Annotated in this window: 46 protein-coding genes, 1 tRNA gene and 3 pseudogenes; 27 read left to right on the top strand and 23 right to left on the bottom strand. The window is 41.0% G+C overall.

The genetic code is table 11. The features are described from left to right. Positions 1-16 precede the first annotated feature (16 nt). The 3 genes from spoT to gmk are packed head-to-tail and all read right to left on the bottom strand — an operon-like array spanning position 17 to position 3,105. Positions 17-2,134 (bottom strand): bifunctional GTP diphosphokinase/guanosine-3',5'-bis pyrophosphate 3'-pyrophosphohydrolase, encoded by a 2,118-nt coding sequence (spoT, locus tag EAE91_RS14145; RefSeq protein WP_214089055.1) that lies wholly within the window; start codon positions 2,132-2,134, stop codon positions 17-19. 17 nt (positions 2,135-2,151) lie between these two features. Then, the gene (gene rpoZ, locus EAE91_RS14140; protein WP_011144672.1) at positions 2,152-2,427 is read right to left on the bottom strand and encodes a DNA-directed RNA polymerase subunit omega; all 276 of its coding nucleotides are present in this window, start codon (positions 2,425-2,427) and stop codon (positions 2,152-2,154) included. A gap of 54 nt (positions 2,428-2,481) precedes the next feature. Further along, entirely contained in the window at positions 2,482-3,105 is a 624-nt protein-coding gene (gmk, locus tag EAE91_RS14135; protein ID WP_036768293.1) for a guanylate kinase, read from the bottom strand. A 274-nt stretch (positions 3,106-3,379) separates the two neighbouring features. Here gmk and EAE91_RS14130 point away from each other — a divergent pair, with 274 nt between their 5' ends. Together EAE91_RS14130 and EAE91_RS14125 are read left to right on the top strand one after the other, a co-directional pair. Next, complete coding sequence (locus EAE91_RS14130; RefSeq protein WP_214089054.1) at positions 3,380-3,562, top strand: type II toxin-antitoxin system HicA family toxin; 183 nt, start codon at positions 3,380-3,382, stop codon at positions 3,560-3,562. Positions 3,563-3,593: 31 nt separating this feature from the next. After that, positions 3,594-4,031 carry a type II toxin-antitoxin system HicB family antitoxin gene (locus tag EAE91_RS14125; RefSeq protein WP_214089053.1) on the top strand — a complete coding sequence of 146 codons (438 nt, stop codon included), beginning with the start codon at positions 3,594-3,596 and terminating at the stop codon, positions 4,029-4,031. Between the two features lie 241 nt (positions 4,032-4,272). Here the strand turns inward: EAE91_RS14125 and EAE91_RS14120 are convergent, their stop codons facing one another. The 6 genes from EAE91_RS14120 to EAE91_RS14095 form a co-directional block, all read right to left on the bottom strand. Continuing rightward, the gene (locus tag EAE91_RS14120; RefSeq protein WP_214089052.1) at positions 4,273-5,127 is read right to left on the bottom strand and encodes a hypothetical protein; all 855 of its coding nucleotides are present in this window, start codon (positions 5,125-5,127) and stop codon (positions 4,273-4,275) included. An 896-nt stretch (positions 5,128-6,023) separates the two neighbouring features. Next, entirely contained in the window at positions 6,024-6,824 is an 801-nt protein-coding gene (locus tag EAE91_RS14115) for a hypothetical protein (protein WP_214089051.1), read from the bottom strand. Positions 6,825-7,676: 852 nt separating this feature from the next. Further along, positions 7,677-9,272 (bottom strand): RCC1 domain-containing protein, encoded by a 1,596-nt coding sequence (locus EAE91_RS24270; RefSeq protein ID WP_244868847.1) that lies wholly within the window; start codon positions 9,270-9,272, stop codon positions 7,677-7,679. Between the two features lie 715 nt (positions 9,273-9,987). Beyond that, complete coding sequence (locus EAE91_RS14105) at positions 9,988-10,194, bottom strand: antitoxin PaaA2 family protein (protein WP_214089050.1); 207 nt, start codon at positions 10,192-10,194, stop codon at positions 9,988-9,990. A gap of 116 nt (positions 10,195-10,310) precedes the next feature. Next, positions 10,311-10,589, bottom strand: a complete 279-nt coding sequence (locus tag EAE91_RS14100) for a helix-turn-helix domain-containing protein (protein ID WP_214052202.1) — start codon at positions 10,587-10,589, stop codon at positions 10,311-10,313. Then, complete coding sequence (locus EAE91_RS14095) at positions 10,586-10,906, bottom strand: type II toxin-antitoxin system RelE/ParE family toxin (protein ID WP_214089049.1); 321 nt, start codon at positions 10,904-10,906, stop codon at positions 10,586-10,588. The genes EAE91_RS14100 and EAE91_RS14095 overlap by 4 nt, the downstream gene beginning before the upstream one ends. 295 nt (positions 10,907-11,201) lie before the next feature. Here EAE91_RS14095 and ligB point away from each other — a divergent pair, with 295 nt between their 5' ends. Further along, complete coding sequence (gene ligB, locus EAE91_RS14090) at positions 11,202-12,953, top strand: NAD-dependent DNA ligase LigB (protein WP_214089048.1); 1,752 nt, start codon at positions 11,202-11,204, stop codon at positions 12,951-12,953. On the opposite strand, the gene EAE91_RS14085 is transcribed toward ligB, so the two are convergent. Continuing rightward, positions 12,947-13,564: a trimeric intracellular cation channel family protein gene (locus EAE91_RS14085; protein ID WP_214089047.1), complete on the bottom strand. Its 618-nt coding sequence runs from the start codon at positions 13,562-13,564 to the stop codon at positions 12,947-12,949. The genes ligB and EAE91_RS14085 overlap by 7 nt on opposite strands. 134 nt (positions 13,565-13,698) lie before the next feature. On the opposite strand from EAE91_RS14085, the gene EAE91_RS14080 reads away from it, so the two are divergent. After that, entirely contained in the window at positions 13,699-14,988 is a 1,290-nt protein-coding gene (locus EAE91_RS14080) for a YidR family protein (RefSeq protein ID WP_214089046.1), read from the top strand. 68 nt (positions 14,989-15,056) lie between these two features. Here the strand turns inward: EAE91_RS14080 and EAE91_RS14075 are convergent, their stop codons facing one another. The 3 genes from EAE91_RS14075 to EAE91_RS14065 all read right to left on the bottom strand — a co-directional run bounded on the left by EAE91_RS14075 (position 15,057) and on the right by EAE91_RS14065 (position 18,010). After that, positions 15,057-15,377 (bottom strand): YceK/YidQ family lipoprotein, encoded by a 321-nt coding sequence (locus tag EAE91_RS14075; RefSeq protein WP_214089078.1) that lies wholly within the window; start codon positions 15,375-15,377, stop codon positions 15,057-15,059. A gap of 609 nt (positions 15,378-15,986) precedes the next feature. Continuing rightward, positions 15,987-17,240, bottom strand: coding sequence for a valine--pyruvate transaminase (locus tag EAE91_RS14070; RefSeq protein WP_214089077.1), 1,254 nt, complete (start codon positions 17,238-17,240; stop codon positions 15,987-15,989). A 212-nt stretch (positions 17,241-17,452) separates the two neighbouring features. Further along, positions 17,453-18,010 carry a DNA-3-methyladenine glycosylase I gene (locus tag EAE91_RS14065; protein ID WP_214089045.1) on the bottom strand — a complete coding sequence of 186 codons (558 nt, stop codon included), beginning with the start codon at positions 18,008-18,010 and terminating at the stop codon, positions 17,453-17,455. 210 nt (positions 18,011-18,220) lie between these two features. Here EAE91_RS14065 and glyQ point away from each other — a divergent pair, with 210 nt between their 5' ends. The 12 genes and pseudogenes from glyQ to EAE91_RS14005 all read left to right on the top strand — a co-directional run bounded on the left by glyQ (position 18,221) and on the right by EAE91_RS14005 (position 30,964). Continuing rightward, positions 18,221-19,135, top strand: coding sequence for a glycine--tRNA ligase subunit alpha (gene glyQ / locus EAE91_RS14060; RefSeq protein WP_214089044.1), 915 nt, complete (start codon positions 18,221-18,223; stop codon positions 19,133-19,135). Between the two features lie 9 nt (positions 19,136-19,144). Beyond that, the gene (glyS, locus tag EAE91_RS14055) at positions 19,145-21,214 is read left to right on the top strand and encodes a glycine--tRNA ligase subunit beta (protein ID WP_214089043.1); all 2,070 of its coding nucleotides are present in this window, start codon (positions 19,145-19,147) and stop codon (positions 21,212-21,214) included. A gap of 119 nt (positions 21,215-21,333) precedes the next feature. Beyond that, positions 21,334-21,594: a type II toxin-antitoxin system RelB/DinJ family antitoxin gene (locus EAE91_RS14050; protein ID WP_036779839.1), complete on the top strand. Its 261-nt coding sequence runs from the start codon at positions 21,334-21,336 to the stop codon at positions 21,592-21,594. Continuing rightward, on the top strand, positions 21,594-21,866 hold the full coding sequence (locus tag EAE91_RS14045; RefSeq protein ID WP_214089042.1) for a type II toxin-antitoxin system YafQ family toxin: 273 nt from the start codon (positions 21,594-21,596) through the stop codon (positions 21,864-21,866). The genes EAE91_RS14050 and EAE91_RS14045 overlap by 1 nt, the downstream gene beginning before the upstream one ends. 224 nt (positions 21,867-22,090) lie before the next feature. Next, a tRNA-Pro gene (locus EAE91_RS14040) sits at positions 22,091-22,167 on the top strand. A gap of 454 nt (positions 22,168-22,621) precedes the next feature. Then, a pseudogene (locus tag EAE91_RS14035) lies at positions 22,622-22,741 on the top strand (IS1595 family transposase); the annotation flags it as partial. 245 nt (positions 22,742-22,986) lie between these two features. Further along, the gene (locus EAE91_RS14030; RefSeq protein ID WP_214089041.1) at positions 22,987-23,709 is read left to right on the top strand and encodes a helix-turn-helix transcriptional regulator; all 723 of its coding nucleotides are present in this window, start codon (positions 22,987-22,989) and stop codon (positions 23,707-23,709) included. Between the two features lie 1,991 nt (positions 23,710-25,700). Continuing rightward, a complete protein-coding gene (locus EAE91_RS14025) occupies positions 25,701-26,621 on the top strand; it encodes an EamA family transporter (RefSeq protein WP_214089040.1) in 921 nt (306 codons plus the stop codon). A 552-nt stretch (positions 26,622-27,173) separates the two neighbouring features. Beyond that, positions 27,174-28,115, top strand: a complete 942-nt coding sequence (locus EAE91_RS14020; RefSeq protein WP_214089039.1) for a cysteine synthase family protein — start codon at positions 27,174-27,176, stop codon at positions 28,113-28,115. A gap of 2 nt (positions 28,116-28,117) precedes the next feature. Further along, complete coding sequence (locus tag EAE91_RS14015) at positions 28,118-28,681, top strand: adenine phosphoribosyltransferase (protein WP_214089038.1); 564 nt, start codon at positions 28,118-28,120, stop codon at positions 28,679-28,681. A 103-nt stretch (positions 28,682-28,784) separates the two neighbouring features. Beyond that, complete coding sequence (locus EAE91_RS14010; RefSeq protein ID WP_214089037.1) at positions 28,785-29,705, top strand: DMT family transporter; 921 nt, start codon at positions 28,785-28,787, stop codon at positions 29,703-29,705. Positions 29,706-29,716: 11 nt separating this feature from the next. Beyond that, a complete protein-coding gene (locus EAE91_RS14005; protein ID WP_214089036.1) occupies positions 29,717-30,964 on the top strand; it encodes an ATP-grasp domain-containing protein in 1,248 nt (415 codons plus the stop codon). Between the two features lie 532 nt (positions 30,965-31,496). On the opposite strand, the gene EAE91_RS14000 is transcribed toward EAE91_RS14005, so the two are convergent. Further along, positions 31,497-32,879 (bottom strand): DHA2 family efflux MFS transporter permease subunit, encoded by a 1,383-nt coding sequence (locus tag EAE91_RS14000; protein WP_214089035.1) that lies wholly within the window; start codon positions 32,877-32,879, stop codon positions 31,497-31,499. 1,007 nt (positions 32,880-33,886) lie between these two features. Between EAE91_RS14000 and dppA the strand changes: the two genes are divergently transcribed. From dppA to EAE91_RS13965, 7 genes are all read left to right on the top strand, one after another. Beyond that, entirely contained in the window at positions 33,887-35,497 is a 1,611-nt protein-coding gene (gene dppA, locus EAE91_RS13995; protein ID WP_214089034.1) for a dipeptide ABC transporter periplasmic-binding protein DppA, read from the top strand. Between the two features lie 228 nt (positions 35,498-35,725). After that, a complete protein-coding gene (gene dppB / locus EAE91_RS13990) occupies positions 35,726-36,745 on the top strand; it encodes a dipeptide ABC transporter permease DppB (protein WP_214089033.1) in 1,020 nt (339 codons plus the stop codon). Between the two features lie 10 nt (positions 36,746-36,755). Further along, positions 36,756-37,655 (top strand): dipeptide ABC transporter permease DppC, encoded by a 900-nt coding sequence (gene dppC / locus EAE91_RS13985; RefSeq protein ID WP_214089032.1) that lies wholly within the window; start codon positions 36,756-36,758, stop codon positions 37,653-37,655. Positions 37,656-37,667: 12 nt separating this feature from the next. Further along, positions 37,668-38,648, top strand: coding sequence for a dipeptide ABC transporter ATP-binding protein (dppD, locus tag EAE91_RS13980; protein WP_214089031.1), 981 nt, complete (start codon positions 37,668-37,670; stop codon positions 38,646-38,648). Next, complete coding sequence (gene dppF, locus EAE91_RS13975; protein WP_214089030.1) at positions 38,645-39,664, top strand: dipeptide ABC transporter ATP-binding subunit DppF; 1,020 nt, start codon at positions 38,645-38,647, stop codon at positions 39,662-39,664. The genes dppD and dppF overlap by 4 nt, the downstream gene beginning before the upstream one ends. Before the next feature lie 224 nt (positions 39,665-39,888). Beyond that, positions 39,889-40,596, top strand: a complete 708-nt coding sequence (locus EAE91_RS13970) for a HAMP domain-containing protein (protein WP_214089076.1) — start codon at positions 39,889-39,891, stop codon at positions 40,594-40,596. A gap of 177 nt (positions 40,597-40,773) precedes the next feature. Further along, on the top strand, positions 40,774-42,264 hold the full coding sequence (locus tag EAE91_RS13965; RefSeq protein ID WP_214089029.1) for an insulinase family protein: 1,491 nt from the start codon (positions 40,774-40,776) through the stop codon (positions 42,262-42,264). Positions 42,265-42,307: 43 nt separating this feature from the next. Here the strand turns inward: EAE91_RS13965 and EAE91_RS13960 are convergent, their stop codons facing one another. Both EAE91_RS13960 and yhjD read right to left on the bottom strand, forming a co-directional pair. Then, a complete protein-coding gene (locus tag EAE91_RS13960; RefSeq protein ID WP_214089028.1) occupies positions 42,308-42,514 on the bottom strand; it encodes a 2-hydroxymuconate tautomerase family protein in 207 nt (68 codons plus the stop codon). A 54-nt stretch (positions 42,515-42,568) separates the two neighbouring features. Next, entirely contained in the window at positions 42,569-43,561 is a 993-nt protein-coding gene (gene yhjD / locus EAE91_RS13955; RefSeq protein WP_214089027.1) for an inner membrane protein YhjD, read from the bottom strand. Between the two features lie 228 nt (positions 43,562-43,789). Here yhjD and EAE91_RS13950 point away from each other — a divergent pair, with 228 nt between their 5' ends. Together EAE91_RS13950 and EAE91_RS13945 are read left to right on the top strand one after the other, a co-directional pair. Beyond that, the gene (locus EAE91_RS13950; protein WP_214089026.1) at positions 43,790-43,960 is read left to right on the top strand and encodes a hypothetical protein; all 171 of its coding nucleotides are present in this window, start codon (positions 43,790-43,792) and stop codon (positions 43,958-43,960) included. Continuing rightward, positions 43,924-44,397: a hypothetical protein gene (locus tag EAE91_RS13945; protein WP_214089025.1), complete on the top strand. Its 474-nt coding sequence runs from the start codon at positions 43,924-43,926 to the stop codon at positions 44,395-44,397. The genes EAE91_RS13950 and EAE91_RS13945 overlap by 37 nt, the downstream gene beginning before the upstream one ends. Before the next feature lie 330 nt (positions 44,398-44,727). On the opposite strand, the gene EAE91_RS13940 is transcribed toward EAE91_RS13945, so the two are convergent. The 5 genes from EAE91_RS13940 to EAE91_RS13920 all read right to left on the bottom strand — a co-directional run bounded on the left by EAE91_RS13940 (position 44,728) and on the right by EAE91_RS13920 (position 55,187). Further along, positions 44,728-45,825 carry an ISAs1 family transposase gene (locus EAE91_RS13940; RefSeq protein WP_214089024.1) on the bottom strand — a complete coding sequence of 366 codons (1,098 nt, stop codon included), beginning with the start codon at positions 45,823-45,825 and terminating at the stop codon, positions 44,728-44,730. Between the two features lie 551 nt (positions 45,826-46,376). After that, positions 46,377-50,819 carry a hemagglutinin repeat-containing protein gene (locus EAE91_RS13935; RefSeq protein ID WP_214089023.1) on the bottom strand — a complete coding sequence of 1,481 codons (4,443 nt, stop codon included), beginning with the start codon at positions 50,817-50,819 and terminating at the stop codon, positions 46,377-46,379. 65 nt (positions 50,820-50,884) lie between these two features. Further along, positions 50,885-52,552 (bottom strand): ShlB/FhaC/HecB family hemolysin secretion/activation protein, encoded by a 1,668-nt coding sequence (locus EAE91_RS13930; protein WP_214089022.1) that lies wholly within the window; start codon positions 52,550-52,552, stop codon positions 50,885-50,887. A gap of 655 nt (positions 52,553-53,207) precedes the next feature. Beyond that, positions 53,208-53,798 carry an inclusion body family protein gene (locus EAE91_RS13925; protein WP_214089021.1) on the bottom strand — a complete coding sequence of 197 codons (591 nt, stop codon included), beginning with the start codon at positions 53,796-53,798 and terminating at the stop codon, positions 53,208-53,210. Positions 53,799-54,617: 819 nt separating this feature from the next. After that, positions 54,618-55,187, bottom strand: coding sequence for an AidA/PixA family protein (locus EAE91_RS13920; protein WP_214089020.1), 570 nt, complete (start codon positions 55,185-55,187; stop codon positions 54,618-54,620). Between the two features lie 492 nt (positions 55,188-55,679). Between EAE91_RS13920 and EAE91_RS13915 the strand changes: the two genes are divergently transcribed. After that, complete coding sequence (locus EAE91_RS13915; RefSeq protein ID WP_214089019.1) at positions 55,680-56,408, top strand: LuxR family transcriptional regulator; 729 nt, start codon at positions 55,680-55,682, stop codon at positions 56,406-56,408. 147 nt (positions 56,409-56,555) lie between these two features. Here the strand turns inward: EAE91_RS13915 and EAE91_RS13910 are convergent, their stop codons facing one another. Further along, positions 56,556-57,062 carry a hypothetical protein gene (locus tag EAE91_RS13910; RefSeq protein ID WP_214089018.1) on the bottom strand — a complete coding sequence of 169 codons (507 nt, stop codon included), beginning with the start codon at positions 57,060-57,062 and terminating at the stop codon, positions 56,556-56,558. Positions 57,063-57,412: 350 nt separating this feature from the next. Between EAE91_RS13910 and EAE91_RS13905 the strand changes: the two are divergent. Beyond that, positions 57,413-57,508, top strand: a pseudogene (locus EAE91_RS13905) (IS66 family transposase); the annotation flags it as partial. 101 nt (positions 57,509-57,609) lie between these two features. On the opposite strand, the pseudogene EAE91_RS24265 reads toward EAE91_RS13905, so the two are convergent. Further along, positions 57,610-57,660: pseudogene (locus EAE91_RS24265) on the bottom strand (hypothetical protein); the annotation flags it as partial. Between the last annotated feature and the right edge of the window lie 11 nt (positions 57,661-57,671).

The raw sequence follows: 57,671 nt of genomic DNA, 5'->3' as shown, positions 1-57,671 counted from the left end.
AAAGAATTTATCCGGTTTAGTTTCTGTTACGGCTGACTCGCATCACATCCGGCATGATGCGGATTTTGCGCATAATATTCGCTAACTGGATGCGGTCCTTGGTGGTCAGCCGGATAAAAGCGCAGTAAACACGCCCATCTTTCTCTTCTGTATTCATGCTCTGAATATTGGAGTTTGCCGCGTTAATCGCGGCCGTCAGATTTGCCAGCGCCCCTTGATGGTTAAACATATCCACTTTTATTTCAGCAATAAAATCACTGTTGACTTCTTTATCCCACTCTACCGCCATAAATTTCTCCGGCTCTTTCTGATAGCCGCGAATATTACGACAGGATTCATGGTGGATAACCAACCCTTTGCCGGGGCTGATATGGGCGATAATCGGGTCGCCGGGGATGGGACGGCAGCATTTGGCAAAAGTAATGAGCACACCGTCAGCGCCTTTGATCGGTAATTTACGCGCTCTGTTGTTATTACTACTGGTGCTTGCACTGCTCTCCTGTGCGCCTAGCAGGTTGCGGGCGACGACGATACTCATGGTATTGCCAAGTCCGATTTCAGCCAGCAGATCCTCTATTGTCGCGAGTTTCATTCTCGTCAACTCTTTATTGATATTTTCCTGTGGAATATCAACCAGCTTTTTCCCACTGCCCAGCGCGTGATTTAGCAGGCGGCGACCTAGCCCAATCGAATCTTCCCGCTTAAGGTTTTTTAGCAATTGGCGAATTTTGGCGCGCGCTTTTGAACTAACGACAAAGTTCAGCCAGGCTGCGTTTGGCCGAGCGCCCGGCGCGGTAATAATCTCAACCGTCTGGCCGTTGGTCAGCGATTGAGAGAGTGGATATGGCTGGCGATCAACTCGCGAACCAACACAGGCATGACCAATATCGGTGTGTACGGCGTAAGCAAAGTCAACCGGGGTAGCGCCTGCGGGGAGTTCCACAATGCGCCCTTTCGGGGTAAAAACATAAATCTCATCAGGAAACAGATCAGATTTAACGCTTTCTATAAATTCAAAAGAGTTGCCGGCACTTTGCTGTAATTCCAGCAGACTCTGCATCCAGCGTTGTGCGCGAACTTGCGCGGCGGTACTGGATTCCCCTTGTTCTTTGTAAGCCCAGTGTGCCGCAACGCCCATTTCAGCCATTTGATCCATATCTTCGGTGCGAATCTGGACTTCAACCGGTACACCGTGAGGGCCAATCAGGGAAGTATGCAAGGATTGATAGCCGTTGGCTTTAGGGATAGCAATGTAATCTTTGACTCTGCCTGGACGGGGTTTATACAGGCTGTGCATCTGCCCCAAAACTCGATAACAGATATCAACATTGTTAACGATGACCCGAAAAGCATAGATATCCATAATGGAATGGAAGCGCTGCTCTTTGAGGTGCATTTTCCGGTAGATAGAATAGAGATGTTTTTCCCTGCCGCTGACTTTGCACTTAATATTGGCTTCGGCCAGTCTGCCGGCAATTTCAGACAGAATTTTCTGGATCATCTCTTTACGGTTGCCACGGGCCGCTTTTACCACCTCTTTGATAACCCGGTAGCGGTTAGGGTGGAGAGCTTCAAACCCCAGTTCTTCTAACTCGGTTTTCAGGTGGTGAATACCCAGACGATGCGCTAAGGGGCTGTAAATCTCTAACGTTTCCCGGGCGATACGACGGCGCTTATCTGGACGTAACGCTCCGAGAGTACGCATATTATGGGTACGGTCTGCTAGTTTGATCAAAATGACGCGAATATCTTGCACCATCGCCATGATCATTTTGCGGAAGTTTTCCGCCTGCGCCTCTTTTTTATCGCGGAAATTGAGCTTATCAAGCTTGGAAACTCCCTCGACTAACCCGGCGACCACCGGGCCGAAAGGTTGGGCGATATCCTGAAAGGTGGCGGGCGTGTCTTCAATAACATCATGCAACAAAGCGGCCATCAGTGTTTCATGGTCGAGACGCATTTCGGCCAGAATACAGGCAACCGCGACAGGGTGCGTAATGTAGGGTTCGCCACTGGTGCGGGTTTGCCCGTCATGGGCATCCCGCGCAACAGTGTAAGCCTGCTTGAGGAGTTCAATTTGACTCCCAGGCAGATATTTTTGGATAAGCAGATTCAGGCTTTCGAACAGATACAAGGCAGACCTACCGTAGATTAACGACGACTTTCCGCGATAGCGGAAACCGCCTGCATCTCTGCGGCTTCCTGCTCTTGTTGTTCCTGGCGCTCACGGACATCCAGGATCTTACCGTTAATCAGCCCCTCTTCCACTTCACGCAGAGCGATAACCGTCACTTTATCGTTCTCTTCCGCCACCAGCGGGTCTTTACCGCCTGTTTGCAGTTGACGCGCTCGACGAGCGGCGACCAACACTAGGTCAAAACGGTTACCAATTTTTTCTACAGCGTCTTGAACAGTTACGCGTGCCATATGTGTGCGACTCCACAGGTAAAGAAATGACTGGGCATAATACTGAAATTGGGTTCAGTCTGCCAATAATTTGCTGATTAAAGCATCATGCCGTTGTGCCTGGCGCTCCCGATGCAGGCGTTCTGAACGGATGATGGTGTGCAGATCGGCCAATGCAGTATTGAAATCATCATTAACGATTAAATAATCATACTCGTTATAGTGAACCATTTCTGCAACGGCCTGCTCCATACGTTTTTCAATAACGTCTTCACTGTCCTGCCCTCGGCCACGCAGACGGCGACAAAGCTCTTCCTTCGACGGCGGCAGGATAAAAATGCTGCGGGCAGATGGCATTTGTTTGCGGATCTGCTGTGCTCCTTGCCAATCGATATCAAGAAAAACATCAACCCCACTGGCAAGGGTTTCTTCAATCACTTTCCGGGATGTACCGTAATAATTATCAAAAACACGAGCATGTTCCAGAAATTCATTATTATCGATCATCTGGCGAAAGGCTTCTTCGGTGATAAAAAAATAGTGTTCACCATGATTCTCACCGGGGCGCATTGCACGTGTGGTATGGGAGACAGAAACCTGAGTATCATACAAAGGTTGAGTTTTTAATAAAGCCTGAATCAGACTTGATTTACCCGCCCCGCTTGGCGCAGAGACAATATATAACGTGCCTTGGATCATGATGGTGTCTTGGTTGATTGGATAACAATAACAATGAAGCAGAATAAAATTCTTTTACAGTATACACGTACCTGCTTATATGTGTCGCGTTGCCGATGCATTTCTGCCGAAATTTTGTTGGCGAAGAATTGCTAATGGGTATTTTGTATCGTTAGGGGGAGTTCTTTGCTTAGAATTTTGCTCTATGAGTTATCACAACTGTTGTTAAATGAAACAAAAATGTTGTATTTATTGTTTTATGTGCCATGATTGCTTGGTCGAGAAGGAGACATGAATGAAATACAGTGAGTTCCGCCGATGGCTAATTTCTCAAGGGGTTCTAATCGAGAAGGCTAGGGGTGGAGGAAGCCACCGAAAGGTATCTATAAATGGTAAATCGTTGGTTTTCCCCGATCATGGCTCCAAAGAGATCCCTGAACCATTGAGGAAGAAAATAATGAAGGATCTGGGGCTTTAAGTTCCGGTTATCTATCTTAAAGAGAGGTATTATGTTTAATTATCCGATAAAACTAGAATATGACGAAGAGACAGGAAGCTATGTGGCTAGTTGTCGTGATCTTCCCTTATTCAACTCAGTAGGTGACTCAGTTGATGAAGCTCTTCTCGAATCTATTGATGGGTTGGTTACGGCTATTGCTATAGAAATTGACAAACGTCGGCCTATATCTGAAGCATCCCTGTTGGAGGCAGGTGAATATGTTGTCAGTCTCCCTATTCTCGTCGCAATGAAAGTGGCATTGCATAATGCAATGATAGAGACAGGAACACGCAAAGCCGATCTTGCTCGACGATTAGGGCAAAAGGGGCCACAGATTGATCGGCTTCTTGATGTTGAACATTCATCAAAGGTTGAAGTTGTTGAATTGGCTTTGCATCAGTTAAATAGAAAGTTAGATATAGCGGTTAATACTACATTACATCATTAAATAAAATATCACATAAATTGAGATATTTTGCGAATGAAAGTAATCGAAAGAGTAACATGAACAAGTAAGCGGATAATATGATTAAGTGTGAATGAATTAGAAAATCGGTATAATAACTGGAATTAAATATTATGATATTTCAGATTAATGGCAGATAAGATGAATTATAACTCAGTATAATTATCTGTATTGATTGGATATTCAACCGGGGATTGCTCCCCGGCTGTTTTATTAATGATCTTTATTGATTATTGCTATCTGCTTTTCTCTTCCAGGGGGGGTTATCTTGGGAGACTGGCTTCTTCGAGTTAGCACTTTCCGCACTAGTAGGTCTCAGGACGGCCGGGTCTTTAAACTTATCATTTGGATTATCGTCTGGTGGCGTCCAGAAAGCGACATTATGAATCCAATGGCAGTTGTCTTGCATCTCAATTGACGGCACTCCATTTTCCCACTCACTTTCCCACTCAAATTTCTCTTCGGGTTTACGTTCCCATGAAAATCCGGCTCCACGGCAGGTTGCTGTGTAAACCAGGTCTGTTATGCTGGATTCCATAACGTTTTGGTCTCCCTGGAACCTGTGGATCTTATGATTTACAACGGCAGCATCCGTATAAAGGTCTACTGTGGCTTTGCCGGGCGCGCCATCTTTACGTTTGGCAACCATCTTGCAGTAATACTTACCTGTGATCACATGTGGAACCCTGAAGATTCTGTTTTGTGCTCTAACCCAAAACATGCCGTCTTTTAACATCAAATCTCCGGTCGGCGTTGGAAACTCATGATCGACTACTGTTGGAAAGGCAAGCGTTAAGTTAGTGGCCCCCCTTGCTGGGTAATGAACCGGCTTACCTTGGTTGTCTTTCCCATTGATGACTGGTTGGCCGAGAGCTTTGAATATGTATTCTGCTCTCCAAGGGGGAGTAGCAGGGTATATTGGGTCTGGTGTTGGTTGTTTACTGGGGCATTCAGGCGCGGCTAATACCGAGGTGGAAAAAAGCGCCCCGATAGACGCGCACATTACCCATGCCGACCAGCGGCGATTTCGGCCAATATTCTGCTTTACTCTGTTGATGAACGTTTTTTCAGTATTCATCGGAGACTCTGACGGGGATTGTTCCCCGATTGGCATGTTAAAAATTTTCATTCTCTGCGATAACCCTGTCCCGGCCAGATTGCATTGGCCTTTTAAGGGTCCTCCTTCTTTAAATGATTATTTTCTGCATCGGGTTACCCGTGCAGGCCGTTATTACAGATTGCATTCATATAAGGGTATTGCTGGAACTTATGTTTGAGGCGAAATCGTCTTGATTCATATTACGCTCCTAAATTTAAGGTTGTATTGGATTGACCTTTTTTACCCACAGGGGAGCCTATACCGTAAATCTGAATCCCTTGTGGATTACGCTGATTTTCTATTGCGACTAACAAGACATAAATAAGTTTAGCAACTCTTTAAAAAAAAGATAATAGAAAAAGCAAAAGATTAAAAAAATGTGATAACGAAAAGTTATCAGTTGATAACTGTAGGTTAACGCTAAAGTTGATTGTTGGTGGTGGTTGCTAAGATTGTTTTTCACAAATAAATGATAAGAGTGAAAATAATGAGATTTAAATAGAAGAATTTAATGGGGATTTACATCTTTATGGCTATTATTACGTGAACGAGTAACTTAATTAACTAATAACCTATTGCCGAGTCGAAAATAAGATGTTGTTAAGTTATTTTCGTAATTTACGTTCTATATGATTTATAAAGTATCAGTTATTTTGGGGTTTTTAATATTTATTTTTAAAACGGTTGCGTAAAGTTATTGTTTTTTTAATCTTTATTTGGCAGTTGATTTTGCTAATAACAGCGGGCGGGTGGGATGATATTTTAAATGGAATAAGCGATGGGCTGAACCGAGTGTTATGGCTCAGCCTTGGTTTTAGTAACAATTATTGCGTGCTCAACTGGGAATTACTCCCCGGCTGTTTTGTTGACGATTTTTATTTATTGCTGCTATCCGTACCAGTAGGTCTCATGACGGCAGGGTCTTTAAACCGATCATTCGGATTGTCGCTTGGTGGTGTCCAGAAAGCAACATCATGAGCCCAATTGCACAGGTCTTGCATTTTAATTGACAGTGCTGGGTTGTCCCATACACTTTCCCATTCAAATTTCTCTTCGGGTTTACGTTCCCATGAAAATCCAGTCCCTTTGCAGGCCGCTGTGTAAATCAGGTCTGTCACGCTAGATTGCAGAACGTTTTTGTCTCCCTGGAACCTGTGGATGATCTGATTTGCAACGACAGCATCCGTATAAAGGTCTACTGTGGCTTTGCCGGGCGCGCCATCTTTACGCTTGGCAGTCATCTTACAGTAATACTTACCTGTGATCACATGCGGAACCTTGAAGATTCCGTTTGGTGCTTTAACCCAAAACAGGCTCTCTTTTAACTTTAAATCTCCGGTCGGCGTTGGAAACTCATGATTGACTACTGGCGGAAAGACATTCGGTAAGTTAGTGTACCCACTTGCTCTTGTTGGGTAATGAACCGGCTGACCTTTGTTGTCTTTCCCATTGATGATTGGCTGCCCGAGGGCTCTGAATATGAGTTCTGCGTTCCAGGGCGGGCTAGCAGGGTATACTGGGTCTGGTGTTGGTTGTTTACTGGGGCATTCAGGCGCGGCTAATACCGAAGTGGAAAAAAGCGCCCCGATGGACACGCACATTATCCATACCGGCCACCGTCGATTTCGGCCAACATTCTGCTTGACGCTGTTGATGAACGTTTTTTCAGTATTCATCGGATGCTCTGACGGGGATTGTTCCCCGATTGGCATGTTAAAAATTTTCATTCTCTGTGATAACCCTGTCCCGGCCAGATTGCATTGGCCTTTTAAGGGCCCTCCTTCTTTAAATGATTATTTTCTGCATCGGGTTACCCGCGCAGGCCGTTATTACAGATTGCATTTATATAAGAGTATTGCTGGAACTTATGTTTGAGGAGAAATCGTCTTGATTCATATTGTGCTCCTAAATTTAAGGTTGTATTGGATTGACCTTTTTTACCCACAGGGGAGCTATACCGCAAAACTGAATCCCTTGCAGATTACGCTGATTTTCTATTGCGACTAACAAGACATAAATAAGTTTAGCAACTCTTTAAGAAAAAGATAATAGAAAAACAAAAAATTAACAGAATGTGATAATAAAAGATTATCAGTCTATAACTATTGGTTAACTCTAAAGTTGATTGTTGGTGGCTTTTCATAGGTAAATGATAAGAGTGATAGTAATGAGATTTAGACAGAAGGATTTAGAGGGGATATACATCTTTATGGCTATTATTACTTGAATGAGTAACTTAATTAACTAACAATTAATTGTCAGGCAGGAAATAAAAAATTGTTAAGTTGTTGTCGTAATTTTTGCTCTACATAGTTTATAAATAATTAGTTGTTTTGAGATTTTTAATATTTATTTTTCAAACTATTTCGTAAAGTTATTGTCTTTTGAACTTTATTTGTCAGTTGATATTGGTAATAACAGCGGGCGAATGAGTTGATATTTCAAATGGAATAAACGATAGGCTGAACCGAGGTATTGTGGTTCAGCCTTGGTTTTCGTGTTTTTTAGTGATTCATAATACCAATCGGCTAATCATCATATTCGCTATGTACTATATTGTCACCCAGATCCAAAAGGTCCCAGGCTAATCTTTGGCCATTCGCCCGTAAAACGGTGAATGCGCTGCTGGATGCACTTAGGCTGATGATATCTTGTAGTTGGGTTATTCCAGGTGGTATCTGGATATTAAGCTCTTTGAACCCCCAAGCGACCACGCTACGATTTGCTCGTAGAGCTGCGAAAGCATAATTACCTCGATTCACGGAATCATCAATATCAGTAGTTTTCAAGCTGACGATATCCTTTAATTTAGCAATCTCGGGTGGGACACTAATAAGACCCCAGGAGACCACACTGCGGTCTGCCCGTAGAGCTATAAATGTGTTCCTTGATGAGTATAGGCTGACGATATCTTTTAATACGGCAATTTCGGGTGGAACCTGACCACCAGAGCCCGGGTCCCCCCAGGCGACGACACTGCGATCGGTACGCAAAGCGGCGAAAGCACCATTTGTTGCACTTAAGCTGACAATATCTCGTAATGCGGCAATTTCTGGTGGGACTTGGCCGCCATAGTTTTGATGCCCCCAAGCGACCACGCTACGGTTTGCCCGCAGGGCGGCTACAGCATAGGTTGTTACATCCAGGTGGATAATATCCTGCCATTTTGCAATTTCAGGAGGTATGGGATACCCGGGCCAAGTGACTACGCTGAGATCTGCTCGCCGGGCGATAAAAATATTATTTATTGAACTTAGACTAATAATATCCTCTAACTTTTTAATGTCTGGCGGGACCGGGACTTTTCCCCAAGCGACCACCCTACCGTTTGCCCTAAGGGCGGTAAAGGTATCATTTGTAAAGCTATATTGTGCAACTACTTTGTACTTGCCACGGTTGTCATCTCCGCAATAGGCTTGATTACGGTCTGGCCACCAGGCTGCACAGACACTATCCGAAATGTTATGTATTGAACTTATGCTTATAATGTCCTTTAATTCAGCAATTTCTGCTGGTAATTTGCCGCCATATTTCTGATCTCCCCAAGCGACTACACTACCGTCTGCCCGTAGGGCAGCGAAAGCATAATTTGTTGAACTCAGGCTGACAATATCCTGTAATTTGGCAATTTCTGGCGGTATAGAGCCGCCATACTTCTCATCTCCCCAAGCGACCACGCTACGGTCTGCCCGCAGGGCTGCGAATGCATAGCCTGTTGAACTCAGGCTGACGATATCTTGTAATTTGGCAATTTCTGACGGTATAGAGCCGCCACCGCTCTCATCTCCCCAGGCGACCATTCTGCCATTGGTTAATAACATGGCGGTTGCGGTGTAAGTGGAGGTGATGGAGACCTTGTTGTCTTTCCCATTGATTATTGGTTGCCCGAGAGATTTGAATATGTATTCTGCGTCCCCTAGGTCTGGTGTTGGTTTACTGGGGTATTCAGTAGCAGCCAATACTGAGGTGAAAAAAAGCGCCCCTATAGATACGCACATTACCCATGCCGACCACCGGCGATTTCGGCTAACATTCTGCTTCACTCTATTGATGAACGTTTTTTCAGTATTCATCGGATGCTCTGGCGGGGATTGTTCCCCGGTTGGCATATTAAAAATTTTCATTCTCTGTGATAACCCTGTCCCGGCCAGATTACATTGGCCTTTTAAGGGCACTCCTTTTTTAAATGATTATTTTCTGCATCGGGTTACCCGTGCAGGCCGTTATTACAGGTTGCATTCATATAAGAGTATTGCTGGAACTCATGTTTGAGGAGAAATCGTTTTGATGCATATTACCCTCCTAATGATGGTGATATCGGATTGACCTTTTTACCTACATTACCCACATGGGAATCTATGCCATAAAACTTATCCTTTGCGGGTTAAGCTGATTTAATACTAGCCATTCGTTGATGAGTAAGATAATAGAGAGAGGTTATCGGCTAATAACTATAGGTTAATACTAAATTGATTTTTTGGTAGTTGGTTTTGGATTATTTTTTATCGATAAGTGATGAAGGTTAAAATTATGAGGCTTGAACGACGGAATTTAGAGGAAATGTACATCTTTATGGCTATTGATTAATACATGAATATGTAACTTACTTTACTAAGTATTAATTGTAAAAAAAGAGTAAAAATTACCAGAGTGGTTGCCGTAATATTCGTTCTGCTCTGTTTATGAAATTGCCGGTTATTTTGAGGTTTTTACTATTTGTTTTTCAAACTGTTTTGGGGAGTTATTTCATGTTGATATTTATTTGAAAATTGATTTTGGTCATTTGTCTGCAAGACTGTAATTTAGCTAGAGCCATTGGCTTTCATTCTAGCTTCATTATTATATCCCCTTACATAGAGCTGTTTTCTTGGCGGTAAATAGTGTTTTAGCCTCCCCATAAGGAACGTTGGGGCGGGGATCGTCGATGGCGGCCTGCACCTGCTTACGGAACCATGCATTATAGGTAGCAGATTCATGTACCCGTTTCAGTGCTTCCGCACAGTCTGGTCGATTTAGTGTGGAGTCATCAATTTTTTCTGTGACCATAAATGTCTTCTTGGTTATTTATATGCAAATATTTAGAGTAGCATATGCATTTAATTATTAATTGCAATGCAAGAAATAGTTAAAATACCCGAAGATGCTTTTCTATATCGTTTGGATTAAATTGTTTTAAAACCAAAATGCAGTTCACAATTGCAAGCTTTGGCGTAGTTCAATAGTGTTTTAAGTGTTGGGTTTCCGTTTCCTTTTTCAAGCCTGGAAATATTCGCTTCTTTTGTTCCCATACGCTGTGCAACTTGGTTTTGCGTTAGACCAGCAGCATGCCGCATGCGTAATAGAGTATTAATTAGCTCGAATTCTGGTTCTAGCGCATCATACTCAGCTTTTACATCTGGGTTAGCTAATGCTTTGGATTTTAGAGACTTTAAGCTACTCATTTTGTAACCTCTTTCATTCGTTCATAAGCGAGATCAAGATCCTTTTTAGATATCTTCTGGTTTTTCTTAATAAATGCATGAAGGACAATGATGTTTGAATCTTGTAGATAGCAAAACAATCCGCGTCCAATACCTTCTTGTGCTTTGGCTCGAATCTTGAATAGACCTTTTCCCATTGACTTAGTGCGCGGCTCTCCAAGATTAGCACCATATTCTTCAATGAGTTCAAGCAGTTTTAGCATACGAGCCTGAATTCTGGGTGGCATATTGAGGATCGCATCCTCGACACCATCATAGAGCTCAATGTTCCAGTTCATATTAAATATCGATCCTCTAACTTATCTTATATGATAAGTTTGTGAGGTGTCAAACCTCTGTTTTCGATGAAAACTACAAGTGGCGGAGATTGTTGATAGCAGTCCTGAATCAGATATTAAATACATCAGGTTTTCACCATGATATCCACGCTATGCAATATATAAAAAAGTTCGCTGTCTGGGATTTCAGGAAGTTATTCCTTCGAACCGCTTCGCAAAGTTATTATTTCTGCCTTGGACAGCATCTCTTTATCCTCTATTTTGCCGTTATGCATGGATAGCCAGGGAGCAACGGATGCTTAATTTATTGATATTATTTCTGTTTATTGTTTTCAGTACATCGATAGTTGCGGCTGAGACATTGAAGACAGAGAAAGATTGTCCTGCATGGTCGCAGGATAAATTGCAACGTGAAACACAAAGCTTGATGCAACAGATGGCTCGATGGGATCAACTTTATCGTCAGAAAGGGATCAGCGAGATCGATGATGAAGTTTATGATCAATTAATGGCGGAGCTAATTCATTGGCAACTCTGCCTGAAACAAGCACCTCATTCAGATTTTCCTGTGGCAGTTTTTCCCGATAATAAGCTGGCTCATCCGGTTGCTCATACTGGATTAAGTAAACTGAAAGACGAACGGGAAATTAACCGATGGTTGCACGGCAGATTACCTGTCTGGTTACAGCCAAAGATTGATGGTGTGGCGGTAACATTGGTGTACCAGCAAGGGAAATTAGTTTCATTAATCAGCCGAGGTAATGGCTCTGAAGGCATAGATTGGACAGCGAAAAGCCAATATATCGCCGATATTCCCCAAGAGATAGAAAATGCACCGCCTTATATGGTACCGCCTTATATGGTATTGCAAGGGGAGCTTTTTCTACATAAGGACGGGCATATACAGCAATCTTCTGGTAGTGATGGCGCTCGTAATCGTGTTGCGGGTTTAATGATGCGCAAAGAACATTCGCCAGAATTAAAGCAAGTCGGTGTGTTTATCTGGAGCTGGCCGGATGGGCCTGTTGATATGGAAAATAAATTGCGAAAACTGGCGAGTATGGGCTTTCCATTAGCGCTGCGCTACAGCCATAAAATAGAGAAGCCAGAACAGGTACAGAAACTGCGGATGCATTATTTTGAACAACCTATGCCTTTTGCCACAGATGGTGTCGTGCTGAAACAGGAAATTGAACCTAAGGGGAATCAATGGCGGTCTGGCTCCAACAGTTGGGCTGTGGCATGGAAACACCCTTTACGCCATCAGGTCACACAAGTCAGGGAAGTGAGTTTTACTATTGGCAGAACGGGCAAAATCTCCGTTGTGCTTGGGCTGGATAAGGTAAAACTGGATGACCGACAAGTCAGCCGAGTCAATATTGGTTCTGTTCGTCGCTGGCAACAGTTGGATGTGTTACCGGGGGATCGGGTGACTCTCACGCTGGCAGGTCATGGTATTCCGAAATTAGCTCAGGTGGTGTGGCGGATCAAAGAGCGTCAGAATATTCAACCGCCAGATAAGCAGCGTTATCATGTGCTGAGTTGCCTGACGTTAACCGCGGGTTGCGAACAACAGTTTAATGCGCGACTAAAATGGCTTGGTGAAAGTTTGCAAATGACAGGTGTCAGTAGCGGTAGTTGGGCAATGTTGACCGAACAGAAGCTGGTCACTGATTTGACCGGTTGGTTGGCGCTTTCAGTTCAACAAATTGCGGCCTTACCGGGAATTGGAGATAAACGGGCGCAGGCTATTTATTCACAATTCAGCAAGGCAAAAAATCAGCCTTTTTCCTATTGGATCAAAGGGATTGGAGTGCCTTATATGGATAAGCTATCTGACGATGTTGATCACTGGCAGCAATTGGAGCAGAAATTAGCCGGAGCACAGTTAAAACAGCAATTCACTCGCGGGCAATTGAAAAAGTTGTCTGATTTTGTCAATGACACGCAGATTAAAGCAATCGCAGAGAAACTGTCAGTGGCAGGAATCAAGGGGTTTGATCGGGAAAACGGGGTTGGGCCGAACCCCGTTGGTATGACTCAGTGATCAGAATGTTCATAATTAAAGACAGGTAAGCCAAGGCGGTAGCGAATAGCAACCAATCTTGCTGTCAGACCTGCGATTAGGGTAATCAGAACAATGCCATCCTGCGGTAATGGCGTGTGTTGTAACCCGATGTATAGCCAGGCGGCGGAAAAAGAGACACCGGCATAAATCTCTTTCTGGAAAACCAACGGAATGGTGTTACATAGCATATCGCGTAACACGCCACCGAAAACACCGGTGATAACCGCTGCGATGGAGGCGATTATTGGGCCATAGTTCATATCCAAGGCAATTTGTGCGCCGAGAATGGAGAAAACAATCAAGCCAATGGCATCAAGGATAAGAAACAGACGGCGTAAATGCTTCATCATGGGGGCAACCCAAGTGGTTATCACGGCGGCACAGGCAACGGTGACAATATATTCAGGGTGTTTAACCCAACCGAGAGGGTAATGCCCCAGAAGAATATCCCGCACGGAACCGCCACCAATGGCGGTGACAGAAGCAATAATAATCACGCCGAACATATCCATTTTACGGCGGCCCGCAGCTAAAGCTCCGGTCATCGCTTCGGCAGTGATACCAATGATATAAAGAACACTCAGTAACATAGATTATTCGATGTGCATAACGTAAAAAGGTAAGAGTAATGTCGAAGTGGTAAAGTCTCGACTGAAATTTTTTAGTTCCATCCATTTCGGATTAATATTATTTATCCGAAAAAACCTGATATAAGGATAATAAAATGGCCTTTCAGGAACGGCAAATCACGTTTGATAATCGTAGCCACCAGCTTACCAATATTAATGTCTGGACACCAGACAGCCAGTGGTTAGTTTATGATGTTCGTCCTCATGGCGCTTCTTTTACTGGTTTAACGATAGAAAAAATTCATGTACATAGTGGTAAAACAGAAATTATCTATCAGGCTAAAGAGGGGGCGCATGTTGGCGTGGTGACAGTCAGCCCAACAGAACCTGTCCGTTATGCGTTTATTCATGGGCCTGAATTTCCAGATGAGCAATGGCATTACGATTTTCATCACCGGCGAGGGGTGATTGTCAGTGAAGATTTACCGGGAAAAGCGGTCACCTTGGATGCGATGGATATTACTTCCCCTTATACACTGGGAGCACTGCGCGGTGGCAGTCACGTTCATGTATTCAGCCCGGATGGCAGTCGTTTGAGTTTTACTTATAACGACCATGTTATGCATGAGCTTGATCCAGCGTTGGATTTACGCAATATCGCTGTTGCTGTGCCCCTCAAATCAGTTAAACCACCTAAACACCATCCTCGTGAATATGATGGCAGCTATTTCTCCGTTGTCGTCAGTAGTACTACTTTTCAGCCGCAGCCGGGCAGTGATGAGATTAATCGTGCTTATGAAGAGTGTTGGATAGGTCAAGCAGGATATCGTAAAGCGGATGGAAATTGGCAGCGTTGGGCGCTGGCATTTATTGGCGATACTATTTCTGCAACAGGGGAAAAAGTACCGGAAGTCTATATCGTTGATCTGCCTGAACAGGATGCTGATTATGCCGTGGCAGGGGAAAAACCGTTGCAAGGTACGGAAACGACATTACCTGCACCGCCTGCTAATATCATGCAGCGTCGTCTGACATTGACCAGTCATAGGCGTTGGCCGGGGGTAGTGAATAATCCACGCCATTGGTTGCGGGCTTCACCGGATGGTGAGCAAATTGGTTTTCTGATGAAAGATGACAATGGCATTGTGCAACTGTGGACAATATCGCCAAATGGCGGTGAGCCTCGTCAAATAACGCAGAGCCATTGTGACATTCAGTCCGCTTTTAGTTGGGAAAACAGAGGGCAGTTTGTTGCTTTCATTTGTGATAACAGCGTGATGTTGTGTGATGTAAACAATGGTCAAATGCAGCGTTTAACGAAGCGTACAGAGAAAGCGCCTGCCGCGGATGCGGTTGTGATTTCACCGGATAACCATCATGTTGCCTTTATACGTGAAGTTAATGGCTATATGCAAATTTTCCTGGTGGAAACAGGACTGAAATAAGTATATTTGCCGCCAGTTCACTGCCTTTTCCTGCTGGTGGCAATAAATAAATCGAAACGGATTATCGATTAATTGTTTTTGGTTTGACTTTGTGCTTTTTCTATTTTTTCAATTCGCTCTTTTGGTGAATTTGCTGATTGATCTTCGTCAGATTTTATATAGTCATAAGGTAATAACAGAGTATCTAATAGCGCGGAAAAAGGTAGATCAATCGCGAGTAGTGGTTTTATTACCCAACCTGTATCTTGGTCTTTTAACATTTCAATGTCAGTTTTAGTTCCGGGATAATAACCGCGGCCAGGCCCTGAATGTGTCATGATGCTGGTACACCCGCTGATTAACAGCCATCCTAATGTGACGCAAAATAGAATTAGTTTATTACTCTTCATCGGTTCTATCGATCTCGTATGGCTAAGCCGCTGAAATAGTTCGCCCTTGAGTGAGTTTGTTGGGTGATCTTTATTTCCCCAAATTTCTCCAAATCCCTTAACGAAGGGTTTTGACATCAATCACTATAATCACGTCACGCAACGTTGACCATAGCATTGAGATCAAAAAGTCGTGAATTTTTTATGTAACAGGATTTTTTTCTGTTTTTTAATTAATAAAAAATAATGTGAGTTATTATAATGATTCGAATAGTCTATAAATTAAATAATTCTTAAGGCTGAAACGATGCGGCTAATGAGATCGTCTGAGATGATCACTATTCCAGATCACATAGTGATATCAATAGAAGTGCGCTTTTACTTTGACTGCCAGTAAACGCACAAAAACCCGCCTATTCAAGGCATTGGATTTAGAAATTTCTGGTTGAATAGAGGCTGCTTAAGGAGAGTAGGCAAACAAGGAGCGTTTCTTTCCCTTCTTATGCACAAAGCATTCTACAAATTCTGAAAATAATTATGTAAAGTCCTCGTTGTCATTTAGCTCCTGCATTTCCGAGCAGGAGCTTTTTTACTTTTTTTACTATTGATTTCAGATGATCTTAGGTGATTTCAGGCTGCTTGCTGATGTGCTAATTTAATTTCTTCCGCCAGAATCGCAATCCCTTTGGCAATACTTTCCGGATCAGGGACATAATTCATACGCATGCATTCATGAGTATGCGGCCAGTCTTGTTCCAGTCCGGGGAAGAAATAGTGACCTGGAACCATTAACACACCACGCTTTTTCAGTCTTTGATAAAGCATTTCTGTGGTTATCGGCAAATTTTTAAACCACAGCCACAGAAAAATGGCACCTTCTGGTTTATGGATAAGGCAAAGTTCTGTCGGCAGATAACGACGGATAATCTGAATCACGTCCTGAACCCGTTGTTGATAGAATGGGCGGATAATTTCTTGTGACAAACGAAGCAAGTCATTACGACGGATCATTTCCAATGCCATTGAGGGGCCCACACCGCCCGGCGCAAGGCTGATGATGCCATTCATATTACTGACGGCATTGATGATTTTCTCGTTAGCGATGATGATTCCGCAGCGTGAACCCGGCAAGCCTAATTTGGATAAACTCATGCACAGAATAATATTGGGATTCCACAATGGTGTAGCTTCACTAAAAATAATACCTGGGAATGGCACGCCATAAGCATTATCAATGAGTAATGGAATCTGGTGTTGTTGAGCCAGATAATCTAACCGTTGTAATTCTTCATCAGTGATAACGTTACCCGTTGGGTTGGTTGGGCGAGAAACACAGATCAGGCCAATATCTTCGGTAATATTTAGATGGTCAAAATCAACATGATATTTGAATTGGCCTTCTGGCAATAATTCAATATTGGGTTTATTGGCAACAAATAAGCCTTCATCTAGCCCTGAATCAGAATAACCAATATATTCCGGTGCTAGTGGAAATAGCACCTTGCGGACAGAGCCATCTTCTCCGCGTCCAGCCAGCAGGTTAAATAGATAGAAGAACGCACTTTGGCTGCCATTGGTCAGGGCAATATTTTGTGTACCAATCTCCCAACCCAATTTTTCGCGCAACATCTCTGCTAATGCTTGAATCAAGGTATCCTTTCCTTGAGGTCCATCATAGTTGCATAGCGTGTCAGTGAGTTGGCCGTTGGCGACCATCTCTGTCAGTAGTTGCTGAAAATAGTCATCCATTTCCGGGATATGTGCCGGGTTGCCACCGCCAAGCATAATTGCACCGGGCGTCCTCAACCCTTGATTAAGGTCATTCATCAGGCGGGTGATGCCTGCATCTTGTGTGAATTTGTTACCAAATTGAGAAAAAATCATAGCCACGTTCGTTGTCGGTGTGTTGTTAGGAATAAGAATAAGAGACATAACACCATACTCCGCGCACTATTGGGGTGCAATCTGGAAAGTTATGACTATTAGTTATTTAATATTGCGTTTAATTTAGCATTTAAAATAAAGAACTGAATGTTTGGTTAATATCCAGCTTTATTATTCATTTTAATCTTAAGTGCGATAGTAATTCACTGAATTTATTTTCTACATAAACAGTTTATTATATGGTCATTGACCAAACCGGTAGCTTGCATAAATGCATAGCAAGTGGTGCTGCCAATGAATTTGAATCCCCTCTTTTTCAGCGCTTGCGATAACGCCTCTGAAATCTCTGTTTTTACCGGTACCTCAGTGATCGTTTCCCACTGATTAATAATGGGGTTGTCATCGACGAAGCGCCAGATAAAAGTGCTGAATTCCTCTCCTTGCTGCTGCATCTTAAGATAGGCTCGTGCATTGTTAATAATAGCGTTAATTTTGGTGCGGTTACGGATAATAGTGGGATCAAGCATCAGCCGTTCTACATCGTTTTCATCCATGACAGCAATTTTGGCCGGATCAAACTGATGAAAACATTTACGATAACCTTCGCGTTTTTTCAGAATAGTCAGCCATGATAGCCCAGATTGTTGCCCTTCCAGGCAGATCATTTCAAACAACTTTTGGCTATCTTTTAGCGGCTTTCCCCATTCATTGTCATGATAAGCCAGATATTCCGGATCAGAGGTAACCCAATGGCAGCGTGTTAATTCCATACGTGTTAATTCCATAATCGTTATTTTCGGTATCAGTGGTTGGTCATTGACAGTACCTTAACTGTATAGATATACAAGTAAAATAACCAAATTGAGATTTTTTTATTTCAAGGCGAAATTAAGAGCGAATTCAGGGCTGTATATCTTAAAGTCAAAGGGTATACTGACCAGCTTCCTTTCAAATTCATATGTATCGCGTGCGGATCTAACATGCAAAAGTTTGATACCAAGACCTTTCAGGGGCTGATCCTGACATTACAGGATTATTGGGCGCGCCAGGGCTGTACCATTGTCCAACCACTGGACATGGAAGTCGGTGCGGGTACTTCTCATCCAATAACTTGCTTGCGTGCACTTGGCCCCGAGCCAATTGCCGCCGCTTATGTGCAACCTTCCCGTCGTCCGACAGATGGCCGTTATGGTGAAAACCCTAACCGTTTACAACATTACTATCAGTTTCAAGTCATTATTAAACCATCCCCAGACAATATTCAGGAGCTATATCTGGGCTCTCTGAAAGAGCTAGGATTAGATCCAACAGTTCATGACATCCGTTTTGTTGAAGATAACTGGGAAAACCCAACGTTAGGCGCTTGGGGATTGGGTTGGGAAGTGTGGCTTAACGGGATGGAAGTGACTCAGTTTACTTACTTCCAACAGGTAGGCGGCCTTGAGTGTAAGCCTGTCACTGGTGAGATTACTTACGGTCTTGAACGTCTGGCAATGTATATCCAAGGCGTAGACAGTGTTTACGATCTGGTTTGGAGCGATGGTCCTCTGGGTAGAACCACCTATGGCGATATTTACCACCAAAATGAAGTGGAACAATCCACCTATAACTTTGAACATGCGGATGTCGATTTCCTGTTTACCTGCTTCGAACAATATGAAAAAGAGGCTCAGGACCTGCTGGCGTTAGAAACGCCGCTACCGTTGCCAGCTTATGAACGTATTCTCAAAGCGGGCCATACATTCAACTTGCTGGATGCCCGTAAAGCTATCTCGGTGACTGAACGTCAGCGTTATATCCTGCGTATCCGTACCCTGACCAAAGCTGTTGCCGAAGCTTATTATGCCTCCCGCGAGGCGTTAGGCTTCCCTATGTGTAACAAGAATCAGAACTAAGAGGCTGTCATGACTCAACAGACTTTCCTGGTGGAAATCGGCACAGAAGAGTTGCCGCCGAAGGCTCTTCGTTCATTAGCTGAAGCATTTGCTGCTAATTTTGCGGCGGAATTGGATAACGCGAATTTGGCGTATGGTGAAGTGAGTTGGTTTGCCGCGCCGCGCCGTTTGGCACTGAAAGTTGCTAATCTGGATAAGGCTCAAGCTGATCGTGAAGTAGAAAAACGCGGTCCGGCGATTGCTCAAGCATTTGATGCTGAGGGTAAACCGACAAAAGCGGCGGAAGGTTGGGCTCGCGGTTGTGGTATCACGGCTGCTCAGGCTGAACGTTTAGTGACAGATAAAGGCGAATGGCTATTGTATCGCGCGCTGGTTAAGGGCCTCGGTGCAAAAGAGCTATTGGCGGGTATGGTCAATCAGGCGCTGAGTAAGTTGCCAATTCCTAAACTGATGCGTTGGAGCGATAAAGAGACTCAGTTTGTTCGACCGGTTCATACCGTTACCATGTTGTTTGGCGATGAACTGATTGAAGGCGAAATTCTGGGTATTAAATCCGCACGTGTTATTCGTGGTCACCACTTTATGGGTGAATCTGAGTTTACGATTGATGACGCGGAACAATATCCAGCGATTTTGCAGCAACGCGGTAAAGTGATTGCAGATTATACAATCCGTAAGGCACTCATTAAGCAAGATGTAGAACAGGCCGCGATTAAGTTGGGTGGCGTTGCTGATATCAGTGACAGCCTGCTGGAAGAAGTCACTTCATTGGTTGAATGGCCGGTTGTGCTGACGGCGAAATTTGAAGAGAAATTCCTTGCTGTGCCGTCAGAAGCGTTGGTTTACACCATGAAAGGTGACCAAAAATACTTCCCGGTTTACGATAGTGCCGGCAAGCTGATGGCGAACTTTATTTTTGTTGCCAACATTGAATCTTCTGATCCACAGCAAATCATTGACGGTAACGAAAAGGTGGTCCGTCCACGCTTGGCTGACGCGGAATTCTTCTTTAAGACGGATCGTAAACAGCGTCTGGAAGATAATTTACCTCGTCTGGAGACGGTTTTGTTCCAGAAACAACTTGGTACTTTGCGTGATAAAACGGATCGTATTCAGGCGTTGGCCGGTTGGATTGCAGAAAAAATCGGCGCTGATGTAAATCATGCTACCCGTGCTGGTTTATTGTCTAAATGTGACTTGATGACCAACATGGTATTTGAGTTCACTGATACACAAGGTGTGATGGGAATGCATTACGCCCGTCATGATGGTGAAGCAGAGGATGTTGCTCTGGCATTGAATGAGCAATATCAGCCGCGTTTTGCGGGGGACGAACTGCCTTCTACTGGCGTTTCTTGTGCGTTAGCGATTGCTGACAAAATGGATACTCTGGCGGGTATTTTTGGTATTGGTCAGCATCCGAAAGGCGATAAAGATCCGTTTGCGTTGCGTCGTGCTGCGTTGGGTGCTCTGCGTATTATCGTTGAGAAAAAACTGCCGCTGGATTTGCAGACACTGACAGAAGAAGCGGTTCGCCTGTATGGCGACAAGCTAACGAATAGCAAGGTTACGGATGATGTGGTGGAGTTTATGCTTGGCCGTTTCCGTGCTTGGTATCAGGAGCAAGGTTACGGCGTTGATACCATTCAGGCAGTATTAGCACGTCGTCCGACGCAGCCTGCTGATTTCGATGCTCGTGTTAAAGCGGTGACTCACTTCCGTACACTGGATGAAGCCGCAGCGTTAGCCGCAGCGAATAAGCGTGTTTCTAACATTCTGGCGAAATCAGAAGAGACATTGAACGAGAAGGTAGATGTTTCCGCGCTGAAAGCGCCAGAAGAGGTGAAACTAGCAACACATCTGGTGGCTTTACAGGATAAGCTGGCACCTTTATTTGCTCAAGGATGCTATCAGGAAGCGTTGGTTGAGTTGGCATCTTTGCGTGAAGCTGTCGATGCTTTCTTTGACAATGTGATGGTGATGGATGAAGACTTACAGGTGCGAATAAATCGCTTAACCCTGTTAAGTGAATTGCGTGACCTATTCCTGAGAGTTGCTGATATTTCGTTACTGCAATAGTAATCTGAAATAGTCAATTCCGGCTGTTGTGAAATGCGATAGCCGGAACTTAATACCTCTAACCTTGATTTTGTAGCTCATTCGAGCTACGTTTTATTTATAAATTAAAAGGGGGATTTATGGCTGCAAGTGCATTTGTTCGGGCAAGAATCGATGAGACATTAAAAGCAGAAGCTACCGAGGTTTTGGCTGGTATGGGGTTAACCATATCTGATCTAGTGCGTATCACCTTGACTAAAGTTGCGAAGGAAAAAGCATTACCGTTTGAAATGAGAGTACCTAATAAATTGACTGCCGAAACTTTGGCTAAGAGTGATCGTGGTGAAGACATTCATCAAGCAAAGGATGCTGACGATTTATTCGATCAGCTTGGTATCTGATGTGCCAGCCAAGATATTCAAGTCAATTTAAGCGTGATGTGAAATCCGCACAAAAACGTGGCAAGGATATGAACAAACTTAAGGTCCTAATGAGTTTGTTGATTGATAATAGACCATTGCCTGCTAACTATCAGGATCATCTTCTCCGTGGTGAATGGAAGGAGTTTCGTGATGCTCACATTGAGCCTGACTGGTTGTTGATTTACAAAGTAGTTGGTGATGTTGTTAGGTTTGAACGAACAGGAAGACATTCTGACCTATTTGATGAATAAACCTTTCTAGGTGCGCTGGGTAGCAGGTTAAAATAACTTAGTTAGGAAAAAGAAAGTCCAGATTTAGCTACAACATTATTTTTTTACCTAATGACGTATTTCTGTGAAATCCGTGAGAAAGTGCGACATAACTGAGTTTCAGTTGTTTTTATCAGCAACTAACCTATGATTATCAAAAAGGTATTGACGGCCTGTAGCGAGCGCAGTAAGATTCGGCTCGTTTTCGGCGAGTAGCGCAGCTTGGTAGCGCAACTGGTTTGGGACCAGTGGGTCGGAGGTTCGAATCCTCTCTCGCCGACCAATTTAGGGTTTGGGGCTGTCAATAAGCCGCGGACTTAAAGAAAATAGAAAAGCCTTACAGTGACTGCTGTAAGGCTTTTTGTCGTTTTTATGTTTACTCTAAAAGTTACAACCGTTTAGTGCATTGGCTTGCATAATCTGACAAGCACCGAAACTAGAGTGGATAACCTGCCAAATAAAGGTCTGAGTTCATACATCCTATTTCAAGGGATGCCTATCTCCGGCATCCCTTGAAATAGTATTGCAGATGGACATTCTGAACTGTTTCACACAAGTCTGATGTTTTTCTAGAATTGCCACATACTTACCATTATGTCGCTGTACCGTATAGGTGGCAGTGTTCCTCGTTACACCATAGTATGAACTTTACGTTCCTATTCCATCGCTCCCATAGTCATTTTCAGATCAGGCTACCATGTCTTGGAATGGAAGATATTTTTGGATCAAAACTCAGAAATGGCATCTCAAAAGAGCATTTTGAGCTCTTTCTCAAGGAATGTGAGTGGAGATTTAATACACCAGGTGTAAAAGACCAATTACATATTCTAAAACAAATAGTTAAAGGAAAAATATAATCGTTATCTAGGACAGCCCCTTAAAGAATGTTTTTTGATTTGGCTTTTTACAACTGAAGTAACCACACAAAATGAGTTATATCCCTCCCTGTAGTTTACCACAAGGTAAACTAATGCATTTAATCATAAAAAACGGTTTTTCTAGAGATTATTGTTTGAAAATCATAAATATAACTACTTGTTGAATTGTAAAAGTGATAACCTCACATGGAAGTTATTACAGTTTAATCATGATGGGGGAAATTATGAAAGATAAAACTATGAGTTTCTCTGTAAACAAGGAACTAGATGTTCATTCAAAAAGTTTTGATGCCTTCATATCGTATATGGAAAACAGCAACGATCTTTGGGTTATAAAAGACAAAGAATCTCGATTCGTCTATGCTAATGATGCTACGCTTTATTACAGTGGCCTTCCTAAGGGTTTTAACATAGAAGGTAGGCTTGATAGTGAATGTCCAGCACCATCGGCTGAGTTTGCAGATATTATACAAGCTAATGATAAAAACGTAATGACTAGTCAAAAAACCATTCCAGTACTAAACACTTTCATTTATGGCGGGAGAGAAAAAATTATCCAACCATTTCTAGCCCATATTACACCACTAATGAAGGATGGAAAATGTATTGGGGTTGTTGGACATGGTAGAAAACTTGAAATTTATTCCATGTATCATTTTGAAAACAATAGGCATCCCGACTCATTAACTTTTGGCACACCAACTGATTTATTTACTGATAGAGAGTTCGATATAGTATTTTTTGCTTTGCAATCACTAAGCGCCAAAGATATAGCTAAAAGATTAGGTATTTCATATAGAACGGTACAAAGTAGGCTACAAATAATTTATCAAAAAATGGGGATAAATTCATTAAGTCAGTTAAAAGAATATTGCAGGGGTAAAGGATATGATAACTATGCTCCTACTAGATTTATTAACCCTAACCCCTATATACCTCTGGCATAACAATGAGCAATATAGTTGTCGTCACTATTCGATTAGGGTTCTACTTAGCAGAACCCTACGTCTCAGAGCGTAGAAGTTCCTATACCCGTTATCTTTCAAGTTGCCTCTTTGTTGGCTGCACTCGCTCACCCCGGTCACATCGTTATCTATGCTCCCGGGGATTCACTCCCTTGCCGTCGCGATGCATCTTGAAATCCATAGGGTATATACATCTCTGTAGATGATTTTTGCACTTACGCACAAGTAAGACATTTGGATTCTCTCTACCGACGACAAGCTCATTTAAACTTTTATTAAAAACCATTATTTGGGTTTCTGGTTTAATTGGTATAAATTTTTAACGATCTTTTTGTCACTTTTAACGTTCGCTTTTTGTTAAATTTAATCATCATGGGATATTGTGTTTTACATTCAACTAACGTTAATCATACCCGTTTTTTATTTTTATTAATTCTGTTTTACACTATTTTTTATTGCATTATTTTCATGACTTGATTCGTAAAATAATAGCTAGAAAGCAATTAAATATGATCCTGTTCAGATAATATTTTTTGCGAGCTGATTTCTTTTCAATTCTTTGTTAATGATTAATTGACCCGATTGAATACAACTAACTGTCCTTCTGAAAAAGGTGCTTATTAAGTCAAATTTAACTTTTATTAAAAATAATAAAACAATGTTCTTTGAAGTTTAATTCTATTGTCAATAGAATTAAATAACGTTTCATAATTCTGCTACGCATGGCCTTCTTCAACTCATTGTTATACATAAAATTATGAGTAGTATAAGATGTAATACTATTTTGGAATCTTATTCAAAGGTGTTTTTTTGAGATTTATTTGGTTTTTTGCAACTGAATTAACCACACAAAATGAATTAGATCCCGCCGTATATTAGTGCATAATCATCTCTTGAATAATCTGGTCACAACGAGAAGTTTCACCGTGGACAGTAAATGATGATAAATTCTCGTGTAACAATACTGAATTTAGTGACTATATTTGATCGTTGGTTTCGTTAAAAAATTTATACATAATTTAATCTCGTAAAAATGTCAAAAATTATCGAAAGTCGGAGTGAGATAAACCGTATTTCGAGCCGATAAACGAATTGATATGAAATCAGTCTTTATCAAATTCTGGCTATTGTTGAAAAAGTGATAAGAAAGTCTGGTACAAAAATGCATCGTCGCCCTTGGGAACAGATAGCATTCTCTAATAAGAGGAGTGTTCAGATAACAACGCCTAAGGCTGTATTGTTAATTTTACATCAACATGCTTCGCCATATTATTCACGTGGCGACTTTATTTGATTATATTGACAGATATTTCATCGGTTTTTATTGATTAATTAAATAATTAAAAATAATTGCTCAATAAAATACATATATAAATTACGCTATTTAACTTAAATTTTATTTAATCGCTTTTACTCGTAATCCCGGTAGAAAAATTACATATATACTAATAATATCATAGTAAAAAATAACATTTAATTACTATTCGCGATATTTAATTTATCCATCTGAGAAATATCTCTCATTCATTAAATGACTTGTTTGAAAAAACATAAGAATGGTGTATGAATATTATATTCTATGAACATAAAATGGAATGTAAATATGAAATTAAATGACAGCGGTAACACAGTTTTACTTGAAATTAATAAGTTTAGAATAGACGGTAATCGAGTATTTTCAACGCGTGAATATCACTGGCAACTGTTATCTCTCTCTTTACAGGAATACCATTAGCAATGGTTAGATGGTATGCCTATTGTTTGGATGAGATAAATAATACTGTTGTACAGATCAGTTCTGAACATTTTGCAGTAAAAATGTATCTCAATAGTATTAAATCGGGTGATTGCTTCTTTATTATTGGTAATATGTTAAGTATAGGAAATATTGAGATTAAAGATGAATTTTCAATAATAAAATTGGTCAAATGTCGGAAATTTAATTTTTGGAATGAGAGAATCATAGGTGATATATGTCTTCATATAGTGGCGTAGTATATGGGGTTATTTTTTGCCTCATCAGTGCAGCATTTGATGTGTTTGTTGCGTATTTAACTCAATCGGTAAATTCAGCTATTGTTATCTTTTATTGCTTTATATCATCCACTTTGTTATTTATGGCGATAAGTATTTACAAAGGGTTTGATCAATTAATCGTGAAAGTCCGCAAGAACACCTTATTGGTGTTAATTATTAATGTCTCAATTTTACTAAACTGGGGAGGATTAATCATTGCGCTGCGTTTTCTTGAGCCTGCAATAGTGGGGGTTGCTTCGGTAGCTTGCGGCCCGGCGATAACCATCCTCCTCTCATCTTTTATCGATAAAGACGAGGCAAAAACAGAAAAATTGGAAGTTGTTATATCCTGGTTAGTTCTCATTGGGGTAGGCGTGATGCTGGTAAATTCATTTTTGGGAAATAGTGGATTATCATCAACTTCAATTCAGGATAGAATTATTGGTATTGTTAGCGTGATATGTGGTGCTGTAGGAACAGTGTTATACACTATTTTTTCTAAGAAATTATTCAAGGAGAAATGGCAAACATATGAGATATTGTCTGTTAGAAGTATTTTAATGGTAGTACTTTCATTTTTTTATGTTTCAATATCCGATGTTTCTCTTAGTTTAGATATCGAGATAATTCTTCCAATGTCGATTCTTGTCATAATTGGACATTTACTTCCAATCTATCTTGTATTGAAGACAATTAATGCCATTACCCCGCTTCATGTCTCTCTGTTATTTCTGTTACTACCTGTATTTACGATTCTTTTTCAATATCTTGATTCACGTATCGCGTTTTCTGTTGAAAGCCTGATCGCAGCTTCGGTTATAGTTTCTTTATTAATCATTCTTGGTGTGAGTAAGATAAAAAAGACAAATAGGGTATAATGGGATATAAAATGAGAAAGGTTGCTATTGTAGATGGTTTTTCTTCTGGTAAGTTTATGGTTAGAGCTTTATGAGAAGAAATATTATCTTTGGCATGTGGCCTATAAATCAGATTTATATGAAGGATTCGACTAATAATGTAATTTTTCAGAAAAACGGTCAGTTGCTATAGTAAGCATCTTTCTAGCTAAAGGAAAATGTACGATGAACTATAAATAGCTGACCGAAACAGAAAGATAGCCGATGTTCAACTTAAAAAAGGCCGGTTTTTAACAATGTTCTATTGTTGAATCACTTAATCGTTTGTGCCAGTAATCCCTGTGGAAAAATTACGTATATACTAATAATATCGTAGTAAAAAAATAACAATTAATTATTATTAATGATATTTAATGTATTTATTTTTATTCTCTGATTTTATTAATATCATGATAAATAAAGCTTAATTTATCCATTTGAGAAATATATCTCATTCATTAAATGACTTGTTTGAAAAAACATAGGAATGGTGTATGAATATTATCTTCTATGAATATCAAATGGAATGTAAATGTGAAATTAAATGACATAGGTAACACGATTTTACTCGAACTTGATCAGTTTAGAATAAACGGTAATCGAGTGTTTTCGAAGTGTGAATATCAAAATCCTACTGGTAGCCATAAAGATAGGACGTTTTTGCATATAGTTAATACGTTAGAAAAAGAAGGTAAGATACGACCAGGCATGACGTTGATTGACTGTTCGACAGGCAATGGAGGGGCGGCATTAGCATGGATAGGAAGAGAGAAAGGGTATAAGGTCAAAATATTTATGCCAGAAGGTATGACAGATGAGCGTAAAGAGCAGATAAGATTTTATGGTGCGGAAATTTATGAGACACCAAAGGAATTGTTTCTGAATGGGGCAGTTTCGGCAGCAAAAGATTGTGCTGAAAGCGAAGATAATGTCTTTTTTCTTGACCAGTCAGGTACAACATTAAATAAGGAAGCTTGGAATATATGTGGAGAGGAGATCGTTAAAGAATTAAAAGAAAATAATCTTATTCCTGATTATTTTATTTGCTCGATAGGTACAGGGGGAACTTTCTCAGGAATTGCAGAAATATTAAAAAGAGAATATAGCAATATAAAAACAATTGGTATTGAAGTAAACAGTTCTGCGCCATTATATGCACTGAGAAACGGCCTTCATTTTGAACATCATAATCATAATTTGATGGGGCTTGGTGCTGGTGTTCTCTCGGTCAATACTGTCCAAGAATTAATTGATGAGGTATATACAGTAGAGGGGGATGAAGCATGGAAAAGAATGAAAGAATTTATATTGAGCGATGATCTTGGTATAGGTCCTACCTGTGGTGCTAATTTACTAGTATGTGAGAGGATGCTGCAAAAAGTACATAATAAAGTATTCATTACGTTATTCTTTGATAGTGCATGGAAATATAAAAGTCGTTGGGATGGTATTTATCCTGAATATAAGGCAGATTAAAAATGTTATTAGAAGATGTTTATGAAAACGCAAGAGTTGTTAATTCGGGGAAAGCACTTACAACAGTTAATGAATTTACAGATCAACTACCCGCGTTGAGGCCCCAAGTTTTGATCGAAGTTGCTCATAGAATAATCCAATTAATGGATCTTAAAGTAGATAAAATTGTTACAGAAGAGGATAAAGGCGCTCCACTGGCAACAGCTATCTCTCTCTTTACAGGAATACCATTAGCAATGGCTAGATGGTATCCCTATGGTTTGGACGAGATGAATAATACTGTTGTACAGATCAGCTCTGAATATTTTGAAGGAAAAATGTATCTCAATGGAATAGAACCAGGTGATCGCGTCTCTATTATTGATGATACGTTAAGTACCGGAGGGGCAGTGATATCTCTTATAGAAGCCGTACAAAAGAGAGGGGGTGAGATTAAAGATGTTATCTGTGCGGTAGAGAAAATCCAGAATAATGGTAAAAATAAGGTGAAAGATAAAACTGGCATAGAGGTGAAAACGATTATTAAAATTTATCTTGATCACAAAAGTGTTAAGGTTATTGATTAATAACAAATATGAAGACAATAACGATTAAAGATGAATTTACAATAATAAGGGGAATTCAATGTCGGAAATTTACTTTTTGGAATAAAAGAGCAATAGGTGATATATGTCTTCATATAATGGCGTAGTATATGGGGTTATTTTTTGCCTCATCAGTGCAGCGTTTGATGTGTTTGTTGCGTATTTAACGCAATCGATAAATTCAGCTATTGTTATCTTTTATTGCTTTGTATCATCTACTTTGTTGTTTGTGACGATAAGTATTTGCAAAGGGATTAATCAATTAATCGTGAAGGTCCGCAAGAACACCTTATTGGTGTTAATTGTTAATGTCTCAATTTTACTAAATTGGGGAGGATTAATCATTGCATTGCGTTTTCTTGAGCCTGCAATAGTGGGTGTCGCTTCAGTAGCTTGCGGCCCTGCGATAACTATCCTCCTCTCATCTTTTATCGATAAAAGCGAGGCAAAAACAGAAAGATTGGAAGTTGTCATATCCTGGTTGGTTCTTATTGGCGTAGGTGTGATGCTGGTAAATTCGTTTTTAGGAAATAGTGGATTATCATCAACCTCAATTCAGGATCGGATTATTGGTATTGTTAGTGTGATACTCAGTGCGGTAGGAACAGTATTATACACTATTTTTTCTAAGAAATTATTCAAGGCAAAATGGCAAACATATGAGATATTGTCTGTTAGAAATATTTTAATGGTAGTAATTTCATTTTGCTATATTTCAATATCCGATGTTTCTCTTAGCTTGGATATTGAGATGATTCTTCCGATGTTGATTCTTGTTATAGTCGGACATTTACTTCCAATCTATCTCGTACAGAAAACAATTAATGCCATTACCCCGCTTCATGTCTCTTTGTTATTTTTATTAATACCTGTATTTACGATTCTTTTTCAATATCTTGATTCACGGATAGCTTTTTCTGTTGAAAGTCTGATTGCGGTTTCGGTTATCGTTTCTTTATTAACCATTCTTGGTGTAAGTAAGATAAAAAAGACAAATAGGGTATAATGGGGTATAAAATGAAAAAGGTTGCTATTGTAGATGGTTTTTCTTCTGGTAAATTTATGGCTAAAGAGCTTTATGAGAAGGGGTGTTATCTCTTGCATATTGCTTCGAAATCAGATTTACATAGTTATTATTATAAAGGATTTGATTATTCAATCTACCAAGAGCACCATATTCACGACACGATAGAGGATACAGTCAACTTCCTTGAAAAACAGGGAGTTGAATTTATTATTGCCGGGAGTGAAAGTGGTGTTTCGCTTGCTGATGAGCTTAATAATCATTTTGAATTGAATTATAAAAATGATTTTGCCAAGACATCTGCAAGGCGCAATAAATATGAGATGATTGATACACTAAAAAAATATGAAATTCCTGCGGCTGAGCAGGGCAAATTTTCAGATTGGCCTGCGGCGGAACAATGGATTAAAGCCTTTAATAACTTTCCTGTAGTACTTAAACCATTAGAGAGTGCGGGCTCTGATGGTGTTTATATTTGTAAAGATGTGCATTCTGCTAAGGAAGCTTTTCATAAAATACTGGGAAAATCCAATAAACTTAATCTCTGTAATCATCAGGTTTTAATACAAGAATTTCTTAACGGGACTGAATATGTCGTTAATATGGTATCGCTTAATCGTCATCAATTAGTTACCGAAGTAGTAAAATATAAGAAACGTAAACTTGATACGGGTAGTATAATCTATGATATTGATGACATTATTGATTCCTCTTATCCAGAATATAATGTTTTAGTAGAATATACGAGGAAAGTTGTCATTGCTTTAGGCATATTTAATGGTCCCAGTCATGCGGAAGTGATGTTAACGCCTGATGGTCCAAAACTTGTTGAAATTGCCGCGAGAATAGATGGAATATTACGACCGACGATAGCAAAATTAACAACAGGTTTAGGGCAAATTAGTGCTGCTGCCATATCTATTGTTGAACCGGAAAATTTCCATGAGGTTATACAAAGAGAAGCTTATATTCTTATTAATCATTCCTATAATGTATGTTTGATTAATCATCGTCCTGGTATATTTACTGCTAATGATTTTGTGGCAGAATTAAAGAAATTGCCCTCTTTTTGTGAAGCTATTTTTTATGCTGATGAAGATGATGAAATCGAAATAACTAAAGATGTTTTTAGCCAACCTGGAACCGTTTACTTAGTTCATAATGATAAGAATGTTATTCATAAGGATTACGAAAAAATTAGGATAATGGAAGAACTGGGTGGGTATTTGAAACCTGTTTAGAATTATATGTTATACCCTATGGATTTCAAGTTGCATCGCGACGGCAAGGGAGCGAATCCCCGGGAGCATAGATAACTATGTGACCGGGGTGAGAGAGTGCAGCCAACAAAGAGGCAGCTTGAAAGATGACGGGTATAGATAATAATGGTCGCTAACCGGAGATGCGTTATATCTTCCAGTAAAATTCTGGCTCTGGCGGCTATGATGGATAAAATCAGATTTAGTCGTTTAGATATCACCTAAATTTACCGAGAAACCATTAATGAAACCTAAGGTGATGGAAATAAAGCTGAAAATAATAAACAAAACCCAGACAGCGCAGTTTTTGACAGGAAATGCGGATTCTGGCTGTACACAACAACATCACAAATCGAGTGTAAGCAAAGGATTTAATCCACAGTTGTTCTCCCAACAGTGCTAAGTGTTTTCTTCGGCTGATTCATAACGGCACCATATGCATTGAACATCAAGGTGTCAGGTATTCCATCTAAAAATCGGGCACATAATTATGTACCCGTACTATATACTGGGATTAACGCCGTAGTTTGAGGGCTGGAATTGTACAACAGAAAGTAATAAATAGTAGCCCAAGTAAAATTAGGGAAAAATCCTCACGACTTGGGGCAATACTGTAAAGCACAGCGACAGTGGCTGTACCTAGCGATGCACCAAATAAGGTTCCGATTCTGGTAATTACGCTAGCATCGGGAATTTGAGTAGCAGGTAACTCATGATAAGCATGGGACATAGCTAACAATGTAAGTAAACCTATACCAGCACCTCTGAGCAGCATTGTTACTATGATGATTTCTGGATGAGATGGGATATTGTGTAGAAATAGCGGCACTGTGCCGAATATAGCCATTATTGTTCCAATCAGAGCTGTATTACTGACACCAAAACGTCCACTTAATGATTTAAGGTAAGAGCGTGAAAGAAGTGCGCCTACTCCGTGAGCGCCTATCCAAATGCTGGCAAGTAATTCACTTTGTTGAAAGCCATGTATAAACATAATTGGTAAAGCAAAAAGGCCGCCATAAAAACTAATACTTGAAAGAAGTAATAACCAAATGGATGCAGTAAAAGATCTTATTTTAAACGGTGCAAGTTGAATTAAAGCATCAGAGGTTTTATTTCGTGTATGGCGAACAAAAAGCAATATGAATATTAGGCTTGCAAGTAAGATCCCAGCCATAATTAACCAATGGAGGGTGCTCATTGTATTTGCTTTTGTCAGTAATGACAGACTGTAAATCATGAACAATAGCGATGGCGTTAGCAGTAAAAATCCCATTAGATCAAAACGTATAGATTCCGATTTATCATTTTTGGTGATATACACGGCGCTAAGCGCAATGGCTACTATCCCAATGGGCACATTGATAAAGAAGATTAAGCGCCAATCACCAATATGTAATAAATAGCCTGCAACGATAGGCCCGGCGATAGGCGCAATAACTGTGGGTACAGCAATGGTTGCCATAGCCCCTTTCAAGTTTTGCTTGCCAACTGCATTAACCAATACTGTTTGCATTACAGGCATCAGAATACCGGCACCTATGCCCTGTATGACTCTACTGGCTAAAAGAAAATCAATGTGAGAGGCAAAACCGCAAAATAACGAACCTAACGTAAAAACGGCCAGACCGGTTAGCCAAAGGTTCTTGGCTCCCACTCGGCGTGTCGCCCAAGCACAAATCGTGACTGTGACTGTCGCACTCAAGGTATACAGTGTTGAAACCCACTGTAACTGCGCAACTGAAGTCGAAAGACTGACTGTCAGAGATGGAATGGCAACGCCAATGATTGTTGCATCTAATAGCGGTAAACAAATCCCGATAACAAGACATGTGATAACCCAGCGTTGGTATCGATTTAAAGATGTTGGCTGCTCAGAATAACTATTTTTGGTCATGATATATCTCCGCCGCCAATAAAGTTTTTCTTGCCTGAACGCGAATGGGTAAGACAGCTATTGGTAAACATACCGATTGTTACCTTAGCTGATTTTAAAGCGGCTTGCTTTAGTGGTATTTTCTCTAGTTCGGGATTAAGTGTCATTATTTCAAGAGATGCCCGCTTTTGGCGTCCCTTTGAGCAGTACTTCAGATGAATCTTTTGAGCTATTTCACACAAATTTAAGGTGACAGAGTTCCTCGTTACACCATCACATGAACTTTATGTTCCTATTCCATCTTTTCCACAGTGATTTTTAGCTTAGGGCAACATCTATCTCGCGCAGAAAACAATGAAACTTTTTTATATCTCTTCACTATATTGCTAATACCAGTATTTACGATTATGAAAAAATTACTTTCTTTCTATGAAGCTGTTTATTGTGTTGATAAAGGTGATGAGGTCGAAATAACTAAAGATGTCTTTAGCCAACCTAGCATTAATAGCGACTTGATAATGGCAATGGTCACTAATTTATTGATCAATCATTAATGAAACCAAAAGTGATGAAAAGTAAATAAAGCTAGTAACAGATTTTTGTATTTATTTATGTTATTAATGTTACTCTTATTGGATTAACTTTTCAGGTACCGATTTTATTTGGCACACAGCATTTTATACCAGTTATCATCTTTTCTTGTGAAATAATCGTTTACTAATTAATCAAACAACCACAAATTTTGCGCCTAGGTGAATAGTGATTAATACTATCACTATGTGTTTTTTATGGTCTTTTTGTCTATAAAATGTGCGCATTGTCATGTTTTTGTGCTAACTATGTTAATTATTGGTTTCCTTTGTGTTTTCCTGTTGTTTATGACATCTGTTGAGATCTTATTGACGCAAGAGACAACAGTTGTTTAATTGATAAGCTGAAAATAATAAACAAAACCTAAACAGCGCAGTTTCGGACAGGAAGTGCAGATTCTGGCTGTACACAACAACATCACAAATGGAGTGCAAGAAATGACTACTTTCTCTAAAAGAGCGAAGTTATTGAAGCTAGGGGTCAGCTTAGTTGCATTGGCAGTAACCGCCAGCGTTCAGGCAAAAACATTGGTTTACTGTTCCGAAGGCTCACCGGAAGGCTTTAATCCACAATTATTCACTGCCGGTACAAGCTATGACGCCAGCTCTGTACCACTGTATAACCGTTTGGTTGAGTTCAAAGCCGGTACCACCGAAATCATACCGGGATTGGCGGAGAGATGGGATATTAGTGATGATGGCAAGACATATACTTTCCATCTGCGCAAAGGCGTTAAATGGCACGAAAATAAAGAGTTTAAACCCACTCGTGATTTTAATGCTGACGATGTGCTCTACTCTTTCATGCGTCAAAAAGATAAAAATCACCCATACCATAAAGTCTCAGGCGGTAGTTATGAGTATTTCATTGGTATGGGCATGAGTGAGATGATCGATAAGATTGTAAAAGTTGACGATTATACTGTCCGGTTTGAACTGACCCGTCCAGAAGCCCCGTTCCTGGCTGATATAGGGATGGATTTCGCCTCTATTATGTCCGCAGAATATGCAGATAAGATGATGAAAGCTGGTACGCCGGAAAATGTCGATCTGAATCCAATCGGCACGGGTCCATTCCAGTTGCTTCAATATCAGAAAGATTCTCGTATCCTGTATAAAGCGTTCAAATCCTACTGGGGTGATAAAGCGAAAGTGGATCGGTTGGTCTTCTCTATTACTCCTGATGCATCTGTTCGTTATGCAAAACTACAGAAAAATGAATGTCAGATCATGCCATATCCAAATCCAGCGGATATTGCCCGCATGAAGAAGGATAAAGATATTGTCTTGTTAGAACAGCCGGGGTTGAATGTTGGTTATGTTTCGTTCAATGTCACCAAAAAACCATTGGATAATCTTAAAGTTCGTCAGGCGTTGACGATGGCGGTCAATAAAGACGCTATCGTTGAGGCGGTTTATCAGGGCGCGGGCCAAAAAGCGAAGAACCTGATTCCACCGACGATATGGGGTTACAACGATAACATTAAAGATTATCCATATGATCCGGAAAAGGCGAAACAGTTACTAAAAGAAGCGGGTTTGGCAGGTGGTTTTACTATCGATCTGTGGGCAATGCCAGTACAGCGGCCGTATAACCCAAATGCTCGTCGTATGGCTGAAATGATCCAGGCTGACTGGGAGAAAATTGGTGTGAAAGCCAAAATTGTCAGTTATGAATGGGGCGAATATCTGAAACGAGCTAAAGACGGCGAGCATCAAGTTGTGATGATGGGTTGGACCGGGGACAATGGCGATCCAGATAACTTCTTCGCAACCCTATTTAGCTGTGCGGCCAAAGAGCGAGGCTCCAACTACTCTAAATGGTGCTACAAGCCATTTGAAGACATCATTCAGCCAGCGCGTGTCGCTTCTGATCACGCCAAACGTGTCGAGCTTTACAAACAAGCACAGGTTGTGATGCACGAGCAGGTCCCGGCGCTGATTATCGCTCATTCCGTTGTTTATGAACCCATCCGTAAAGAAGTTAAAGGTTATGTCGTTGAGCCATTGGGTAATAAACACCGCTTCGATACCGTGTCTCTCGAATAATCCTGTTTTTGCTTTGTTGTGATACGCCATCTTACTGATTTTTAAACGAAGATGGCGGTTTTCTCCAGATGGTTATGACCGGTGGAAAACTAACAAAAAAGTAGAGGCAAGGTGTTGATTACGTTGTGAGCCAAAAGATTGTAAGCCAAAAGGGGGAAAGTCCTCCCCCTTATCAAGCCAAACGGCCTGAGAGCTGTAACCGGCATTTAAAAAAAGAGAGTTTGGGATATGTTGCAGTTCATACTCCGACGTCTGGGGTTGGTAATCCCAACGTTTATTGGCATTACTTTACTGACTTTTGCTTTTGTCCATATGATCCCCGGCGATCCGGTGACCATTATGGCCGGGGAACGTGGAATATCTGCTGAGCGCTATGCCCAGCTAATGGCCGAAATGGGGTTGGATAAACCACTTTGGCAGCAATACTTTCATTATGTAAGTAATGTGTTACATGGTGATCTTGGTATCTCCATGAAAAGTCGTATCTCGGTGTGGGAAGAGTTTGTTCCCCGTTTCCAGGCAACGCTGGAACTGGGGATATGCGCCATGCTGTTCGCTATCGCTGTTGGTATTCCCGTTGGCGTTCTCGCGGCGGTAAAGCGTGGTTCTGTTTTTGATCATACGGCGATAGGACTTTCCCTAACCGGATACTCCATGCCGATCTTTTGGTGGGGGATCATGTTGATCATGCTGGTTTCTGTCCAGTTGGATCTGACGCCGGTATCCGGGCGGATAAGCGACAGTGTTTTCCTTGATGACAGTTATCCACTCACCGGTTTTATGCTAATCGACACGCTATTCTGGGGTGAAGCCGGTGATTTTAAAGATGCGGTGATGCATATCATTTTGCCCGCCGTTGTCTTGGGAACGATTCCACTGGCAGTGATTGTCCGTATGACCCGCTCTTCGATGTTGGAAGTATTAGGTGAAGATTATATCCGTACTGCACGTGCTAAAGGTTTGAGTCGTATGCGTGTGATTGTGGTCCATGCGCTTCGCAATGCATTGCTGCCGGTTGTCACTGTTATCGGCTTGCAGGTCGGCATTATGCTGGCGGGGGCGATCCTGACTGAAACTATTTTTTCTTGGCCGGGGCTTGGACGCTGGCTGATCGATGCACTTCAACGTCGGGATTATCCGGTGGTGCAGGGAGGCGTATTACTGGTGGCGATCATGATCATCTTGGTTAATTTGATCGTTGACTTGCTATACGGCGTCGTTAACCCGCGTATCCGGCATAAGAAATAGGGAGCACATTATGTCTCAAGTGACTGAGCCTGCAAACAGTGCGCCTAAGATTATGACGCCGATGCAGGAGTTCTGGTATTACTTTAAGCGCAATAAAGGGGCCGTTGCTGGCTTGGTTTATATTGTGCTGATGTTGTTGGTTGCTCTGTTGGCGGGGGTGCTTGCCCCACACGGCGCGGCTGAACAGTTCCGCGATTCTTTGCTGACGCCGCCGGCATGGCAGGAAGGGGGAAGTTGGCAGTTTATTCTGGGTACTGATGATGTTGGGCGTGATTTACTTTCACGTCTGATGTACGGCGCTCGGCTTTCATTGCTGGTAGGTTGTCTGGTGGTGGTGTTATCCCTGTTGATGGGGGTTTTTCTGGGGGTGCTGGCGGGTTATTTCGGTGGTGTGGTGGATATTATCATCATGCGTATCGTGGATATTATGCTGGCATTGCCAAGCCTGTTGCTTGCTTTGGTGCTCGTGGCGATCTTTGGGCCATCCATTGTCAATGCTTCGTTGGCGTTGACTTTTGTCTCTCTGCCACATTACATCCGTTTAACTCGTGCTGCGGTATTAGTCGAAGTTAATCGTGACTATGTGACGGCTTCGCAGGTGGCGGGGGCGGGTTCCATGCGTCAGATGTTTATCAATATTCTGCCTAATTGCTTGGCTCCGCTGATTGTGCAGGCTTCTCTGGGTTTTTCCAATGCCATTCTTGATATGGCTGCTTTGGGTTTTCTGGGGATGGGGGCGCAGCCACCCACGCCGGAATGGGGAACAATGCTGTCTGATGTATTGCAGTTTGCACAAAGCGCTTGGTGGGTAGTGACGTTCCCTGGGATAGCGATTCTGCTGACAGTGTTGGCGTTTAACCTGATGGGTGATGGTTTGCGTGATGCACTTGATCCTAAACTCAAGCAGTAGTGAGGTGGCGAAATGGCACTGTTAAATGTAGAAAAATTATCGGTTCACTTCGGTGACGAAGAAGCACCATTCCGCGCCGTTGACCGCATCAGTTACCGAGTTGAGCAAGGGCAGGTTGTCGGGATTGTCGGAGAATCTGGCTCGGGTAAATCGGTCAGTTCATTGGCTGTGATGGGATTGATTGATTATCCTGGCAAGGTAATGGCTGACAAACTGGAATTTAACCAGCGTGATTTGACCAAAATTTCTGAACAGGAACGCCGCCAATTAGTTGGTGCGGAAGTGGCGATGATCTTCCAAGATCCGATGACCAGCTTGAATCCCTGTTATACCGTTGGGTTTCAGATTATGGAGGCGCTGAAAGTGCATCAAGGTGGCAATCGTCGTACCCGTCGCCAGCGAGCGATTGATCTGTTGACCTTGGTTGGTATCCCTGATCCTGCATCACGTCTGGATGTGTATCCGCATCAGTTATCAGGTGGTATGAGCCAACGAGTGATGATCGCAATGGCGATTGCCTGCCGACCAAAATTACTGATTGCTGATGAACCGACAACCGCTTTGGATGTCACCATTCAGGCGCAGGTTATTGAACTGTTGTTGGAGTTACAACAGCGGGAAAATATGGCACTAATATTAATCACCCATGACTTAGCATTAGTGGCAGAAGCTGCTCATCATATTATCGTAATGTATGCCGGGCAGGTTGTGGAATCCGCCAAGGCATCGGAGATCTTCCGAGCACCGCGTCATCCGTATACTCAGGCGTTACTCCGGGCATTACCTGAATTTGCCACGGATAAATCTCGCCTTGCCTCTTTACCGGGAGTTGTGCCGGGGAAATATGACCGGCCTATCGGGTGTTTACTGAATCCACGTTGCCCCTATGCAAATGACCATTGTCGTCAGGTGGAGCCGGAATTAAGAACAGTGGGGGAACGTCAGGTGAAATGCCATATACCGTTGGATGATGCGGGGAGGCCGACAGCATGAGTGAGTATCTCTATCCGGCGCAGCAAATATCCGCTGTGCCGTTATTAAAAGCGACAGATCTAAAAAAATATTACCCAATTAAGGGAGGGTTATTTTCACCTGCTAGAACGGTAAAAGCGCTGGATGGCGTCTCTTTCGAACTGGAAAAGGGAAAAACGCTGGCAGTTGTTGGTGAATCAGGGTGTGGTAAATCTACGTTGGGGCGATTGCTGACGATGATTGAAAAACCAACTGACGGAGAGCTCTATTATCAGGGACAAGATCTGCTGGTACCCAATAAAGATGCTGAAAAGCTACGCCGTCAGAAAATCCAGATTGTGTTTCAAAATCCTTATGGTTCACTTAATCCGCGTAAGAAAGTTGGTCAGATTCTGGAGGAACCTTTGCGGATCAACACCAAGTTGAGCGCACAGGAACGTAAAGAAAAAGTGTTGCAGATGATGGAAAAAGTGGGGCTAAAAACCGAACACTACAGCCGTTATCCACACATGTTCTCTGGTGGTCAACGCCAACGGATTGCGATTGCCCGTGGTCTGATGTTAGACCCGGATGTGGTGATTGCGGATGAACCGGTTTCGGCATTGGATGTCTCGGTGCGGGCGCAGGTATTGAATCTGATGATGGATTTGCAGCAAGAGTTGGGGCTCTCTTATGTCTTTATTTCCCATGACTTATCGGTGGTTGAACATATCGCTGATGAAGTAATGGTGATGTATCTTGGTCGTTGTGTGGAAAAAGGCAGTAAAGAGATGATTTTTAGTCATCCACGTCACCCCTATACACAGGCGTTATTATCAGCAACGCCAAGGTTGAACCCTGAATTACGCCGTGAACGGATAAAATTGACAGGCGAATTGCCAAGCCCGATGAATCCACCACCCGGTTGTGCATTTGCCGCGCGTTGCCGCCGGGCACTTAGTGTTTGTACTCAGTTTCAGCCAAAACTGAATCAATATGGTAATCAATTAATCGCTTGTTTTGCAGTTGATCAGGATGAAAATGTTGCAGTGGAATAATTGGTTGGCAATTATTCAATAAAACATCTTTGGTGATATTGGGTTAGCCAGTATCACCATTTAAATATTTACTTATATTTCTGATAGCTACTAAAGGCAATTATTTCAGGAAAATAACGACTTGGATAAGTGAAACAGGGGCGTTAGCGATAAAATCAAGTATACTCAACTCCATTGATCACGTGTTATAACTGCGATATCCACAGGCATTGGTTTAAGTGAAAATGAAATTGCGCGTCAAACGTTCGTTAACCATTAAACAGATGGCCGCAGTGACCGGCGTCACGCTGGTGACCATTGCTATTTTTATTACGATTCAATTGTGTCATTTTATACAGCAACGTAAAGATGATTATATCAGCCAGCTTAATAATGCGGCAGTTCAGGTACAGGCACCTTTAACGGAAGCACTACTTAATTCCGATCTGAGTAAAGCAAAAGAGTTGCTGATAGGGTTGCGTACTGTAGGTATTTTAGGGCGGGCAGATGTGGTGTTGCCGGAGGATATCCGGGTGATACGATTGAGTTTTGCTACCCATCGCCCAATCCCTGAACTGGCCAAACGTGTTTTTGGTATCCCTGTGGAAGTGAGTATTCCTCTTCATGTTTATGGTTCAGTATCGACAGATACTAAACCGCTAGGGCATCTAATTCTGCAAGTGGATTCCAACCGAGTATATCGTTTTGCTATTAATACGTTGGCACTGATGCTGACAACTTATTTATTACTGGCCCTTATCCTTACGGTGTCAATAAGCTGGTGTATCAACCGGATTATTGTGCACCCATTACGAGACATTGCGCGGGATCTTAATAACGATCAACCATCAGAGCCAATGGCTTGCCCTAAATACCATCAGGATGATGAACTGGGTCTGCTAATCAGGGGATATAATCGTCAATTTGATAAGCATAAACCTCCGTCATCATGAAACCATTCATGGCGGTTTGAGGTCTAATCCTCTTTATAATCCTGACAGGATTTCGCCTGCTAAAATTCAGGTTTTTGCTTTTTCTACCGTTATTATTGGTCGAAGGGAACATATTCTGTCATCAATGGTTAAACCTTCGAAGGCTAAAACCAAGGATAGACATCTATAGGGGTTCACATGCAGGGTACGAAGATTCGTTATGTTATTGGTGGGATAATGCTGGCAGTTGCGGGCCAGACGCAGGCAGAAGCCTTGCAGCCTGACCCTGCCTGGAAACAAGGTAAACTGGAAAACGGTTTTAACTGGCAAATTTTGCAGACACCACAACGTCCTAACGACAGAATACAGTTGCGCCTGGTCGTGAAAACAGGGTCACTGGCGGAGAAAACCCAACAAGCGGGTTATACCTGGTTGATTCCGAAAGTCGTGCTCTTTAGTAGCAAAAGTTTATCTTCCACCAAATTAGAGCAGTTATGGAACAGTGCTATTGATCCAAAATACCCACTGCCTCCAGCTATTGTTTCATATGATTTCACACTTTATAGCTTGAGCTTGCCACATAATCGGCCTGAACTACTAAAAGACGCATTGAACTGGTTGGCTGATGCAGCGGGCAAAGCGGTATTTACACCTGAGACACTGCAACATGCCATGAAAATGGCTGGTGCATCCGTCGCAACCTATCCACCCGATATACAAGATCCTGTGTGGCGTAGACGTTTGAAAGGTTCAACGCTGTTAGGGCACGATCCGGCGCAAAATGCGTCTCGACCTATTGATTTGGAGAAGCTTAAGCAGTTTTACCGGCAGTGGTATACCCCTGACATGATGACGTTATACGTTGCGGGTCATGTGGATAGCCGTACTCTGCCGGAAAATATCAGCCAAGCGTTTTCATCATTGAAAGGTAAACGCCATACTCCGGCCACTATTGCAGCGTTGTCACCAATGAAACCGGAGACCATCGGGGTTATCAGCGATAAAAAGAAAGAAGATACTTTATCCTTGATTTGGGATCTCAATTGGCAGCCAATTAATGATTCACATGTGCTAAATCACTATTGGATCAGTGATATTACCCGCGAGGCGCTTTATCGCTATTTGCAACTTGGGCTGGAAAGGAAAAATGATAAAGCGTTGAAATTGGGGCTGGATTGTAAAGTCCAGTATCATCGTGCGAGTTGCGCCCTGAATCTCAACACGGCAGCCGGTAATCTAAAACCGGCAATGGAATATCTGGCGGCTGAGTTGGCCACGCTACGCGATAAAGGATTGCCGAAGGGGCAATTTGATGAGCTATATACGCAAAAGCAAGCTCAACTTAGCCAGTTATTTGCCATGTATGGTCATACCAGCACGGATATTCTGATTAATCAGCGCCTTTTGTCCCAACAGAGCAATGTGGTGGATATCGCCCCTGAGCAGTATCAGCGTTTGAGACAAGCATTTTTAGCTTCCTTGACCCCTGAAATGCTTAATCGTGAATTGAAGCAGATCCTGTCACAAGAGGTGGCATTTATTCTGATTCAACCGAAAGGGGAAGCGGAGATGGATGTTGACCAGTTAAGAAACAGCTTTAATCAGATTATGTCGCTGACACCACATGAGGATAAGGTTGATATTCCGGCACAACCACCGATACCTAAGCCTGAGGAAAAAGCGTCTTAAAGCAACAAAAAGGGCGGACAATACCGCCCTTCATCATTGGGGACTACTTTTTAGCCTCAGCTCTAAGTTCAGTCACATTCTGACCGCCGATTCCCCAATTATCAGTATCGACTTCATCAATAATGACAAAAGTGGTCGCCGGATTTTTTCCTAATACATCGACCAGTAACTGAGTGGCTCCTTCAATTAATTGCTTCTTTTGTTCTGCTGTAGCACCTTCACGAGTAATTCTGATATTAACAAACGGCATAAACAGCTCCTTTTCATTGGGTTATTATTAGCAGATCGCTCTGCCAGGGCATATTTATTCGGTATTTTTATAATTATTATCCGCGGTGGCTATCCAGGCAGCGCAGAATAGCGTTAAGCGGGCAAAGAGATAGAAAAATGTCATCAGGCCGATAACAGAACCAAATGCGGCACCAGAGGGAGAATTGGCGAGGCGCGGCAATGTCATGGTCATAATATACTTGATCACTTCAAAACCTATTGCTGCCATCAATGTTCCTTTCAATAGCGCTTTGCGTTCTGGCTGGTGGCGAGGCAGCACCCAAAATAGCCATAGGAAAAGCAGATAATTAGCTGAAATAGAAATGGCTAATCCAATCAAGAACCAGGATGGACGCAGCCATTCAATGCCATCTAACCCTAACATATTGACGATGGTTGCTTGGGCAGAACCTGCGATAGAGGTCAATGATAGCGTGATGACCAGCGCTAATAATAGCCCAATCAGAGAAATAGAATCACGAAGATATTTAAAATAGATTTTCTCGTTATCTTCCTGATTTCTTACCCAGACAGGGTGGAATTGGGCAAGAATGGCTTGACGTAAATTACTGACCCAATTCACACCGGAATACAGCGCAATTGCCAAACCGGTTAATCCCACGGTAGTACGTTGTTTAATTGCTGTATCGACACTATTTTTCAGCGTATTGGCAAGAGTCGGATCACTAATACTGTTGGCGATACCGTTAATCAGTTTTGCCAGCAAATCGGGATTAGAGGCCAGAATAAAACCGGCAATGGCGAAAGAGAGCATCAGAATTGGGATAAGTGATAAGAAGGAAAAATACGTTATTGCGGCACCAAACTGATTACCCATCCGATCATTAAAACGCAGCGTTGCACGGATAAAGTGAGCGATAATAGGAATAGTGCGGATATAATTTCCTACTCTGACCGTCAGAGAAATCGCTTTTTTACCGTGATGAATTCCCTTCTCCAAAGGTGTTCTGGACAACCGTTTTGGCTGATGTTGGGTTGTTTCCTGTTTTTTTGTACGCTTTGGCATGTATAGCCTCAAATAGTTACCTTGCTTGAATATGAGTAATCTCATCATGCCATGTTTCTACGAGATGATTCCGTTGTCAAATCTAGGTCACTTGTCAAAGTGATATGCCACCAGCCCAACGAGGAAAGATTTTCCAGGCGATAGTCTTGGGTGAAATTTAATCTTCCATTTATTAATGTCATTGATATAATATTGACCAATGAAATAATAACTCAGGAGGTAATTAGTATGGCCGTGTACCCGGATGGCAGTAATAATATGTGTGGAAGAGATGCTTTTAAAATTGATGGCGATAATAGGAAACATCTTGGAACAGGCTCTGACGGTTGTATTGTTCTTAATTTATCCATCAGGAAACAAATATGGGTCAGTGGCGATCACGATTTAACGGTAGAATAATATTACTATCGGTAGTTGTATTATCATTTTCAATATCTGCTATTGCCGCAGGGCCTGATTGTTCAGATATAAATGGATGGGCAACTCAGCTTACTGCGAATAGTTTGAATGACTTTGGTATTGATAGACATAGTATCGATTTCGATAAAACGCAAACATCATTAATTCTTTCTGAGAGATTAAATAAAAGTGAAGTGGCTATTATTCTACAACGTGAAATAGCTAAGGCTGAAAGGGAAAAAGTACTGATTGATAAACATGAGTTTGATGATGTTTATTTATCTCAGCCGATTTATAGGCAAATGTATCATGTAACATTTACCAACAAATCTAGGGATAAACTCAGTTTCATAACAACGACTTTAGCTTCAGATGATGAATGTTCTATCGGTATAGAAAATATTTATCAAATTTCAAAGGAAATAAAAGAATATTGATGCTAACTTTATTTAAAAGCCGCTTTCATTGTGGCGGCTTATTATCTAACAATTCAAAGTATAAAGCGTACTTGTATTGAGTTAATACCCTTATTCATGCATAGTGAGTACTCTCTGATTAAATATTTTCATGATTAGGTATATTGATATGCTGATAATCATCAGTGAAAACACTTTTAGTGAAAAATTATATATAATAATGCTGGATAAATATGAGATTGGTATCCACATTAATGTTGAAACAGATATTAAGATAATTGAAATTAATACTTTACGTGAAGTTTTTATCTTTTCGTTAGAGTCAGGGCGGGATTTCACTTTGTATTTAATTTAATCAAAGATAAGTTGACTACGAAATTCCGCTGACCATATTGCTCTTCGACGTTTAGCCGCCTGACTATCCTTTATACTGGTATTTTGTTTAATTACATTTAATGCAATTCGATTAAAAAGAGCCATTTGTGCTGCTCCATCAGGATCTTTAAGCGAGATAGCATCTTCCCTAAAAGTCACGTCCAAAACCCAGTGCAGCTCATTTTCCACCGACCAGTGTTTTCTTATTGCCGTAGCTGCCAGTTCTGCATCTAAAGGGAGTGAACTGACATACCAGCGTGAATCACGGTGGGGGGGCTGACCTTTCACTTTTCGTTCACTGACTATTTCAATAATCGATTGTATTGAAGGCCATTTTGTCTGAAGTTCTTCCGGCAACCCGGCACGAATTTGCATAACGTGGCGGTACTCTTCTCGCCCATGACCTTTGGTTTTCTCTGTAAATTCAAAAAGTTCATTACTTTCATAATGCGCAGCAAAATGTGATTTAACAAACTCAGAAAGTTTTTTTTGATTACTTTTGACACCCACAATAAAATCGCCGCCCCGTTGAGTAATTAACTCAAGGGTTTCTTTCTGACAATGCAGGGCATCCATTGTGACTATCGCTCCATCAAGTGCCAATAATTCAATCAGTTGTCTTGCAATCGGACCTTCTTTGCCTTTACTTTCAGCTGCCCGGTGATATAGGGCAACACCGGATTCCACATCATAAGCACTGACCACATGCAGAGCTTCAAATAGGGTTCCTTTGCAAGTCCCTCTCATTGTTTTTCCATCAATAGCGATAAGACTTTTTCCTGCCTTGGTCCGGCGCTGGTTGATCCAGCCATAAAAGGCTTCAACCAGTGCATCTTGTTCTATCATTTTGATAATATTAGCAATACAGTGACGACGAGGAATGCCATGAGTAAAGCGCGTATATTGTTTAAGCCACTCAATTTGTATCTCCCCAAATTCCTGAATGGATTTCCAGCCAGAAGCCCCACATAACACGGCAGCAAAAGCCAAAAAAATCACATCCATTAATTCATGTTTTTTATTGATGTCAGAACGGGGGTCGTCTATCTTGCTGATAAAGCTGAAAATATTCATTGTTATAATCACTATTTTAATAGAATAGAGTGATCTTAGCGTTTTAATGAGGGAGATGGCCATAAGAAGTGATCACGGGTTTTTATTTAATCTTAATAACCTTACTAAAAATGTGAGATCTCACCCTATCGTTAGAGTAATTAGTATCCTCTGATTGATATCTGCTTATTAATATATTAAATTCTCTACTTATCTTAATAGACAGACTTATTAACGTAATGACTAGCATTATTGCCATCGCGTAATCCACATATCTAAACAATGGATTATTGAACTTAAATGCAATCATAAAAATAATATATGTAGTGAATATATTTGAACAAATAGTTTCCTTTCTAAATATTCCATTTATTCCAGTCTGTGATTTATAGTATTTTTTAAGTTCTAATTTTCTCTTGTAAATTCTAAACAAAATTATATTCCCAAGTCATTTGTTAATTTTTTAACAATATGAAAAAGAATTAACATTGTCAATTGGAACTATTGAAACATTCAATATACGTAGCAATAAAAAGATCCCTCATTTGAAGGATCTTTTATAAAAGAACAAATTAATCAGATTTACGATTAATTATTTCGCCATTAGTTGTACTACTTTCGGTTTCATTGCTATAAGTTTTCACCAAAGGTATTTTGCCGGACAATACACCTTCCTGAACTGCTTTAACAATTCCGCTAACAGAATCAGGTAATGCAACGTTACCGCCTTTACTATTGTCATAACTAGTAACAGATTGTTGTTCCACATTTTGGGTATTAAGAATGACATTGCCTTTCTCGCTACCAATCTGCCCACCAATCAGATGAGTATTTCCTTTTACATCTAAATTAACCCCTTGATTACCGGAAATAACCGATTGTTCGCCGACATTTTCTCGATCTTTAATATCGACATTGCTTTTAAGTTTACCTGTAACCCCATTAATGCCTTTAATATTATTAAGACTATCAAACGCAGAGGTTAATCTTTCCTGCCATCCTTTCGGTTGTGGCTCTTCGGTTGGGTTTTTAGCTGGATCATCTTTCAATATCTCATCTTTCGACACATCGTCTTTAGACGAATCATCCTTAGTTGACTCGTCTTTAGGGATATCGTCACTTTTTACTTTGGATTCTTTGGTGTAATTCATGCCAGCATCAACACCGACATTTAACCCATGTTCAGTATCCTTACGGCTTTCAACTCGTAGATCACCACCAATACTGCCTGTTACCTGAGCCGCCTCTATTCGTGCTCCGGCCACGGTCGTATCACCGCCGCTGTTGATGACGACATTTTCACCTTTGATATGGCTATTACGTTGGGTTGTTGCTTGCAGGCGATCAATCCCTACTTTGACTTCCCCGCCAAAGTTCTGTTTTGTGGTAGTGGTTGTACTGTCATCTTCCGCTTTCTTGAGCGAACTTGCATTACCTCCACTGCCTTTCAGGTTAAATTCCCAACCATCGTTGTTAATGCGATCCTGAGCAGATACCAGTTCAACATTACCTTGTTTAGCATTCAGGTCGATTTGCTTGCCGGTCACTTCTGCACCTTTCAACGTCAAATTATTGCCCGCACTTAGGTTGATGCCTTGTTTACCGCCAATTTCACTGACCTGAGCTGTGGTACTATTTTTGCTATCTGTGTTGTAACCGCCGCCAAGACCAATATGAACATTCTTACCCTCTGGCGAGTTCCCCCCTTTAGCAGATGCTTCTCCGTTATAACCGGTTGTTGTTTTCGTCATGCTATTGGTAGCATTATCAAAACGGATATCACCTTTAGCATCTATATTAGCTTTGCCAGACCCAGCATTCAGAGATGTGCCTTGATATTCAGCATCCCTTTCGACGCGAATATTAATGTCATCCGCAGCGGTAATCCGGCTGGTTACTGCTTCGGTTGTCGTGGTATGGCTGCTTTGTATGCCGCCTTTGCCTTTACCATTACCGGAAATATCTTCACCGGTAGTGGTATAAACACGTAAGTCAGCATTGCCGCGGGTTTCACTGTGACTGCTTTCGTGGTGATTCTGTGCTGCTTCACTGTTATGGCTACCGGCAGTCAGTAGAACGTTACCCTTATCAGCACGATATTGAGTGCCCTGATCATACAGTTCGCCATTGGTTTTGATGACAACATTGCCGGCCTGAACAGAGGTCACGACTGCTTCGGACTTTTTATCTGTGGTCTGGCTGCTACCGCCGTTGGCACCAATATCTGCCCCGAAATTGGGTATGCCTTTTTTGGTTAAAGTGCCATCCAGCGCAGATTTACCGGGTTCTTTGACCAATTTCTCCATTGGACGGGTGACCGCGCTATAATCGACATTGACACCAATATCCGCGCCAACTTGTAGTTTGTGGTTGGCATTTGATGTCGTATTCGATACGGCCAGATTGCTGACTTTGCCTGCTTCTGCGGTATAAGTGCCATTGACTTCATGCTTCGTGCCTTCCTGAACCAATTCACCGTTGGTTTTAATGTTCAAATTACCTGCGATTTGAGAGCCGGAAACAACGGCGGTCGTACTGGTATGATTGTTGTTGTTACCTTCATAACTACCATGAATGCCGGAGCCGACTTTATCGATTCCTCCAGTAAGATAGGCACCAACGTATTTTTTACTCTGAGATTTCTGTTCGGATTTTTTATTATCCGCGGCTAACAGATGAACATTCGCGCCGGTAATCTTAGCATCACCTGTAGTCGTCACCAGATTGGAACCGCGCAGGGTGACATCTTTATCCGCATCGATAGTAATGCTACCTCCACTCAACGTGGAAGCTTGCTGTGTTATCGTCTGATTTTTTTGGCCGTTACTGGTATGTTCAATGCCTATTCCGGCACGATACTGTTTATCCCCCTTTGGTTGGAAGTGGATTTGCGGCTCCAGAGAGGTGCTTTGTTTATCAACCTGTTTCTGTTCGCCATAAGAGAGCACGTTGATATTGCCGGATGTGTTCAGGCTAAGCGCGCCGGTACTTTGCACCTGACTGCCAATAATATTGATATCTTCATCACCGAGTAGTTTGAGATCCGCTTCTGAAACCAACTCGCTGCCATGAGATTTCTGTTGCTGGCTATTGGTTCTTTTTGAACTATTAGTGATGTTAAGTACGGTGCCTGTTCGCTCATCAACTTTGTGATTGATATGACTGACCGCATTATCGATGGTTACTTCACCACTATTAGCATGTACAAAGGCACCTTGAGTCGCTTTTACTTTACTGCCGGTAATCGCTATACCTTCATGACCTGATAGCAATAAACGTCCATTCGCCGTCAGTTCAGACGCATGGCTAGTTTCTTTTAACTCACTATTGTCTTTATTCTTGCCGCCACCGATACCGCCCCAGTACCTTTTATCATCACGTACAGCACTGCTGTTAGCCGTTTTCTGAACATCGATTTGCAGTTGTTTACCGGCTTCCAGTGTCAAATTTTGACCTGCATGGACTTTCGCCCCCAAAATCTCGGCTTGATTTCCTGCTTTAATATCAAGATTACTACCTGCTTGTAATTCACTGGCAATCAAGCGCTCGGTCTGCTTACTCTCTTCCCAACTTCCGGTCTGCAATTTAGCCGTTTGATTTTTTTTATAACCTTTTTCTAGTGATGTTTCTATTTCAGTTAAACCGGCAATCTGTACATCTTTTTTCGCTGTAATGGCCAGCTTATCGTTGGCCTTTATTTGGCTGCCACGGATCTTAACATCGCCTTCAACGGCATTTAAATTCACATTCTGCCGGGCGGTTATCGTATTCCTTGCCTGATGCAGTTTTTCACTTTCCCGAGTCACCTCATTGCGCCGGGAATAACTCCATTGGTTATCAATATTTTTAGTGGATTGCTTTAACTGCTGCCCATCTAAAGTCAGATTAGCGCCACTTAGATTAACATCATCACCCACGATATCTGTGGCTGTAATCCGGTTATTACTCTTGGCGACCAATGAGATATTTTTGCCTGCGAGTTGAGTGCGAGCAAGTGACTGGCTACTTTTACTATCATTAGCATAAGAACCGCTGAAATAGCTTTGGTAATTATTACTACCATCACGGCTATATGCTGATTCGCTGACTTTACCTTTTGCCTCAATATTATTGCCTGTGAGATCGATATTTCCGCCTTGCAGATGCGCCGCTTCTAAATTGAGATTGCCGTGGGAATTAACCATAATCTCATCACTAGCAGTGAGAGAACCTTGCAAATTAACTCCACTGCCTTTTGCGGTATTAAGTAGACGGATACGACCGGCTTGCATACTACCGAGATAATAGCTATCCAGCACACTGGTTAACTCTTGCTGAGAATCAAGGATCTCTCCTGTGGCTGAGGTTTTATTTTCACCACTGATCGCATTAATCTCTTTTTGAGCAGTGACTGGGCCCCGGCTGTCAATTTTGGGTGCGATAAGATCAAGAATTGCATTAGCGATTAAACCATCCGATTTAATTTTCAGACTATTCTGATTATTAAACATATTAAAACCTTGCAAATCACCTTGTTCTACCAATGGATTACCCACAACCAGAGAAGCGCGGTTAGTATTGATAAAACCACATCCATTACAGGTGATGCCGTTTGGGTTTGCCAGTACATAATCTGCTGCTATGCCAAACACCTCCTGTTGACCTAATAACAAGGAAGGGTTCCTGCTGATAACTTCATTCAGAATCAGGCTAGCGGCTTGACCATTTAAATTAGGGTTAGCGGCGAGCTGACCGGCTAATTGTGATTGCCCCTCCTCCAGCGCGTTATTTAGCACGACGCCCATCTGACCGACGTTGTAATCCAGATATTGGTTATGTGACAGCCCGGAAGAAGAGGGTGTTACGATATTTACAACCGTTGCTTTACCTTCGGCCGCGAAAATATCGGGATGGTGTGCTGAATCGCCACCACCAACGATTTCACTGGCAAAACTGGTAGAACAAGAGACAAGAATGATTGCCATAGAAGCGGCAAGCTTGCCGGTAGGGGATAACCTGAATTTTTTGTTTTTCATACATTAAGTCTCTATATATTTAGTTATATTACTGTGTGTACAGCGTTGGGTACTGCTTAAAACCATCAAAAGGAGTAAGAAAAACGGACTAGCACCTGAATGGGTTCATCAGATGCTTGGCGATTGGAAAGTAGCTTTCCTCGGCTGGTTTCTATATCGAATACCATGCGCTGGTATTTCAGCGTGACGCCAGAACTGATTCCGGCACTGCTTTGCCAGCCTTGTGGGCTGCGATATCCCTGAACCCGGCCGGTATCAATGCCGATACGCATTGATAATGTGCTGTTGGCGAGGGGAAATGTCCGGGATAACGTATTTTGCAGATACCAGCCGTTATCCCCGGATAGCGTATTTTTGCTAAATCCCCGGACTGCATTCCGATCAGTGATATTTAGCCATTCGACGCCGGGCAGACCTCGCCGGTTGTATTGTCCATAAAACAGGTTATTGAGCTGATAAGGCGAGTTGAACAGCATAAAACGCTGATGCAGATTGACCATCAACTTGCCTTTGGTGAACTGTTTATCGAGATAAGCGGTTCCGGTTTGTGCTCCAAACCAGGGCAAACCCTGTTCAACACTCAGATTGAGCGTGATTAATCCGGTTGGAATGATATGTAAATGATTAACACCGAGCTCAAAGACACTCAATGTTTGGCTACTGACGCCAATCTTGGCATTGTCGATGTAATTATTGTAATTCTTGTAAGTTAATTGCCCGCTGACACTATTAATCTGAGATTGATTACGATAGAAGGCAAAATCGGAACGCATGCCGATTTGCTGAGTATCACCATAAATCTTTATGGTTCTCATTTGTAAATGGGGGCGGCTGGCATATTGGGAATAACTACCAAACCCACTGAATGTTGCTGCGCCATAGGGCACTGAATAAAGCAGAGTATAAGCACGGCTATACCGGTTTGATGGGCTATCTAACGTACTACTGGCATTCAGACTGATGAAATCGGATAAACCAAATGGACTATCAAAACTGGCATTTGTGCGGACCAGCCATTTCCCAGTACTCTTTTGTCCATAATTATCAGTTTTGATATTCAATAACCAAGGCTTACTGCGCTGATTATGCAGTTTAATCACTGAACCACCATTCACCGTTCCCGGTAAAATATCCAGGGTGGTTTTATTGGACTGTAGCCGGTTAGCCTGATCTAAACCTTGATCGAGTTGTGTGATATTGAGTGGTTGTTTTTCCAGACCGGGAAATAACATACTACTATTCACCCAGCGATCACCGCCTTCGATTTTTTCAATAAACCCTTCGATAACATTTATCCCTAACTCTCCATCGATATTAGGCGCAATAAACTGAATACGGGCGGTGATGTAGCCTTTACTGATATAAAGATGAGTCAGTTCGTGGCTGAGCCGATTGATATCATGACTGCTGATACACGTCGGGGACAAAGCGCTGAGCGTACTTAAATCCCGAATCGAGAGCAGAGATATCCCTTTAAGGTAAACACCGGTTAACGGCAGACATTGCTTAGATTCCGGCAATATTGGCGCAGGAGTTGACTCAGGAACGGTATTAGCCTGCTGCTTTAATTGCTGATATCGGCGTTGTTCTATCAGTTGGTTAATTTCTCTGGAACTATCTTGCAGAGTTCTTCTAGCCTCAGTCATTGGCAGATTATCATTTACCTCTGCCGGTGAAGCGATTATCTGAAAGGAAATACAACCCAATACTAAAATAGATATTCTTTTTATCATTCATTCACCGATAAGGATGATATTTTATTCCATAAAACATAAATATAGGATGATAGCCTGATAGTAATGACACACATATTGGCTAATTTATTCGTTATTAAAGCACACTCCTGGTTATATCTTGCTCTGATTAACGAGTGGCGTTTCTTTTATATCTCGATTTTCTATTAGAAATTTTAATTAGTTGGTTATTCGGATAATAATGAGTTAATAAGAGCAATGATTTTATTGCTTATTAATGAATTAACTTAAGTGGAATAAGTAACAGGCAATGAGTTTTTTAAAGAATAGCGTGGGTTGTACTAGGAAGATTTTTAAAGAAAGGAAAGCTTAACCTAATCAAGTAATAATAAGCTAAATTTTAATTCACTGTTATTTAGCCGGATAGACGATAATGTCAGATGTAATAGTTCCTGTAAGTTATTTTAGCTAAAGAAATAAATAATAGAGAGAAAGTCATTTGAGCCGATAACAGAATAATTGTCGGAAGATTGGTGAATTTATGGATGGGAATGAAATTTACTGATAATGTTGGAAAATTTCTCTTTATAAGGTAATAGTTATAGGTATTTAGGTAAAGTTGATAAAGGAAAAATAAAAATACTGGAAAACTATTTAAATAATTTCCCAGTAGAAAATGACAAGATACAAATGATTAGTTATTAGTTACTTCAACATATGGATCATATCGATAATAGCCTAGGAGCTTTTTGCCATCATAAGCAGCAAAGAACCATGTATATTGTTCTACGCCGGGTCTATGAGCGGTTGCTTGGAAATAGCTATCTTGTGATTCAACGAAAATTACCTTAGGTGCATCTTCATCTGCATTAACGCCTGAAGGGACCATTGGAATTTTTTTGCCCATAGGGTTCTGTGACCATATTTGTGATGGGACAGAGATGACATCTTCTCCTTTACTAAGCTTTTGGAATTTATACAGTATAATTGTATAGTCGAAATTATTAGATACAGTTGTCGCCCTCCATCTAATATTTGCATTAATGGGAACAGTGACACGGGCACCAGATGAACTCGCCACTTTTAGTCCAAACTCTGGAGTATAATTAGCGATATATACATGCTGACGGATAATTGTTGGATTTGTAGGGTCCAGAGAACTTGTAAGATGATTATTGCGAAGATATTCAATTATTGACTCAATATCAATAACAAAGGTCACATCAGCTGTAACAGAGTTTCTGGCTGTAACAGTATCATTTTTACCCTGAATGATTTCACTCATTATAACACCTCTTTACATATTTAAACTATTTATTAGTAATCGAAAGATTATTTTGTTTACTCATTATTATTATAATAACTTTCTTTTTATATAATTAACTATTAAAGTTGAAACAGCTACTGGTATAAATCATAGTTTATACGGGAAAATTACTCATACATTTATCAGGTATTACTTCATATTGCCCAATATATTAGTTAATTTATTGTTGTGAAAAATAAAACATAAAAACTTAAGATTAAAATATAAAATAATCACTTATATTGATTTGAAAATAGTTTAATGTTCTTCATATGGCTGTAATATGTTTTTATATATATTATTTTACCTGATTATGAAAATTTCAATCCTATTGATATAATTTCTTTTGTTTACGAATAAATACATTGTGGCTTATCAAATCTTGCTTTTGTATAACAGTAAATAATTGCTTTCTTTATTAAGTTTAAATTTAATCGCTATAATAAACACTAGGATTCACTATTAATTTTAAAGAGGGCATTGGGAGATTATTGAATTTATGGAGGGTAATAAAATTTACTTATATATTGGAATATTTTCTTTATAAATTAATAATGTCATTTAATTTTATTGTTATATGAGTCGATGTCTGTTACAGATATTTAGTGAAAATTAAAAATACTGGAAAATTATTTTAATAATTTCCCAGTAGAAAATGACAGTATATACCCTATGGATTTCAAGACGCATCGCGACGGCAAGAGAGCGAATCCCCAGCAGCATAGGTAACTATGTGACCGGGGTGACCGAGTGCCGCCAACAAAGAGGCAACTTGAAAGATGAAGGGTATACAAGTATTTAGCTATTAGTTACTTCAATATATGGATCGTATCGGAAATATCCTAAGAGATTTCTACCGTCATAAGCGGCAAACCACCATGTATATTGTTCGGAGCCTCTATTCAGAGCGATCGCTTGAAAATAACTATCGTTAAGTTCAATAAAATCTAGTTTAGGTGCGTCCTCATTAGCATTTACTCCGGAAGGAATTACTGGAACTTCTTTACCTCCAGGGCGCTGTGACCATATTTGTGATGGGTGCGATATGATATCGTGGCCTGAGCTTAGCTTCTGGAATTTATATAATACAATAGAATAGTCGAAATTATTAGATACAGTTGTCGCCCTCCATCTAATATTTGAACTAATGGGAACTGTTATATTGGCACCAGATGAAGAAGTCACTTTCAGTCCATCCTTTGGAGTATAAGTGGCTATATATACTCCAGAGTTGATTGTTGTTGGATGGAGGGGGTCCATAGATATTGCCGGATGTCCTTGCATAACGGATTGACGAATTTTCTCAACATCAATAACAAAGGTAACGTCAGCTGTAACAGTATTGCCAGATAAAATCGTATTGCTCATTATATCTCCTCTTTATATTTTAAATTTAATTATTTTGAATTTGTTATTCTCTAATGATCTTTCGGATTAATAATTAACTATTAAGGTTGAAACAGCTACTAGTATAAATCATAGTTTATATGGGAAAATTACTCATACTTTTATTAGGTATTGCTTCATATAGTTCAATATTTTAGTTGATTTTTTGTTGCAAAGGATAAAACATAAGAATTTTATATTAAGATGTTAAATAATAACTTATATTTTCTTAAAAGTAGTTTAAAATTCTTAATGTGGCTATAATATATTTTTATATATATTATTTTTCATGATTATTAAAATTTCAATCCTATTGATATAATTTCTTTCGTTTACAAATAATACATTGTGGCTTATCAAATCTTGCTTTTGTATAACAGTAAATAATTATTTTCTTTATTAAATGTAAATTCTGCTACTATAATAAATATTAGGATTCACTATCAATATTCTTAATTTTCAAGAGGACATTGAATGAATATTAATCGACCATACGCCTTACCCTATAATTTTCATAAATTAGATGTAGACCCCCATTTTGTAGCTGAAATTTGTGAGCTTATTAACAAAATTTCGGGATTTAGTTTGTTCTCCCTTTTATTAAAGGCGCGTTTTCCTATCTCTAACCGAGAAGTGTATTTCTTTAATAATTATAATGAATCTTGGAGAACCATTTATATAGAAAAAAAGTATTGGATGATTGATCCCGTTTTAAATTTCCGACCTGTTCCACCTTCTTTTTCAAAAATATGGGACTTGGATTTTTTTTCCAAATCCAATGGGCAAGAGCTTTGGTATGTTAATCAGAAATATGGGTTTCGCTCTGGGATCACGTTTGGTCTTCCTGCATTTTCAGGAACGGATGGAATATTTTCTGTTGCAGGAAAAGATGGGCCTATTGATAACGAGACAATGTATAAATGCAGTGGAGAAATTTTAGCAGTATATATTAGGATAATCAGATATTTAACATCACACACAAAGTATTTGCAATCGTTTTATATAGATGAAACTTCATTTTCAAATAGAGAATTAGAAGTATTAAGATATACCGCAGATGGGATGACATCAAGTGAAATTGCATCAACCATTTGTGTCACTAAAAGTACAGTTGATTTTCACCTAATGAATATCGTCAAAAAACTGGATTGTAAGAATAAATTCCAGGCAATAGCTAAAGCTGCATTACTTGGCTATATATAACTAATATCAATTTGCAATTATCAGATGATTATATTTTTTAGCCTCAACCAAATACACGTCTACTTTGGCAGAATAGTAATTATTACGGACTTGCCCTTAAGCAAGTCCGTACGAAGTTGTTGAATCAATTCAATTACTAATACCTAACTATTTCTTCGCCTGTTGACTAAACAGATACTCTTCATCCATAACTCCTTTGTTGTTCCAGTGCCCAAGTGTTACCATCGAGGATTGACCACCTGTAGGTTTACCATCCTTAGGTTTCCTACTAACGAATCCTATTACCGCGGTCCATACCCCATCATTTGTACCAAACCGTACCGGGTGCTCTGTGATCTGGATATCAGGGGATGTACTCACCTTCAGCTTGTCAATATGCGCTTGAAGGCCCTGAGTAATACTACCATCAGGATAGTGAACAATAATGTTCTCGGCATGGCTCTTCTGTAGCTCATTCCATTTTTGGTTTGTATAGACACGAAAATCAAGGTCGTCAAAGTTAGCCAAATTCTTTGCTAGAACTCGGGGAATATTGACTTTAGGTATTGGTTCACCTACTTTCGTGCCGGGCCAACTATTCTTCACCACAAATGCCGACGCGCTGGTAGTGAATACTAAAAGCGTGAATAACGATAACCAGTTGTGATTTTTCATGGTTTTTCCTCTTCGTTAGTGTTAAAGGAAATAAAAGGTTGTTTTGTAAAGAGTTAATTAATTGTTGCGCTCCTTTCATTGGATAGATTAAAAATGACTTGAGCTTGCTTGACCTTAGATTAGATGAATAAGAACCATCCAAAACAACGCAACTTAGAAAGGTGTGTGTAACTAAGCTGACTCACATGTACCGGATGAATATCGTATAAAAAGTCATCAAGCACTCCTGATGCTACGCCTAATAAAAAACCATGTAAATAGTCACTAACGAAATTATTATCGAATAAACCAATTGCCGCCGGTTAACCATTCCTTCCACATCAAAATCGATTTCCATCAATTTCAGGTAGATAGGTTATACGTTGAAGCGCTGGCCGGCGCTGGTGTGTTATCTGGATGATGGCCGGGTGCCGATAGACAACAACCGGGCGGAGAATGCGGTCAGGGGTGTGGCGGGACAGGGTAAAGCTGCTGCCGTTGTTGTCATCGGGGCTTTTTCTGCCAGTGCCGCCAGCAGGCCGGGTTCCCAGTCGGCGAGCGACAGGTGTTGTCCTGCCTGGCGCAGGTGGCGGTAATGTTGTTGTGCCAGCGCGCTCATGCCCGCCTGCT

It is taken from the genome of Photorhabdus noenieputensis, from assembly GCF_018448935.1.
Taxonomy (GTDB): domain Bacteria; phylum Pseudomonadota; class Gammaproteobacteria; order Enterobacterales; family Enterobacteriaceae; genus Photorhabdus; species Photorhabdus noenieputensis.
Note: the sequence above shows the minus strand (reverse complement) of the source record. Positions and strands in the feature narration are given on the sequence as shown.

Excerpts from the sequence above, each read along its gene's own strand:
- EAE91_RS13910 (WP_214089018.1), bottom strand. The coding sequence starts at position 57,062 with ATGAAAAATCACAACTGGTTATCGTTATTCACGCTTTTAGTATTCACT.
- EAE91_RS14000 (WP_214089035.1), bottom strand. The coding sequence starts at position 32,879 with ATGACCAAAAATAGTTATTCTGAGCAGCCAACATCTTTAAATCGATAC.
- EAE91_RS14085 (WP_214089047.1), bottom strand. The coding sequence starts at position 13,564 with ATGTTACTGAGTGTTCTTTATATCATTGGTATCACTGCCGAAGCGATG.
- EAE91_RS13920 (WP_214089020.1), bottom strand. The coding sequence starts at position 55,187 with ATGAGCAATACGATTTTATCTGGCAATACTGTTACAGCTGACGTTACC.
- EAE91_RS14030 (WP_214089041.1), top strand. The coding sequence starts at position 22,987 with ATGAAAGATAAAACTATGAGTTTCTCTGTAAACAAGGAACTAGATGTT.
- EAE91_RS14045 (WP_214089042.1), top strand. The coding sequence starts at position 21,594 with ATGTGCCAGCCAAGATATTCAAGTCAATTTAAGCGTGATGTGAAATCC.
- EAE91_RS14070 (WP_214089077.1), bottom strand. The coding sequence starts at position 17,240 with ATGATTTTTTCTCAATTTGGTAACAAATTCACACAAGATGCAGGCATC.
- glyS (WP_214089043.1), top strand. The coding sequence starts at position 19,145 with ATGACTCAACAGACTTTCCTGGTGGAAATCGGCACAGAAGAGTTGCCG.
- EAE91_RS13945 (WP_214089025.1), top strand. The coding sequence starts at position 43,924 with ATGGGTCAGTGGCGATCACGATTTAACGGTAGAATAATATTACTATCG.
- EAE91_RS14075 (WP_214089078.1), bottom strand. The coding sequence starts at position 15,377 with ATGAAGAGTAATAAACTAATTCTATTTTGCGTCACATTAGGATGGCTG.
- EAE91_RS13915 (WP_214089019.1), top strand. The coding sequence starts at position 55,680 with ATGAATATTAATCGACCATACGCCTTACCCTATAATTTTCATAAATTA.
- EAE91_RS14015 (WP_214089038.1), top strand. The coding sequence starts at position 28,118 with ATGTTATTAGAAGATGTTTATGAAAACGCAAGAGTTGTTAATTCGGGG.
- EAE91_RS14095 (WP_214089049.1), bottom strand. The coding sequence starts at position 10,906 with ATGAACTGGAACATTGAGCTCTATGATGGTGTCGAGGATGCGATCCTC.
- EAE91_RS13930 (WP_214089022.1), bottom strand. The coding sequence starts at position 52,552 with ATGATAAAAAGAATATCTATTTTAGTATTGGGTTGTATTTCCTTTCAG.
- EAE91_RS14125 (WP_214089053.1), top strand. The coding sequence starts at position 3,594 with ATGTTTAATTATCCGATAAAACTAGAATATGACGAAGAGACAGGAAGC.
- EAE91_RS14115 (WP_214089051.1), bottom strand. The coding sequence starts at position 6,824 with ATGAATACTGAAAAAACGTTCATCAACAGCGTCAAGCAGAATGTTGGC.
- dppA (WP_214089034.1), top strand. The coding sequence starts at position 33,887 with ATGACTACTTTCTCTAAAAGAGCGAAGTTATTGAAGCTAGGGGTCAGC.
- EAE91_RS14120 (WP_214089052.1), bottom strand. The coding sequence starts at position 5,127 with ATGAATACTGAAAAAACGTTCATCAACAGAGTAAAGCAGAATATTGGC.
- yhjD (WP_214089027.1), bottom strand. The coding sequence starts at position 43,561 with ATGCCAAAGCGTACAAAAAAACAGGAAACAACCCAACATCAGCCAAAA.
- EAE91_RS13925 (WP_214089021.1), bottom strand. The coding sequence starts at position 53,798 with ATGAGTGAAATCATTCAGGGTAAAAATGATACTGTTACAGCCAGAAAC.
- glyQ (WP_214089044.1), top strand. The coding sequence starts at position 18,221 with ATGCAAAAGTTTGATACCAAGACCTTTCAGGGGCTGATCCTGACATTA.
- EAE91_RS13970 (WP_214089076.1), top strand. The coding sequence starts at position 39,889 with ATGAAATTGCGCGTCAAACGTTCGTTAACCATTAAACAGATGGCCGCA.
- EAE91_RS14105 (WP_214089050.1), bottom strand. The coding sequence starts at position 10,194 with ATGGTCACAGAAAAAATTGATGACTCCACACTAAATCGACCAGACTGT.
- EAE91_RS13950 (WP_214089026.1), top strand. The coding sequence starts at position 43,790 with ATGGCCGTGTACCCGGATGGCAGTAATAATATGTGTGGAAGAGATGCT.
- dppD (WP_214089031.1), top strand. The coding sequence starts at position 37,668 with ATGGCACTGTTAAATGTAGAAAAATTATCGGTTCACTTCGGTGACGAA.
- EAE91_RS14065 (WP_214089045.1), bottom strand. The coding sequence starts at position 18,010 with ATGGAATTAACACGCTGCCATTGGGTTACCTCTGATCCGGAATATCTG.
- ligB (WP_214089048.1), top strand. The coding sequence starts at position 11,202 with ATGCTTAATTTATTGATATTATTTCTGTTTATTGTTTTCAGTACATCG.
- EAE91_RS13935 (WP_214089023.1), bottom strand. The coding sequence starts at position 50,819 with ATGAAAAACAAAAAATTCAGGTTATCCCCTACCGGCAAGCTTGCCGCT.
- EAE91_RS14050 (WP_036779839.1), top strand. The coding sequence starts at position 21,334 with ATGGCTGCAAGTGCATTTGTTCGGGCAAGAATCGATGAGACATTAAAA.
- EAE91_RS13940 (WP_214089024.1), bottom strand. The coding sequence starts at position 45,825 with ATGAATATTTTCAGCTTTATCAGCAAGATAGACGACCCCCGTTCTGAC.
- gmk (WP_036768293.1), bottom strand. The coding sequence starts at position 3,105 with ATGATCCAAGGCACGTTATATATTGTCTCTGCGCCAAGCGGGGCGGGT.
- dppF (WP_214089030.1), top strand. The coding sequence starts at position 38,645 with ATGAGTGAGTATCTCTATCCGGCGCAGCAAATATCCGCTGTGCCGTTA.
- EAE91_RS14080 (WP_214089046.1), top strand. The coding sequence starts at position 13,699 with ATGGCCTTTCAGGAACGGCAAATCACGTTTGATAATCGTAGCCACCAG.
- dppC (WP_214089032.1), top strand. The coding sequence starts at position 36,756 with ATGTCTCAAGTGACTGAGCCTGCAAACAGTGCGCCTAAGATTATGACG.
- EAE91_RS14010 (WP_214089037.1), top strand. The coding sequence starts at position 28,785 with ATGTCTTCATATAATGGCGTAGTATATGGGGTTATTTTTTGCCTCATC.
- EAE91_RS14100 (WP_214052202.1), bottom strand. The coding sequence starts at position 10,589 with ATGAGTAGCTTAAAGTCTCTAAAATCCAAAGCATTAGCTAACCCAGAT.
- EAE91_RS13965 (WP_214089029.1), top strand. The coding sequence starts at position 40,774 with ATGCAGGGTACGAAGATTCGTTATGTTATTGGTGGGATAATGCTGGCA.
- EAE91_RS13960 (WP_214089028.1), bottom strand. The coding sequence starts at position 42,514 with ATGCCGTTTGTTAATATCAGAATTACTCGTGAAGGTGCTACAGCAGAA.
- EAE91_RS24270 (WP_244868847.1), bottom strand. The coding sequence starts at position 9,272 with ATGAAAATTTTTAATATGCCAACCGGGGAACAATCCCCGCCAGAGCAT.
- dppB (WP_214089033.1), top strand. The coding sequence starts at position 35,726 with ATGTTGCAGTTCATACTCCGACGTCTGGGGTTGGTAATCCCAACGTTT.
- EAE91_RS14025 (WP_214089040.1), top strand. The coding sequence starts at position 25,701 with ATGTCTTCATATAGTGGCGTAGTATATGGGGTTATTTTTTGCCTCATC.
- EAE91_RS14005 (WP_214089036.1), top strand. The coding sequence starts at position 29,717 with ATGAAAAAGGTTGCTATTGTAGATGGTTTTTCTTCTGGTAAATTTATG.
- rpoZ (WP_011144672.1), bottom strand. The coding sequence starts at position 2,427 with ATGGCACGCGTAACTGTTCAAGACGCTGTAGAAAAAATTGGTAACCGT.
- EAE91_RS14130 (WP_214089054.1), top strand. The coding sequence starts at position 3,380 with ATGAAATACAGTGAGTTCCGCCGATGGCTAATTTCTCAAGGGGTTCTA.